Annotated in this window: 56 protein-coding genes (2 of these 56 running past the window's edge); 19 read left to right on the top strand and 37 right to left on the bottom strand. The window is 65.8% G+C overall.

The window, feature by feature from the left end:
* Nucleotides 1–2,486: the 5' portion of a TonB-dependent receptor gene (locus SMA01S_RS12900; RefSeq protein ID WP_066822554.1), read on the bottom strand. Its footprint begins 277 nt before the window's first position; 2,486 of the gene's 2,763 nt are visible here — the first part of the coding sequence; it begins with the start codon at nt 2,484–2,486; its stop codon lies off the left edge, out of view.
* 110 nt (nt 2,487–2,596) lie between these two features.
* Between SMA01S_RS12900 and SMA01S_RS12895 the strand changes: the two genes are divergently transcribed.
* Together SMA01S_RS12895 and SMA01S_RS12890 are read left to right on the top strand one after the other, a co-directional pair.
* Nucleotides 2,597–3,112, top strand: a complete 516-nt coding sequence (locus SMA01S_RS12895) for a 2Fe-2S iron-sulfur cluster-binding protein (RefSeq protein WP_084250282.1) — start codon at nt 2,597–2,599, stop codon at nt 3,110–3,112.
* Entirely contained in the window at nt 3,109–4,083 is a 975-nt protein-coding gene (locus tag SMA01S_RS12890) for an FAD binding domain-containing protein (RefSeq protein ID WP_066822551.1), read from the top strand. The genes SMA01S_RS12895 and SMA01S_RS12890 overlap by 4 nt, the downstream gene beginning before the upstream one ends.
* On the opposite strand, the gene SMA01S_RS12885 is transcribed toward SMA01S_RS12890, so the two are convergent.
* From SMA01S_RS12885 to SMA01S_RS12870, 4 genes are read right to left on the bottom strand one after another with little or no spacing between them, the layout of a single operon-like run.
* The gene (locus SMA01S_RS12885) at nt 4,073–4,411 is read right to left on the bottom strand and encodes a hypothetical protein (RefSeq protein WP_066822547.1); all 339 of its coding nucleotides are present in this window, start codon (nt 4,409–4,411) and stop codon (nt 4,073–4,075) included. The genes SMA01S_RS12890 and SMA01S_RS12885 overlap by 11 nt on opposite strands.
* Nucleotides 4,412–4,422: 11 nt before the next feature.
* Nucleotides 4,423–5,829 (bottom strand): MBOAT family O-acyltransferase, encoded by a 1,407-nt coding sequence (locus SMA01S_RS12880; RefSeq protein ID WP_066822544.1) that lies wholly within the window; start codon nt 5,827–5,829, stop codon nt 4,423–4,425.
* A 4-nt stretch (nt 5,830–5,833) separates the two neighbouring features.
* The gene (locus SMA01S_RS12875; RefSeq protein ID WP_066822536.1) at nt 5,834–7,075 is read right to left on the bottom strand and encodes a GDSL-type esterase/lipase family protein; all 1,242 of its coding nucleotides are present in this window, start codon (nt 7,073–7,075) and stop codon (nt 5,834–5,836) included.
* On the bottom strand, nt 7,072–7,770 hold the full coding sequence (locus SMA01S_RS12870) for an SGNH/GDSL hydrolase family protein (protein WP_245649267.1): 699 nt from the start codon (nt 7,768–7,770) through the stop codon (nt 7,072–7,074). The genes SMA01S_RS12875 and SMA01S_RS12870 overlap by 4 nt, the downstream gene beginning before the upstream one ends.
* Nucleotides 7,771–8,486: 716 nt before the next feature.
* Between SMA01S_RS12870 and SMA01S_RS12865 the strand changes: the two genes are divergently transcribed.
* From SMA01S_RS12865 to SMA01S_RS12855, 3 genes are all read left to right on the top strand, one after another.
* Complete coding sequence (locus tag SMA01S_RS12865) at nt 8,487–9,338, top strand: type 1 glutamine amidotransferase domain-containing protein (protein ID WP_066822530.1); 852 nt, start codon at nt 8,487–8,489, stop codon at nt 9,336–9,338.
* 50 nt (nt 9,339–9,388) lie between these two features.
* Nucleotides 9,389–11,440 carry a M13 family metallopeptidase gene (locus SMA01S_RS12860; protein WP_084250281.1) on the top strand — a complete coding sequence of 684 codons (2,052 nt, stop codon included), beginning with the start codon at nt 9,389–9,391 and terminating at the stop codon, nt 11,438–11,440.
* 243 nt (nt 11,441–11,683) lie between these two features.
* Nucleotides 11,684–12,544 (top strand): PAS domain-containing protein, encoded by an 861-nt coding sequence (locus SMA01S_RS12855; RefSeq protein ID WP_066822527.1) that lies wholly within the window; start codon nt 11,684–11,686, stop codon nt 12,542–12,544.
* Nucleotides 12,545–12,587: 43 nt separating this feature from the next.
* Here SMA01S_RS12855 and SMA01S_RS12850 read toward each other — a convergent pair whose 3' ends face one another.
* The 4 genes from SMA01S_RS12850 to SMA01S_RS12835 form a co-directional block, all read right to left on the bottom strand.
* On the bottom strand, nt 12,588–12,998 hold the full coding sequence (locus SMA01S_RS12850) for a hypothetical protein (protein ID WP_066822524.1): 411 nt from the start codon (nt 12,996–12,998) through the stop codon (nt 12,588–12,590).
* A gap of 19 nt (nt 12,999–13,017) precedes the next feature.
* Nucleotides 13,018–14,646 carry a TadG family pilus assembly protein gene (locus tag SMA01S_RS12845; RefSeq protein ID WP_066822521.1) on the bottom strand — a complete coding sequence of 543 codons (1,629 nt, stop codon included), beginning with the start codon at nt 14,644–14,646 and terminating at the stop codon, nt 13,018–13,020.
* A 10-nt stretch (nt 14,647–14,656) separates the two neighbouring features.
* Nucleotides 14,657–15,103: a TadE/TadG family type IV pilus assembly protein gene (locus SMA01S_RS12840; RefSeq protein WP_084250280.1), complete on the bottom strand. Its 447-nt coding sequence runs from the start codon at nt 15,101–15,103 to the stop codon at nt 14,657–14,659.
* A 76-nt stretch (nt 15,104–15,179) separates the two neighbouring features.
* Entirely contained in the window at nt 15,180–15,644 is a 465-nt protein-coding gene (locus SMA01S_RS12835; RefSeq protein WP_157093928.1) for a hypothetical protein, read from the bottom strand.
* Here SMA01S_RS12835 and SMA01S_RS12830 point away from each other — a divergent pair.
* Nucleotides 15,634–15,981 carry a hypothetical protein gene (locus SMA01S_RS12830; protein WP_157093927.1) on the top strand — a complete coding sequence of 116 codons (348 nt, stop codon included), beginning with the start codon at nt 15,634–15,636 and terminating at the stop codon, nt 15,979–15,981. The two genes, SMA01S_RS12835 and SMA01S_RS12830, sit on opposite strands and share 11 nt — an antisense overlap.
* Nucleotides 15,982–16,080: 99 nt before the next feature.
* Here the strand turns inward: SMA01S_RS12830 and SMA01S_RS12825 are convergent, their stop codons facing one another.
* The gene (locus SMA01S_RS12825) at nt 16,081–19,185 is read right to left on the bottom strand and encodes a TonB-dependent receptor domain-containing protein (RefSeq protein ID WP_084250279.1); all 3,105 of its coding nucleotides are present in this window, start codon (nt 19,183–19,185) and stop codon (nt 16,081–16,083) included.
* 257 nt (nt 19,186–19,442) lie between these two features.
* On the opposite strand from SMA01S_RS12825, the gene SMA01S_RS12820 reads away from it, so the two are divergent.
* Together SMA01S_RS12820 and SMA01S_RS12815 are read left to right on the top strand one after the other, a co-directional pair.
* A complete protein-coding gene (locus tag SMA01S_RS12820) occupies nt 19,443–21,014 on the top strand; it encodes an MFS transporter (RefSeq protein WP_245649266.1) in 1,572 nt (523 codons plus the stop codon).
* Nucleotides 21,011–22,030 carry a serine hydrolase domain-containing protein gene (locus tag SMA01S_RS12815; protein ID WP_066822509.1) on the top strand — a complete coding sequence of 340 codons (1,020 nt, stop codon included), beginning with the start codon at nt 21,011–21,013 and terminating at the stop codon, nt 22,028–22,030. The genes SMA01S_RS12820 and SMA01S_RS12815 overlap by 4 nt, the downstream gene beginning before the upstream one ends.
* A gap of 21 nt (nt 22,031–22,051) precedes the next feature.
* Here the strand turns inward: SMA01S_RS12815 and SMA01S_RS12810 are convergent, their stop codons facing one another.
* The 8 genes from SMA01S_RS12810 to SMA01S_RS12775 all read right to left on the bottom strand — a co-directional run bounded on the left by SMA01S_RS12810 (nt 22,052) and on the right by SMA01S_RS12775 (nt 30,706).
* Entirely contained in the window at nt 22,052–23,335 is a 1,284-nt protein-coding gene (locus tag SMA01S_RS12810; protein ID WP_066822506.1) for an RNA polymerase sigma factor, read from the bottom strand.
* Between the two features lie 42 nt (nt 23,336–23,377).
* Complete coding sequence (locus SMA01S_RS12805; protein ID WP_066822503.1) at nt 23,378–24,025, bottom strand: glutathione S-transferase family protein; 648 nt, start codon at nt 24,023–24,025, stop codon at nt 23,378–23,380.
* A 102-nt stretch (nt 24,026–24,127) separates the two neighbouring features.
* A complete protein-coding gene (locus SMA01S_RS12800) occupies nt 24,128–24,562 on the bottom strand; it encodes a YciI family protein (RefSeq protein WP_066822500.1) in 435 nt (144 codons plus the stop codon).
* A 169-nt stretch (nt 24,563–24,731) separates the two neighbouring features.
* A complete protein-coding gene (gene dacB, locus SMA01S_RS12795) occupies nt 24,732–26,171 on the bottom strand; it encodes a D-alanyl-D-alanine carboxypeptidase/D-alanyl-D-alanine endopeptidase (protein ID WP_066822497.1) in 1,440 nt (479 codons plus the stop codon).
* 16 nt (nt 26,172–26,187) lie between these two features.
* Nucleotides 26,188–26,616: a hypothetical protein gene (locus tag SMA01S_RS12790; RefSeq protein WP_066822495.1), complete on the bottom strand. Its 429-nt coding sequence runs from the start codon at nt 26,614–26,616 to the stop codon at nt 26,188–26,190.
* A complete protein-coding gene (locus tag SMA01S_RS12785) occupies nt 26,609–27,859 on the bottom strand; it encodes a dicarboxylate/amino acid:cation symporter (protein ID WP_066822492.1) in 1,251 nt (416 codons plus the stop codon). The genes SMA01S_RS12790 and SMA01S_RS12785 overlap by 8 nt, the downstream gene beginning before the upstream one ends.
* Before the next feature lie 103 nt (nt 27,860–27,962).
* A complete protein-coding gene (locus SMA01S_RS12780) occupies nt 27,963–29,531 on the bottom strand; it encodes an N-acyl-D-amino-acid deacylase family protein (protein ID WP_066822610.1) in 1,569 nt (522 codons plus the stop codon).
* Between the two features lie 32 nt (nt 29,532–29,563).
* Entirely contained in the window at nt 29,564–30,706 is a 1,143-nt protein-coding gene (locus SMA01S_RS12775) for a serine hydrolase domain-containing protein (RefSeq protein ID WP_066822489.1), read from the bottom strand.
* A 226-nt stretch (nt 30,707–30,932) separates the two neighbouring features.
* On the opposite strand from SMA01S_RS12775, the gene SMA01S_RS12770 reads away from it, so the two are divergent.
* Nucleotides 30,933–31,553: an outer membrane protein gene (locus SMA01S_RS12770; protein WP_066822485.1), complete on the top strand. Its 621-nt coding sequence runs from the start codon at nt 30,933–30,935 to the stop codon at nt 31,551–31,553.
* Nucleotides 31,554–31,608: 55 nt separating this feature from the next.
* Here the strand turns inward: SMA01S_RS12770 and SMA01S_RS12765 are convergent, their stop codons facing one another.
* From SMA01S_RS12765 to flgB, 13 genes are all read right to left on the bottom strand, one after another.
* Nucleotides 31,609–32,550: a flagellar motor protein MotB gene (locus SMA01S_RS12765; protein WP_066822482.1), complete on the bottom strand. Its 942-nt coding sequence runs from the start codon at nt 32,548–32,550 to the stop codon at nt 31,609–31,611.
* Nucleotides 32,551–32,734: 184 nt separating this feature from the next.
* Nucleotides 32,735–33,598, bottom strand: a complete 864-nt coding sequence (gene motA / locus SMA01S_RS12760; protein WP_066822479.1) for a flagellar motor stator protein MotA — start codon at nt 33,596–33,598, stop codon at nt 32,735–32,737.
* Nucleotides 33,599–33,802: 204 nt separating this feature from the next.
* On the bottom strand, nt 33,803–34,696 hold the full coding sequence (locus SMA01S_RS12755) for a flagellin N-terminal helical domain-containing protein (RefSeq protein WP_066822476.1): 894 nt from the start codon (nt 34,694–34,696) through the stop codon (nt 33,803–33,805).
* 5 nt (nt 34,697–34,701) lie between these two features.
* A complete protein-coding gene (gene flgK, locus SMA01S_RS12750; RefSeq protein ID WP_066822473.1) occupies nt 34,702–36,039 on the bottom strand; it encodes a flagellar hook-associated protein FlgK in 1,338 nt (445 codons plus the stop codon).
* Nucleotides 36,036–36,401: a rod-binding protein gene (locus SMA01S_RS12745; RefSeq protein ID WP_066822471.1), complete on the bottom strand. Its 366-nt coding sequence runs from the start codon at nt 36,399–36,401 to the stop codon at nt 36,036–36,038. The genes flgK and SMA01S_RS12745 overlap by 4 nt, the downstream gene beginning before the upstream one ends.
* Nucleotides 36,398–37,498: a flagellar basal body P-ring protein FlgI gene (locus tag SMA01S_RS12740; RefSeq protein ID WP_066822468.1), complete on the bottom strand. Its 1,101-nt coding sequence runs from the start codon at nt 37,496–37,498 to the stop codon at nt 36,398–36,400. The genes SMA01S_RS12745 and SMA01S_RS12740 overlap by 4 nt, the downstream gene beginning before the upstream one ends.
* A gap of 66 nt (nt 37,499–37,564) precedes the next feature.
* Entirely contained in the window at nt 37,565–38,251 is a 687-nt protein-coding gene (locus SMA01S_RS12735; protein ID WP_066822465.1) for a flagellar basal body L-ring protein FlgH, read from the bottom strand.
* Nucleotides 38,251–39,039 carry a flagellar basal-body rod protein FlgG gene (gene flgG / locus SMA01S_RS12730; protein WP_066822463.1) on the bottom strand — a complete coding sequence of 263 codons (789 nt, stop codon included), beginning with the start codon at nt 39,037–39,039 and terminating at the stop codon, nt 38,251–38,253. Before flgG ends, SMA01S_RS12735 begins: the two co-directional genes overlap by 1 nt.
* 13 nt (nt 39,040–39,052) lie before the next feature.
* The gene (gene flgF, locus SMA01S_RS12725; RefSeq protein ID WP_066822461.1) at nt 39,053–39,796 is read right to left on the bottom strand and encodes a flagellar basal-body rod protein FlgF; all 744 of its coding nucleotides are present in this window, start codon (nt 39,794–39,796) and stop codon (nt 39,053–39,055) included.
* Between the two features lie 28 nt (nt 39,797–39,824).
* Nucleotides 39,825–41,081: a flagellar hook protein FlgE gene (locus SMA01S_RS12720; protein WP_066822458.1), complete on the bottom strand. Its 1,257-nt coding sequence runs from the start codon at nt 41,079–41,081 to the stop codon at nt 39,825–39,827.
* A 29-nt stretch (nt 41,082–41,110) separates the two neighbouring features.
* Nucleotides 41,111–41,797: a flagellar hook assembly protein FlgD gene (locus tag SMA01S_RS12715; RefSeq protein WP_066822455.1), complete on the bottom strand. Its 687-nt coding sequence runs from the start codon at nt 41,795–41,797 to the stop codon at nt 41,111–41,113.
* A 3-nt stretch (nt 41,798–41,800) separates the two neighbouring features.
* Entirely contained in the window at nt 41,801–42,211 is a 411-nt protein-coding gene (gene flgC, locus SMA01S_RS12710) for a flagellar basal body rod protein FlgC (protein WP_066590173.1), read from the bottom strand.
* A gap of 2 nt (nt 42,212–42,213) precedes the next feature.
* Nucleotides 42,214–42,567 carry a flagellar basal body rod protein FlgB gene (gene flgB, locus SMA01S_RS12705; protein WP_066822453.1) on the bottom strand — a complete coding sequence of 118 codons (354 nt, stop codon included), beginning with the start codon at nt 42,565–42,567 and terminating at the stop codon, nt 42,214–42,216.
* Between the two features lie 308 nt (nt 42,568–42,875).
* Between flgB and SMA01S_RS12700 the strand changes: the two genes are divergently transcribed.
* From SMA01S_RS12700 to SMA01S_RS12665, 8 genes are all read left to right on the top strand, one after another.
* Entirely contained in the window at nt 42,876–43,547 is a 672-nt protein-coding gene (locus tag SMA01S_RS12700) for a motility protein A (protein WP_174543130.1), read from the top strand.
* Nucleotides 43,544–44,074: an OmpA family protein gene (locus SMA01S_RS12695; protein WP_066822451.1), complete on the top strand. Its 531-nt coding sequence runs from the start codon at nt 43,544–43,546 to the stop codon at nt 44,072–44,074. Before SMA01S_RS12700 ends, SMA01S_RS12695 begins: the two co-directional genes overlap by 4 nt.
* Nucleotides 44,071–44,598: a flagella basal body P-ring formation protein FlgA gene (locus SMA01S_RS12690; RefSeq protein ID WP_066822448.1), complete on the top strand. Its 528-nt coding sequence runs from the start codon at nt 44,071–44,073 to the stop codon at nt 44,596–44,598. The genes SMA01S_RS12695 and SMA01S_RS12690 overlap by 4 nt, the downstream gene beginning before the upstream one ends.
* A gap of 62 nt (nt 44,599–44,660) precedes the next feature.
* Nucleotides 44,661–44,957 (top strand): flagellar biosynthesis anti-sigma factor FlgM, encoded by a 297-nt coding sequence (gene flgM, locus SMA01S_RS12685; RefSeq protein WP_066822445.1) that lies wholly within the window; start codon nt 44,661–44,663, stop codon nt 44,955–44,957.
* Nucleotides 44,944–45,261, top strand: coding sequence for a hypothetical protein (locus SMA01S_RS12680; protein WP_066822442.1), 318 nt, complete (start codon nt 44,944–44,946; stop codon nt 45,259–45,261). The genes flgM and SMA01S_RS12680 overlap by 14 nt, the downstream gene beginning before the upstream one ends.
* Before the next feature lie 215 nt (nt 45,262–45,476).
* Nucleotides 45,477–46,442, top strand: coding sequence for a hypothetical protein (locus SMA01S_RS12675; RefSeq protein WP_066822439.1), 966 nt, complete (start codon nt 45,477–45,479; stop codon nt 46,440–46,442).
* 87 nt (nt 46,443–46,529) lie between these two features.
* Nucleotides 46,530–48,521: a flagellar biosynthesis protein FlhA gene (flhA, locus tag SMA01S_RS12670; RefSeq protein ID WP_245649269.1), complete on the top strand. Its 1,992-nt coding sequence runs from the start codon at nt 46,530–46,532 to the stop codon at nt 48,519–48,521.
* Complete coding sequence (locus SMA01S_RS12665; RefSeq protein WP_066822436.1) at nt 48,518–49,270, top strand: sigma-70 family RNA polymerase sigma factor; 753 nt, start codon at nt 48,518–48,520, stop codon at nt 49,268–49,270. The genes flhA and SMA01S_RS12665 overlap by 4 nt, the downstream gene beginning before the upstream one ends.
* A 111-nt stretch (nt 49,271–49,381) precedes the next feature.
* Here the strand turns inward: SMA01S_RS12665 and SMA01S_RS12660 are convergent, their stop codons facing one another.
* From SMA01S_RS12660 to SMA01S_RS12650, 3 genes are all read right to left on the bottom strand, one after another.
* Entirely contained in the window at nt 49,382–50,836 is a 1,455-nt protein-coding gene (locus SMA01S_RS12660; protein ID WP_218016893.1) for a GH1 family beta-glucosidase, read from the bottom strand.
* Nucleotides 50,837–50,964: 128 nt separating this feature from the next.
* Complete coding sequence (locus SMA01S_RS12655) at nt 50,965–51,312, bottom strand: antibiotic biosynthesis monooxygenase family protein (protein ID WP_066822433.1); 348 nt, start codon at nt 51,310–51,312, stop codon at nt 50,965–50,967.
* The gene (locus SMA01S_RS12650) at nt 51,309–51,614 is read right to left on the bottom strand and encodes an NIPSNAP family protein (protein ID WP_066822430.1); all 306 of its coding nucleotides are present in this window, start codon (nt 51,612–51,614) and stop codon (nt 51,309–51,311) included. Before SMA01S_RS12650 ends, SMA01S_RS12655 begins: the two co-directional genes overlap by 4 nt.
* 71 nt (nt 51,615–51,685) lie before the next feature.
* Between SMA01S_RS12650 and SMA01S_RS12645 the strand changes: the two genes are divergently transcribed.
* Entirely contained in the window at nt 51,686–52,342 is a 657-nt protein-coding gene (locus SMA01S_RS12645; RefSeq protein ID WP_066822427.1) for an ArsR/SmtB family transcription factor, read from the top strand.
* A gap of 200 nt (nt 52,343–52,542) precedes the next feature.
* On the opposite strand, the gene SMA01S_RS12640 is transcribed toward SMA01S_RS12645, so the two are convergent.
* Entirely contained in the window at nt 52,543–53,235 is a 693-nt protein-coding gene (locus SMA01S_RS12640; RefSeq protein ID WP_218016892.1) for a Crp/Fnr family transcriptional regulator, read from the bottom strand.
* Nucleotides 53,236–53,271: 36 nt separating this feature from the next.
* On the opposite strand from SMA01S_RS12640, the gene SMA01S_RS12635 reads away from it, so the two are divergent.
* A complete protein-coding gene (locus SMA01S_RS12635; RefSeq protein ID WP_218016891.1) occupies nt 53,272–54,102 on the top strand; it encodes a TauD/TfdA dioxygenase family protein in 831 nt (276 codons plus the stop codon).
* Here the strand turns inward: SMA01S_RS12635 and SMA01S_RS12630 are convergent.
* Nucleotides 54,099–55,307: a hypothetical protein gene (locus tag SMA01S_RS12630; RefSeq protein WP_066822419.1), complete on the bottom strand. Its 1,209-nt coding sequence runs from the start codon at nt 55,305–55,307 to the stop codon at nt 54,099–54,101. The genes SMA01S_RS12635 and SMA01S_RS12630 overlap by 4 nt on opposite strands.
* A 216-nt stretch (nt 55,308–55,523) precedes the next feature.
* Nucleotides 55,524–55,928, bottom strand: partial view of a glutathione-disulfide reductase gene (gene gorA / locus SMA01S_RS12625; protein WP_066822416.1) — the end only. Its footprint extends 945 nt past the window's final position; the window shows 405 of its 1,350 coding nt (coding positions 946–1,350); its start codon lies off the right edge, out of view; its stop codon occupies nt 55,524–55,526.

Raw genomic sequence — 55,928 nt, 5'->3', positions numbered from 1 at the left:
ACATGCGTGCCGCTCTGCCAATCGGCCGACAGACGGACGCCCACGCCGTTATTGGAATAGCCGGCTTGTGCTTCGAGCTCGTGGCGCGACTGGCCGCCTTGCCCGATCGTGCCGCCATTGAGCAGGTCGATCACCGGGAGCGTCGGGGAAATCTCGACCCGGTCGGTGAAATGCCAGGTGTGGTAGAACGCGAATTGCAGCCGGCCGCCGCCGCCGCCGAACGCGCCGCGTCCACCACGCCCACCACCACCGCCGAACCCGCCACCGCCAAAGCGCCCACCACCCGGACGGCCGCCACCTGGTGCGCCGTCCTGGGGCGGCGCCGCATTGGGGCTGCTGCCGTCCACTGGCGGCGGCGTACCGGTGCTATTGGGCGTGCCGCCATTGCCCGGCGGCGGACCGCCGGTCCCTGGCGGTCGGTCGCCGAAACGGCGATTATTGGGCAGGCGCAGGCCCTGGAACGGATTGGGTCCGGTGCCGGCGCGAAAGGCCTCGATCTGCTTCTGCAGCTTCGACTTGATCGGCTTCGAGAAGTTGAAGCCCCAGCGCAATTCCGACCGGTCGGTGCGCGCGAAATTGACGGCCCGCGTATCGATCGCGGTCAGGTCGCCATCGGCGTCACGCGTGAAGCGGTCGGGAAAGGCAGCCTCCACCGCTGCCGTCGCCGAGGGGAAGCCGGCGATTGCGTTGCGCACGCTCGACTTCACGTAATTGGCGGTCAGGGTGAAGTCGGTCTTTTCCCACGGCTTCAAGGTCAGGCCGATCTTCAGCGTATGCTTGCTGTCGGCGTTGAGGAACGGATTGCCGCCGGTCGTGCTGGTGACGCTGACCGTCTCCCCTTTGACATAGTCGAACACGCGGACATTGGGCGTCACGACGGTGGGATTGGCAAGTTGCGCGGCAGAAGGCGCATCGTCCTGATCGGTCACCGAGGCGATGAAGCGGACGCCCTGGATCGGCTGCCAATTGGCACCGTAACCGCGCGTGGTCAGCGTGCCGAAGTCCGACAATTGGTGGACCGCGATATTGCCGTTCAGCGACAGGTCGCCAACGAACGCCAGGACGTGCTTCGACTTGCTCGCGATCGGCACGTCGAGATTGATCTGGCCCGAGGCTTCGTTGCGTCGGGTCGATCCGCTGGTGCTAACCAGGGCGTTTTGTGGGCCGAGCCGATACGACTGGCTGTCGAGGCTCGACAAGGAGCCACCGACGCGGATCGCGGTCGAGATGTCGCCGGCCGGCAGCTTGAGCAGCTTTCCGTTGACCAATGCGTCGACCCCGCCGCTATTCGATGTCGATTGTCCGCGATTGGCCGGCGCCACCGCATAATCGAGCGGGTTGATCGGTCCGAGCGGATTGAACGTCGGGTCGCCGGCATCGAGCCGGGCCTGAAGCGCGCTGACATCGAACCCGGTTTCGTTGAAGTTCTCACTGTCGACGCGGTCGTAATTGGCGGTCAGCGACCAGCGCCATTGCGTCCCGAACTGGCCATTGAAGCCGGTGCCGAGGTGATAGGTCAGCGCCGAATTGCGCTGTTTGAGCGGGGCGTAGCCAGTCGCGACACGGTCGATGTCGACATCGCCGGCGGACGTGGAGAACGGATTGCCCGCGGGCAAGGTCAAATCGAGCGTCGGCAGGCCCTGCGCGCCGGTCGATTCGGTATACTGAAACGTGCCGTTGATCGTCGCGTTCACTTTGCCCAGTGGCCGCGCATAGACGAGGTTGGTCTGGAAATTACGGCTCGACGATAAGAGCGTGCGATAGGGTCGCTGGTCGAAGCCCGGATTGAGATCGATCGTCCCTGGTACCGCGGGCTTGCTTACCGGCGGCAGGATGTCGCGCTCATTTTCGTACAGCGGCGAACTGTCGGTATAGCCGGCGTGCAAGCTGAAGCGGTTGTTGCGGCGGATCGTGACGATGTCGCCCGTCACCGACGGCGTATTGCGGCCGCCCTCGGTCGCGACCTGGTCGCCCAGCTCGGTCGTGATCGACTTGAAGCGTGCGCGCAGCACGATGTTCACGACCTTCTGGTCGGCGGCATAACCGTATTTGAGCGCGACTTCCTCGGGCAGGATGTCGACGCGCGCGATCGCCTCGGTCGGCAAATCACGGATTTCGGCGAAGCTCGAGATGCGGCGGCCATTGAGTAGCACGACCGGCGCGCCGCCCGATCCGCGATCGCTGCGGATCTGGGGCGCGAGTTCGTTGAGCAGGTCGCTGACGCTGTTGACGCCGTACGAACGCACATCGGCCGGGCCGAGCGACTGTTCGGGCGGGATGTCGCCGACCACCGCGCCGGGCAAAGCGCGCGAGCCGGTGACGACGATGTCGCTCTCGTCCGCGCCCTCGTCGTCCGATTGCGGCGCGGATGCGGGCTTCGGCTGCGGAGGCGCCGGGCTCGGCGCGGGCGCAGGCGCGGTCTGGGCGTGGAGCGCGACGGGCGCGCTGCCGGCAAGCAACAGGACAAGGCTGATCGAACGACGCATTTAATTTCCGCTACTGGTCGGGAGCAATACAGGCCACTACATTTGAATTGTCGCAGAATTGTGCCGTTTCGGTGCCTTGCTGACGGCGCAATTTATCCCGGGAGAAGGCGATGCGGATCACCGTCAACGGCGAAGCGCGCGAGGTGGAGGCGGACGTTCGCACCACCTTGCTCGACCTGTTGCGCGAACATCTCGGTCTGACCGGCGCCAAGAAGGGATGCGACCACGGCCAATGCGGTGCATGCACCGTGCTGGTCGATGGGCGGCGGATCAACGCCTGTCTGAGCCTGGCGGTGATGCACGAAGGCGACGAGGTGGTGACGATCGAGGGGCTCGGCACGCCGGATCGTCTCAGCCCGTTGCAGGCGGCGTTCCTCCATCATGACGGCTTTCAGTGCGGCTATTGCACGCCGGGGCAGATCTGCTCGGCAACCGCGATGCTCGACGAGGTGGCGAAGGGCTGGGCGAGCCATGTCAGCGACGATCTCGATCACGTCGCGCTCGACGACATGGAGATACGCGAGCGGATGAGCGGCAACATCTGTCGTTGTTCGGCCTATCCGACGATCGTCGCGGCGATCCGCGAGGTGGCGGATGCCGAGCGCCTGGCGGAGGCGGCGGAATGAAGCCGTTCGATTATGCGCGCGCCGCGAGTGTCGAGGAAGCCTTGACGGCTGGCGCCGGTGGCGGGCGCTACATTGCCGGCGGGACCAATCTGATCGACCTGATGAAATTGCAGGTCGAGACGCCGGCCAGGCTGGTCGATATCAGCCGGCTGGCGCTCGATGGCGTCGAGCAGATCGCCGACGGCGGCGTACGGATCGGCGCATTGGTGCCCAACAGCGATCTCGCCGCGCATCCGCTGATCCGCGCGCAATATCCGATGCTGAGCCGGGCCTTGCTGGCGGGCGCATCGGCGCAATTGCGCAACAAGGCGTCGACCGCAGGCAACCTGCTGCAGCGGACGCGCTGCTATTATTTCTACGAGACTGCGGCCGCCTGCAACAAGCGCGAGCCCGGCAGCGGATGCGACGCGATCGGTGGGTTCAATCGCATCCATGCGGTGCTCGGCGCATCGGCATCGTGCATCGCGACGCACCCGTCGGACATGGCGGTGGCGTTGCGCGCGCTCGATGCGGTTGTGGTGACGGCGCTGCCCGAGGGCGGTGAGCGGCGGATCGCGCTCGGCGATCTCTACCGCTTGCCCGGCGATACGCCCGAGATAGAAACCAATCTCCAGCCCGGTGAGCTGATCACCGCCATCGAACTGCCCCCACCGCCGCCCGGGCGGCAACTCTATCGCAAGGTGCGCGACCGCGCTTCCTATGCCTTTGCCCTGGTATCGGTCGCGGCGGCGGTCGCGGTCGAGGATGGTGTCGTCACCTCGGCGCGGCTGGCCTTCGGCGGGCTGGCGCCGATGCCGTGGCGCTGCGCCGAAGCAGAGGCGACCCTGGTCGGTAAACCCGCCGGCACCGAGGCGTTCGAAGCGGCGGCCGAGGCGCTGCTGAGGGACGCGCGCGGATACGGCCATAACGACTTCAAGATCGTGCTTGCGCGGCGCACACTGATCGCGTGCCTGCGCGACCTTACGGCGTAGCGGGCCGGTCGGTCGCGGCCATTTCGACCGGCTGGCGGCCTTTCCAATCGGCGCGCTCGGCGGTCTTCCAAACGGCGTGGAGCCGGGCGTGGCCTGCGCCCAAGCCGATACGGCCAGCGGTCTCGGCCCAGTCTTCGCCGATCGCGGCGAGCCGCACATTGGTCGGCCCCGGCGGCAGGTCGTCGACCCAGCCGCTGATCGCGGTCGGGTTGAACAGCGCCAGCCCCAAGGTGGCCAGTACGACGATCGTGCCGGCCCATTTGAGTGTCGCGCGGCCGTCATCGCCTTGGTCGGGCAGGGCGGTGGGAAATTCGTAGAGGTCGGACATCGACGGCTCCCTCAAAAGCGGAAGTAGATGAAGGGCGCGATCCCTTCGAAACGCATCGCGTCGACCACCAGCATCGCCGCGACCAAGGCGCCTGCGAAGGCGGGAGCGGGAAGCGCGCGGAGGCGCTCGGCGAGGCGCGTCATCGAATCCCAGCGCAGCGCATGGATGGCGAGGCCGAATGCGATCAGCAGAACGATCAGCGGCGTGACGGTGACCGCACCCGTCGCCGGCGCGACGATCCCGCCGAGATACGCAAGCGCGTCGCCGAAGCTTGCGGCGCGGAAGAAGATCCAGCCCAGGGTCACGACATGGAAGGTCAGCACGACCTTCGCCCAATGCGGCAAGACGATGCCGCGGGTGCGCGGGCTGGTCGCCCAGACGCGCTCAACCACCAACGCTGTGCCGTGCAACCCGCCCCAGATGACGAACGTCCAGGCCGCGCCGTGCCACAGCCCGCCGAGCAGCATCGTGATCATGAGGTTGCGGTAGAGTCTGAACTTACCGCCGCGGCTGCCACCCAGCGCCTCGATATAGAGGTAGTCGCGTAGCCAGCGCGACAGGCTGATATGCCAGCGGCGCCAGAATTCCTGGAGCGAGGCCGAGCGATAGGGCCGGTCGAAATTGCGCGGGAAGCGGTAGCCGAGCAAGGCGGCGATGCCGATTGCCATGTCCGAATAGGCCGAGAAATCGCAATAGATCTGGACCGCATAGCCATAGGCCGCGAGGATCAGGTCGAGCGAACCGTGGGCGGCAGGCGCCGAGAAAACGGGATCGACGAACTGCGTCGCCAGTTCGGACGCGATCACCGCTTTCTTGAACAGCCCCCAGACGATCAGCAACAGCCCCATCGAGACCGTGCCGCGATTGAGCTTCGGGGTCTGCTGGAATTGCGGGACGAGGTCGGCGGCGCGGACGATCGGGCCCGCGACGAGGTGCGGGAAGAACGACATCAGCAGCAATATGTCGAGCAACCGCGCCGTGGGAACGCGCCCGCGATGCACGTCGACGATATAGCTGATCCCCTGGAAGGTGAAGAACGAGATGCCGACCGGCAGGATCACCTGCATCAGCGGCGCGTCCTGATTGATCCCGAACAGGGTCAATAGACTGCCCGCCTGTTGCGCGAAGAAGTCGAAATATTTGAAGAAGCCGAGCACCAGCAAATTGGCCGCGACGCCGCCGATCAGCAGCGCCTTGCGGGTGCGCGCATCGTCGCTGCGCGCGATCAGCGCGGCGGCGCCCCAGTTGATCAGCGCCGATCCGATCAGCAGCGGCACGAACCGCCAATCCCACGCGCCGTAGAATACCCAGCTCGCGACGAGCAGGAGCAATTTGCGCCATTCGTTCGATCGTGCGGCCCAGACCGCGGGGAAGACGACCAGGAAGAACAGGCCGAAGGTCAGCGTCGGGAAAAGCATCGCGTCACTCGCTCATCGCAGCGTCGAGATCGGCCTGGAGCCGGGCGGCGAGCGCCTGACCACCGGGCCAGCGGAAATGGACATGGTCGGGGCGCATCATCGGAGGCACCGCGTTCGTCCACGCGCGTGCGGCGCACGGGCCGCCCATCGCCGTTTGCCAATCCCAGAAGGCGATGCCGAGATTGCGCGCGACGTCGCGCTGGATGCCGCGAACCCGCCCGAGCGCCGGCGGCGCGATCAAAGGGGGCGTTACCGCATCGGGACAGCCGAGCAGCGCGCCGTCGGCATTGGCCTTGAGCGCCTGATTACGGGTCAGCGCATCGGGTGCGCCGAGCATCAGCAATGGGACGCCGGGCGCGAGCGTGCGCAACCGATCGATTTGACCGCGCAAAACCGTCTCGTAGTCGCGCGGATCGAAGTGCGGCGAGAACCCTTCGTTGGTGCCGAAGGCCAGCACAATCAGATCGGGCGTATAAGCGCGCAATTCCTCGGCGATCACGGCATCGTCGGTGCGGCCGAAATGCCGCAACTGCGCGCCGACCACGCCGAGATTGGACAGCACCACGCCGCCCTGGTCGTGGAACGTCGCCCAGGAGGTGATTGTGGTGGGACGATCACCGGCGGTCACGGTGACCGACGATTGCGGCGTAGCGCTGCGGATCGTCGTGCAGCGCGGGGTCGGGACGGTGGCGTCGAGCGTGATGCGCTGGTCGGCTCCGCCGAGCCGCACGGTCAGCGTCGCATCATTGGGGCCAGCCATGGCGCACAGCACGAAGCGGTCGAAATCCATTGCGGGGCTGTCGCTGGTCAGGCCGATCGTCGCGCCGGGCTGGAGCGAGGTCAGCGAATAGCTCGACAGGCCGAGCGGCACCGTCGCATAGTCCGACCCCTTGCCGAAGCTCGCGGCGGTCCGCCAGCCGGGCGACATCGTCGCGGTCACTCCATGGGTGATATAGCCGTCCCATGGCCGCCCGGCGGCGAGCACCCCGCGCCCGCCATTGCCGTAGCGCGCCTGGAGCAGGTCGCGCCATGCGCCGGTCAGCACATCGCCCGCGGTATGGCTGTCGCCGATCTGGATGATATGCACCGGGCGCGCGCCCGGGGTCCGCGCGCGCGCCGCGTCGAGCCGCGCGAAGACCGGCCTGAGCGTCGCGAGATTGCATGTCTCGCGCCAGCAACTGTCGGCAATGGCTGCGCCAGGCAGCAGGGCAAGGACAATGGCGAGGGGTATGGCGAACGGTCTCACCGCGCGACCTCGGCCGCCGAAGCGGGAGCCGTGTCGATCGCGCGGGTAGCATCGACATAGTCGCGGATCCGCGATGCCAGCCCCTTGGTGATCCACAGATAGCCGGTCATCGACATGTGGATGCCATCGCCTTCGCGGATCAGGGTACGCTCGCCGGTTTTGGGATCGGGCAGATAGGCGGCATATTGGCCGTTCTTGTCCGAGGCGAGCGGGCGGGTGTCGATGAACGGGACCTCGAGCTTGGCCATTTCGCTGGCGTAGAAATCATTGATCGCGCCCATGTCGCTGTCGGTCTGCGCCTCGCGCATGCGGGGCAGGCCGACCCAATAGACCATCGCATGGTGGCGGCGGAGCAGGCCGACGAACCGCTCGATCCGGGTCGCGATCTGCGCTTTCCAGCGGTCGCCGAGCATCGGGCCGTATTTGCCCTCGTCGGTGATGATGCCCTGTACGTCGTTGGCGCCGAACGAGACCACCGCGATGTCGATCGGTTCGGACCCGATCTGCTCGGCGGTGTGCGCCTCGATGTTGAGCCGCTTGTAGCGGGTGAAGCCGGTAGCCGGCTGGCTGTATTTGACGACATCGAAGCTCGCGCGCGGCAATTGCCGCTGCAGCCCCGACCAGACCCCATCGCCGTACGAATCGCCGAACACCGCGACCCGTACCGCACGGCCCTGGCGCAAAGTGGAGATCAATTGCTTCTGCGGGGCTGACGCGCATAGGCGCGCGGCGGCGACTTCGGACGGTGCGACGCTCGTCTTGGCCGGAATTGCACAGACGGGAGCTTTTACTGCGGACGTGCCAGAACCGGCGTGTCCGGCGAAGCCGAGACCTATGGCGGACCCGGCGCACACGCCGAGGAGGAGGACCGCAGAACGATCCATTAGTATGAATGGCAATGGCATGGTGGACCCGTTAGTTCGAGTTCGGCCTTCAAATAGGCCAAAGTGCTTTGGCGGGCAACAGTATTTTATTGATATTGTGCGATAATTACTTATAAATACGACAGGCTATATTTGGCAACCACCAATAGGTGATGACAATTGGATCAGGCTAAAAGCCCTATCCGCGTATAAGGCGCAATATATCTGCGGTAATTTGGCAAGAATCGCCCGTCAGTATTCGATCTAGTTACTACCCCTCGCCGTTTTCCGCTGTTCTTCCGAGGTAGAGGCGATTCTCGCGACTAAAATCCGGATCGTTTCGGCGGTGACACTTTGTCTCGCGACAATTCACGCGACGAGTCGAGCCAAATCAGCGGTGACCCGTGATCCGTTCGCGACGAAATGAGCAGGATAGGGCGCGCGAACGGTTTTTAGTCGATTCGGGGCGCGAGTCGCCGCCACCAGTGTCGATTGCCTTGCGCGAGTCGCTGCGGCACGGTCACCGACCGATTGGAGGAGAGTCGCCGATGGCCCGGGTCATCATGCCGCTGCCGCATCGCGACTTCGATCCGTCGGAAGCAGCGGTGAGCTGGCGCGTGCTGACTGGTCGGGGGCATGAGGTGCGCTTCGCGACACCGGACGGTGCGCCGGCTGCGGCCGACCCGATCATGCTCGACGGTATCGGGCTCGATCCCTGGAGTCGGCTGCCGGGGTTGCGCCGCCTCCGCCTGATCGGGTTGTTGCTGCGCGCCAATCGCGATGCGAGACGTGCGTATGCCGAGCTCGAGCGCGATCCGAATTTCCGCGCACCGCTGCGTTGGGATCAAGCCCTGGCCGACGATTTCGATGGGTTGTTGCTGCCGGGCGGGCATCGCGCGCGGGGCATGCGCGATTATCTCGAAAGCGCGGTGCTGCAGCGGCTGGTGGTGGCGTTCTTCGATGCCGACAAGCCGGTCGGCGCGATCTGCCACGGCGTATTGCTCGCCGCACGCAGCCGCCGCGACGACGGCAAATCAATATTGTACGGCCGCCGTACTGCGTCGCTGACCTGGGCACAGGAACGCGCCGCCAGCACGCTCGCGCATGTCGGTCGCTGGTGGGATCGCGATTATTACCGCACCTATGTCGAGGAACCGGGCCAGCCGGAGGGCTTTATGTCGGTCGAGGCCGAGGTGACGCGCGCGTTGGCGGTGCCGGAGGACTATAGGGATGTGCCGCGTGATGCGCCCGATTTCCGGCGCAAGACGAGCGGCCTGGCGCGCGATAGTATCGACGATGCACGCCCGGCCTGGGTAGTGCAGGATGGCAATTATGTCTCCGCGCGCTGGCCGGGCGATGCGCGCACCTTTGCTGTGCGCTTCGCGGAATTGTTGGGCTAGCCCGCGCGCGTCGCGCGCTGCTAGGCGGGGCCTGGAGGAGCCGCTACAAGATGCGCCAATCAATTCAACGACCTGCGATCGGACGGCTGGCCGGTTTTGCCCGTGATTGTGCGCTTGCCCTGGCGATCGTGGCGGCGATCGCGATCCCCGGTCAGGGCAGCGCGGGCAGCCCGGCCGTTGGCTCGGGATTCGACGTCAGCGGCATGGACCGCAGCGTCGCGCCGGGGGCCGACTTCTTCCGCTACGCCAATGGCGCCTGGGAACGCCGTACCGCGATCCCAGCCGACCGGTCGAGTGTCGGTACGATCGGCCAGCTCGACGATCTCAGCCGGACGCAGGTCCATGACATTCTGGACGAGTTGGCACGCGACCGCACCAGCCGCGCCGGTACCGCCTATCGTGCTTTCCTCGATCAGGATCGTGTCGACCGGCTGGGGATGGCGCCGATAGCGGGGTGGCTGGCGACGCTGCGCGCGATCGCTTCCCCGGAGGACTATTGGGCGGCGGCGGCGCAGGCCAGCCGGCGGGGGGTCGACCTGCCGATCGCGTTCGCGGTTGAACCCGACGACCGCGATCCCGGCCATTATGCGCTCACTGTGTCGCAAGGCGTGCTCGGCATGCCCGATCGCGATTATTATACCTCCGACGCCCCGGCGATGCGGCAGGCGCGCACGGCGTATCGCGATTACTTGGTCAGGATGTTGCGGATCGCTGGCGTCGCGACACCGCACAATGCGGCGGAGTCAGTGATCGGACTCGAGACCGCGGTCGCCGCGACGCAATGGTCGGCCGCCGACAGCCGAGACGCGGCCCGCACCTACAATCCCGTCGCTGTGTCCTCGCTCGATGCCGGCCGCTCCCGCTATCGCGTCGCCACGCTGGTGCGGGCGCTGGGCTATCGCACGACGCGTGTCATCGTGCGCCAGCCCAATGCCGTTGCCCAAACATTGCGCCTGGTCGATTCGGCCCCCGTCGCGACACTGCGCGCGATGCTGATCGTCCGCACGCTGCATCGTTATGCCGAGATACTGCCGGCAGACCTGCGCGCCGCCGATTTCGCTTTCTATGGCCATGCCATCGATGGCGTCGACACGCCCGAGCCGCGCTGGCGCCGTGCGATCGCCTTTGTGCTCGACGCGGTGCCTGACGAGGTCAGCAAAGTCTATGTCGCGCACCATTTCACGCCGGCGACGCGCACCGCTGCCGAGACGATGGTGCGCAACTTGGTCGCGGCCTTTAACCGCCGGATCGACGCGCTCGACTGGATGACGCCGGAGACGAAAGTGCGCGCCCACCGCAAGCTGGCCGCGTTCCATGCCCAGATCGGCTATCCCGACCGCTGGCACGATTATGTCGGCCTGACGATGCGTGCCGGCGACGCGTTCGGCAACGCCGTGCGCGCCGCCGAGTTTCGTCACGATTGGGAAGCGACCAAGATCGGGCGGCCGGTCTATCGCTGGGAATGGAGCGCGACCCCGATGACGGTCGACGCTTTCGCCAATTACACCAAGGTCGCGATCACCTTTCCCGCCGCGATCCTGCAGCCGCCCTTCTTCGATCCGACGGTCGATCCGGCGGTCAATTATGGCGGCATCGGCGCGTCGATCGCGCACGAGATGACGCACCAGTTCGACGATCAGGGTGCCAAATATGACGAACAGGGGTGGCTGGCGTCGTGGTGGTCGGCGGCCGATCGCGCCGCGTTCGCGAAGCGCACCGCGGTGCTGAGCGCGCAATTCGACCATTACGAGCCGTTGCCCGGCCTGCACGTCAACGGCGCGCTGACGCTCGGCGAGAATATCGCCGATCTCGGCGGGCTGACGATCGCATATGACGCATACCGCGCCTCGCTTGGGGGACGAGAGCCGCCAGTGATCGACGGCCTGACTGGCGACCAGCGTTTCTTTCTGGGTTGGGCGCAGATCTGGCGGCTCAAATATCGCGACGCCGACCTCAGGCGGCGGCTGCTGACCAACCCGCATGCGCCCGCCGCGCAGCGGGTATGGACCGCCCGGAACCTGGAGGCATGGGTGCGCGCGTTCGGCGTCGGCGCCGGAGATGCCTTGTATCTGGCGCCGGCCGATCGAGCGGCGATCTGGTAACGGCCCGACAGCGCTCCGCCTCTCGCCGCACTTGCTCAGCCGCAGCGACTCCTCTCGATGTTGCCATAGTATGTAAGCAACATCAACAAATTTACTCATATATATCGAAGGTATATATCGCGCCCATTTCGGGCCGAATTGCCAAGAAAGTAATGAACTTTGAACGATTGCGTTATACATCCAAGTCAATTTGGTGTAGTTTACTGCTAAGGATGTAGTGCGCCAGCCAAGTGGGGAGGCGGAGTGCAGGGTATTTTTGTCAGAGCGTCGGAATTTGCACGCCAATTCGGCCATCTAAGCCAAGCCGGAAGGACAGTATTCGTCACGCATCACGGGCGTGAAACCCACGCTCTGCTCCCAATCGCCAATTATCACGAATTTATCGCCACCAAGAGCGACGATCATGACTCGCTCTTTTCCAACCAGGAACTCGCCGACTGGCTGCCATTATTGCTCGTCGTCGTCGACGAAGGGCGGAATATCATCATGGCCAACCGCACCGCGCACGCGATGGCGCGCAAGGCGGAAGGGGCGCTTCCCGGGCGCGGTTTGTTCGATGCCTTCCCGGCGCTCAAGGAAACCATGTTCGAGAGCTATTGCAATCGGACCGAGCGCACGGGTGAGCCTTGTTCGTTCGAACTGCCGGGGCTGTTCGGAACGGACACCTGGCATCGGATGGAGACGTTCCGGACGCACCAGGGCGTCGTGATGCTCGCGCGCGATATTACCGACGATGTGAAGGCCTATCGGCTGGCCGACACGAAGAAAGCGCTGATCGAAGCGATCCTGGCGCATGGCGGAATCGGCTATATCTGGTTCAACGTGCGTGGGCGGATCGAGGAGGTCGATACCGCGATGAGCGACCTGCTCCAGCTTCCCCGCGAGCGGCTGTCCAATGTCTCCGTCGTCGACCTCGTGCCGGTTGGGCAGCGCGTGATGCTGCGGGAAGTGATCGAAAACGTGCTGAGCCACGGCGGCACCCAGCGGTTCGAGACCGAATTCCTGCGCAACGACGGCACCACCGTCCCGGCGGTCGGGGCGATCAAGGACTTGCGCGGCGTCTATGGAAGCGAAGGCGCAGTGATGGTGGTGACGCGCAAATAGCTTTGGGTCGAGCGGCACCGAACCGGTCCCCGCCGCATCTCGCTCAGGTCAGCGGCGGTTTTCCCAATTCCTGCGACAGCGTGGCGAACTCGGCATGCGCGGCGCCCGGCATGCCGAACGGCGTAGCGCGACGGGAACAGGCTGCCGATTCCCGGGCCATGTGCTGAACGACACTGAGGTGCAGGTGCTGGTCGAACATCAATTCGGCGAAACCGCTGTCGCTCCAAGCAGTACTCGCCTTGATCGGTGCGAAACCCTCGACGAACAGGGTGATCGGCCGCTCGACCCGGATCTTGAATCCGGCCCATAGCCCGCAGCCGGCGACTGACAGCTCGAGCAGCATTATGTCGAGGCGGCACGACCGGAATTCGCGGATTTCGGCTGGCAATTCGAGCCGATAGCTGAGCGGCTGCCAGGTATCGGCACGCCGGAAGACTAGATTCGATCTACTCATTTTCTCCCCACCCCGGTCGCTAGCCGACCAACACCGGCGTGCCGCATCGCACGCCATTCACCCACACGTCCGCTTGCCCGACGTGAACACCCAGTAGCGACGTGACCTGGCCGAACACGCCATCGAGCGGCGCGGCGGCCAGATTGAGCACCTGGCCGACCAATGCCGTCAGCGTGCCCACGCCCAGCCCTAGCCCCAGGACGTTTACATTGAGGTCGATCCGCGAAATCAGCGAAGACGCCACTCCTTGAAGCAGGTCTGTGGTGCTGACCTGCTTCACCGTGTGGTTGGCGATGTCGCTCGCCGAAAAGAACACATCCTGTGGATCGGCGCCGCCCAGCTTGACGTCGGCGAAGCCGGACACGCTGGCGAGCGGCGTGCGCAGCATCGTCACGCGATTGAGCGTGGGCGCGGCCTGGAAATTGCCCAGCGCGGCCGGGTCGACATCGGCGATCGCGGCTTCGCCTAACGAAGGCGTCACGGTCAGCTTGACGGTCGCCTTGTTCGCCCCCCCGGAGCAGGACACTTCCTTCAATTTCGCGCTGGCGGCGGCCAGTTCGACATAGATCGGAACCCTGAGCGAGGCGAGGCCGAGTTGCGGCGCGACCTGGGTGTCCAGATAGACCCTCGTCTGCGCCGTGCGTACCTCAAGGTCGTGTGCCGCGGTGACCCGCAGCCAGGGCGAATTTGCCGGCCGCTCACCGATCGCGATCCACAGCTTGGTCGAGGTGAGTCCCGGTATGGTCGCGCCGAGATCGGTACTGATCTGATGCTGCCCGCCCAGCTCGAGCGTGCCGCGCAGCAAGGAGTAAGCGTCGACGGTGATCGGTCGCGACGGGTCGGACTGGGTATTCTCTGCAAGCGGACCAAGGTCGATCAGCGAGGACAATTTGGTCGAGCTTCGCGGCAACCGGTTGGCGATCGCACTCAGCACCGACGATGCCTGGGCGTCGGTGACCGACGCGGCCATTGCGCGCGAAATCTGGGGCAAGGTCGCCTGCATGTTCAACAGGTCGCCGAACGTCGCTGCCTGTACGTTGAGTTGCGAGCGTAGCGCCTCGCTGAATTTGAGGATGTCGATCTGTGCGCCGGCAAGCGCCTGATAATCCATCGCACTGAGTTGCAGGTCGGTGCCGGCGAGCTGCGACAGCAATGCGTTGGGCAGGCCGCCGCTGACTCCGGCCAGCCGTGATCCGATCGAGAAGGCGGCCAGGTCGATCCGGGCGGCGGTGCCGACCGCTTCGACCGGCACGGTTGGCTTGCCGAAGATCCGGGCGAAATAGAGCGGCACGTCGGCATGGACACGGACGCGTGCGGCGTTGGCGCCATCGGCGCCCACGGTGAAGCGCGTGCTCGCCGCGATTGTCGGATCGTCGACATATTGGCCAGGCTCGACGCCGACGATCGACAGTCCTGGCATCGAATTGGCGTTGCGCGCCGCAGTCGCGGCGTTGCTCGCGTCGTTGATATTGGCCGCCGCGGCCAACGCGGCCGCATCGGCGATCCCCTGAGCATGGCGCTTGGCCAGATAGAGATTGGTTGCGTCGACCGCGAGCGAGGCGACCCCGAGGAACGCGAGCAGGCCGCCGCCGAACAGGATCGTGACGTTGCCGCTGGTCGAGGCGAACAGGGAAGGTCTGACGCGCATTCGGACCTCCCTAAAAATTGCTCAGCCGCACGGCGGCGCTGCGCGAGAGGATCTTGTCGGGGATGGGCACGAAGGGCAGCTTCATCACCGGCTGATCCGACATGTCGTAATTGACCGTGACGTTGACTGTGGTGCCGTCGTCCTGGATGCCGACCACCACCTTGCGCTGGTCGATACTGTCATAATGCGACAGCGAGTCCGCCACGGTCTGGCGCGCGGTCAGCGCGCGCTCGTCCAACGACAGGCCCGACAGGCTGGCGCGCGCGCCTTCGTTCGCGCTCTGCTGCAGGGCGTTCGCACAGGCAAGCCATTGGCCGTAGACGATGATTCCCAAGATCAGCAGCATCAGCACGGGCAGGACCATCGCCATCTCTACCAGGGCCGCGCCGCGTTCGTCGCGAACAAGTCGCCGATAACCGCTGCGGTAGCGAGACAGGGAGGCGGTAGGGCTCGTCATGGCCACATGGTTAGGCGTGGGGCATTGCCGAAACCGCTAGGGCCCGACGCGATGCGATTGCTCAACTTACGCAGTTTTACGTACGCCGGCTGCCGCACCCGGCGCGCGCACCTGGCGGTGGCGACAGCCGCTTTGCCACTTCCGCGGCGAGCAGTGCGACTCCGGCTTGGGCGTCGGCGGCGAACACGCTGGTCGATCCGCACCAGGTCGCACTACCGGCCGGTCCGACCGACCATGACAGCGCCAACCTGGTATCCGAGCGGAGCCGATCGACCTTCAAGTCGCCTCGTATTTCGCTGTTGCGCAGGTGCTCGGGCAAATCCCGTTGAATCCTGCGCGACAGGTCGTCTGCTTCGCGTGCAGCGTCGGTAGAGGTCGTCGCGATGGACACCCGCGATGCCGGCGCGAGCGTGGTCGCATTCGGATCGCTCCCCTCTGCGCCGGAGGAGGCGATCGCGGTGGACACTTTGCCTTCGACCTGGCGCATCCCCAGCGCGTCGCTGCGCACACCGACCATCATGAGCTCGGTGATGACGAGCATCGATAGGCTCGATTGGACGAATACGGGCGTTCCGGACCGCCACAACAGGATCAGCGCGGCGAAGGCACTGAAGCAGATCGGCGCCAGCCACATCGCCGGCGGCGGCGCGCGTCTGACGATCAGAACGGCGGCGACGACAACGAACAATCCGACCGGCGCGAGCGCTGGCCAGGGACTGGAAGGGCCGGGTGAGAATGTCGCCGTGGGTCGCATGCAAACCTTTTCGCTGATGGGCCAGGGGTTTGCGCGCACCCACATTGCGCGACCGTTGACGTGGGCCGAGGGCAAAGTGCGCAATTTGCGCAGTTTTTCCCTCCGACTCGGTGTTATCGCGTGACAGTCGTTGACGATTCAGTCGCCGATTCAGCATGCTAGGCTGATAGAAAAGGGGCGCCCGTTGCCGGGCGCCCCCTTGGTTTCGTCGTGGTCGGCAGGTCTAGAACTTGACCTCTGCAGTCATCGTGAACGAGCGGCCGCGCGGGTCGGCGACGCGCGGTTCCCACGAACTGCCCGAACCGGTGTTCGAATCGTAGGTGATCGCGAACGGCGGGTCGGTGTTGAAGACGTTGCGGACCCCCGCCGTCAGCGTCAGATGGTTGCTGAAGCTCTGCGACACCGACGCATTGTAGATGATATAGGCCTTCACCCGCGGATTGAAGTCGGGTCGCCCGGCGCTGCCGGGCAACTGCTGGTTCTGATAGCCGTCGCGATAGATTTGCGAGAATGTCAGGCCGAACCCGTTGTTGGTGTAGCTGATATAGGCGTTGTGCTTCCACTTGAGACCAAGATCGCCCGACAGGCTGAACACACCGAGCAGATCGGTGTACTTCAGATTGGGCAACAGCTTCTCCTTCTTCTCAAGCAGCAGCGTGCCGTCGAACCCGGCCGAGATCGCGCCGCCCAGCGCATCGACGCTGCCCCGCGCCGAGAAGTCGATACCGCGCGTCCGGCGCGACCCGAAATTGCCAGTGCGCAGATCGACCAGGGTGATGATGCCGTTGGTCCGCTCGACGCGGTCGCCGAACGCACCGATATTGGCGAGCAATTGTGGGATGGTGATCGTGCCGATGACATTATCCACTGCGATCGACCAATAATCGGCCGAGAAGCTGAAGCGCCGTGTCGGCTGCAAAACGACGCCGAAGCTGTATTCTTTCGACGTCTCCGGCCCGAGGTTCAAATTGCCGCCGCTGAGCGAATCGGGCGTGATCGGAGCACATGCCGGCTGCGGCCCCGCCGTATTTCCCTGCGGGCAGAGCGTCGGATCGACCAGCGTATTGCCCGGGTTGGGCGATTGCGTAACGCCGTTGAAGATCTGGTTGAAGCTGGGCACGCGGAAGCCGGTATTGTACGATCCGCGGAACATCAGCCATTCGGCCGGCGTCAGCTTGGCGGTGAACTTCGGATTGAAGGTCGAGCCGAAGCCGGTGTAATCGTCGACGCGTCCCGCGGCCGAGAGTTCCAGGAACTTGAACACCGGGATCAAGACTTCGCCATAGGCCGCCTTGACGTCGCGGTTGACCTTGCTCAGCGCGTTGACGTTGTCGAAGGCGACGTTGAAGATGTCGGGCGCCGAGACGTCGGCTGCTGACGATCCGTTGAAGCTGTAGCTTTCGCGCCGGTAATCGACACCGGCCGCGATCTTCACCATGCCCCCTGGTAAACTGAACAACTCGCCCGAGATCGAGGCGTCGAACTGACGCACTTCATATTTGCCGCCATAGAGCTTGACTCCCTTGGCCGACACCGCGTCGAGCGCGGCGAGAGCCTGCGGCGTCTGCTGCAGCGAAAAGGGATTGAGGATGCCACTGTTGAACAGCCCGACGATGCCAGGGGCGCTGGCACCCGGCGCGGTCGGCGCGCGGGGGTCGGGCCCGCCCAATACCGCGTTGGGATCGCCATGGGTCTTGGCATAGGCGACCGCCGCGGAACTAGCATAGACGCCGCGATAGCTGTAGCCGCTGCCGAGGATCGACGTTGCCCGGCTCGATGCGTAGGACGCGCCGGCGCGATAATCCCAGCCCGGCGCGATCGGACCGTCGATGCCGAGCGCGGCGCGGAACGTCTTGGTATTGGTGACATATTCGCGCGGACCGCAATCGGTACACCGCCAGCGGAAAGTGATCGGCTTGCCATAATTGACTGCCACGCCGGGTAGCACCGAAACGATGCTGTTATAGACCGCGTTATAGGTCGGTGCCGTCAACGCGTTGAGCGGATAGGCGATCGGCATCGTCGTGTTGTTGGCGCTGTATTGATTGTTCGAGAAGATCTTATGCGAGGTGGCGTCCGAGCCGGTGACTTCGAGATAGATCTGATGTCCACCAAGCTTCCCCGTCGCCCGGCCATAATAGGTCAGCGTCTGAAGGGGCTGTTGCAAGGTCGCTGCGCGGCCGGTGTCCCACGAACAGGCGAGCGCCGAGCTAGGGCTTGCCCACAAGACCGAGTCGTAGTTCATCCCGCCATCGACAGAGTCGCAGCCGGCGCCTCCGGGCAGGCGCAGCGGATTGACGCCCCCCGTCGCCGCAACGGTCGTTCCCGGAATGGTAAATCCGGGAGCGTTGCCGAGATAATTGGGGTTGGGAACCGTACAGACGCCTGCCACCGTCGTGCTACACTGGGTAGTACCGCCGAGCAGCGTTCCGCCCTGCGTGATGCCTACCCCGGTCGCCGTCGGGTTGATCGGGAAAGCGGTGGCGAAAGGCGTGCCCCGCGTGTCGATCGACAGGCCGCGATTGGGCTGGTTGCCGTTGACGAAGTCGCGATCTGATCCGCGCAAGATGCTGTTCCAGCTCTTGCTGACCGCGCCCATCACGTTGAAGCCCTGCTCGTCGAGCTTGCCCCAGCCGACCGTCGCCGACAGGCGATAGATCGGGCTGTCGCCCTGTTCGGTGATGTCGGTGAAGCCCTGGACGTCGATGCCGGTGAAATCGGTCTTGGTGATGAAGTTGATCACACCGCCGATCGCGTCGGTGCCATAGATTGCCGAGGCGCCGTCCTTAAGCACTTCGACCCGGTCGATCGCGGCGAACGGGATCTGGTTCACATCGACCGCCGACCCCTGCAACCCGTGCGCGGCGACGCGGCGGCCGTTGAGCAGGATCAGAGTCGACGCGCTGCCCTGGCCACGCAAATTGGCGGCGGACAGGCCGTTGGTGCCGCGCGCGGCACCGCTGACAACGTCTGAATTGGATGCGAGATTGTCGGCGCCGTTACCGTTGGCGGCGAGGAACGAGATTAGCTGTTCCGGGCTGCTGATACCCTCGCGGCTGAGGTCCTTGGTCGTGATGATCTGCAGCGGCAGCGCGCTGCGGTTCGGATCCTGCTTGATGCGCGAGCCCGTGATGATGATTTCGTTGCTCTTGCCGGCTCGGTCGCCCTGATCGTCCGAGACCGGCGTCGCTGCTCCCGTCGGCGTCGAAGCGGGCGCAGTGGTCTGATCGGCATTGGTCGATTGCGCGAGCGCCCCACTCGGCAGCATGAAGGCGGCAAGCGCCGTCCCCGACGCCAGCACGAGACGAAGCGAGTTCGATCCTGTCATAATAGGCCCCCTTGGATGCGCCCTTCCCGTGGCGCTTCATTGGCGACATTAAGCATCAGAATGGACAAGTCTTACCACCTTTCTTTTGCGCCAGCCGGTGAAACCGGTTCCCTTTTTGTGTGTGGAAGGGGCAAAGCGTTGCGCGGTTGCAACACCGATTCCATTGACCCGGCCCGGCGGACATCGGACCGTGGCTCAGTGCGCGAGAGAGGATTGCCGATGCAGCATCTGAACATCCGCCCGTTCGGGCTGCACGCGTGACGGTCGGAGCGATCGATCCCGGTGCGGCGGAGCGCGCGGTGCTGCGTCCCGGCTTTGGGCGGCTGGCGCTATATGCGTTGCTCGGCTTTTCGGCGGGATTGCCGTTCTACATGTTCAACACCGTGCTGTTCCTGCGTCTGGCGCGGCACAATGTCGACATCGTCACGATCGGTTATTTCGCCTGGGTGTCGCTGCTGCCGACGTTCAAATTCGCCTGGGCGCCGTTGCTCGACAAATACGACATGCCGGGGTTCGGCCGCTTCTGGGGCCGGCGGCGCGGCTGGATCATGGTTTCCCAGCTCGGCATCTTCCTGTCGACGGTCGGCATGGCCTTCACCGCGTCGGACAGGAGCCTGCCGCTGACCGCCTTGTTCGCGGTGCTGCTCGCCTTCTGGACCAGCACGCTCGAGATCGCAGCCGACGGATGGCGCGTCGAACTGGCGCCGACCGCGGAAGAGCAGGGGCCGCTCGTCGCGGTCAACCAATGGGGCTATCGCATCTCGATGGTGGTCGCCGGCGGCGGCGCGATCTATATCGCCGCGGTGTCCGACTGGACGTTCGCCTATCTGGCCATCGGCGTCCTGGCGTTCCTGCCTTTTCCGCTACTGGCGGCGATGCGGTCGGAAAGCGGTCGCGGCGACGGCCGGATCGCCGCCTTGCTGACCGGTTTGCTGGTCAGTGCCTCGGCGATAGCCGGCATCACCGTTGCGACCGCCGCGATCGGTTGGGTGCTGCTGTCGGCGATCGGCTCGGTCGGAATCGATAACCCCGACGTCATGAAATATTGGGTAGCCGGGCTCGGGCTGCTGCCGTTCCTCGTCCTCGGCGCGGCAGTGCCGTGGCTTCGCAAGCTGCCCTGGCACGCGCCGTTGCGCCGGTCGCTGGCGGTCGGGCCCTATGTCGACGTGGCGTGGCGATATGGCCTCGTCGTCATCCCGATCCTGTTGTTCATTTCGATCTATCGAACCGGAGATGTGATGGCGAACACGCTGTCGCACCCGATGTTCAATTTCCTGGGCTATGGATTGAAGCAGATCAGCGCGGCCGATGGTGTCGTCGCGCTCGTCTCCGGCCTGCTCGGGGTGACACTCGGCGGACTATTGGCGGCCAGGGTCTCGATGGGCTGGTCGCTGGTGATCGGCGGGGTGATGTCCGCGCTCAGCAACTGGATATTCGCGTGGCTCGCGCATCAGGCGCCGGGCGGGCCGGTGTTGTTCTCGCTGTTCGGCCTGGGGGTGACGACCGGCGACCTCGATCTCTATCTTGCCATGGCGGTCGACCAGTTCGGCCACGGGTTCGAAGGCGCGGTGTTCGTCGTCTACCTCTCGCTGCTGGTCAATCCGCGCTATCCGGCGGCGCAATACGCGCTGTTTTCCGGGCTTGCCTTTCTGATCCCCAGACTGCTTGCGGGGCTGTCGGGGGTGTTCCAGAAAGCGATCGGCTATGACGGCTTCTTCATCATGGCGGGTACGATGAGCGTCGCGGTGCTGGTCCTGCTGCCGTTCATCGTCCGGGCAAAGCCCCGACCCGATGACGACCCCAACGCGACAGTGGCGGTGGCAGCATGATCGAACAGGCCTTCGCCCCGGCTGCCGCCGCGGTCGCCGCGGGCGGGATTCCCGGCGCGACCCTGGGCGTGGTCGCGGCCGACGGGCGGCGCTGGGTGACGCATACCGGGATGGCCGCATTGCTGCCGGAGCCGGAGGCGTTGACGCTCGACCATTGGTTCGACCTCGCTTCGGTGTCGAAGGTCATCGCGACCACGACGATGATCCTGCGGCTGGCCGATCAAGGCAGGCTTGATCTCGACCGGCCGCTGACCGACGCGATCCCAGATCTGCGTCAGTACGACGTCGCTAACGCCGCCGAGCGTAAGCTGACCTTCCGCGACTGCCTGGCGCATCGCAGCTTCCTCCCCGCGGTCGAGCCGATCTACACCTATGACGGCGACCCGGCGCGGCTGCGCGCGTTCGTGCTGCAACGCGAATGGCGGCACGGCCCGCCGGTCTATTCGGACATCAACTTCATCCTGCTGGGGATCGCGATCGAGCGGATCACCGGACAGCCGCTCTCGGCCTGGCCGCTGGGCCAAGGCCTGAGCTACGGCCCGCCGCCGGGGCCTGCCGTCGCGACCGAACTCTGCCAATGGCGCGGGCGCGTGTTGAAGGGCGAAGTGCATGACGAGAATTGTTTCGCGATGGGCGGAGAGACCGGCCATGCCGGGCTGTTCGGAACCGTTGCCGGGGTGCTCGATTTCGCCCTGGGGCTGCTCGACGGCAGCGGCGCGTCGCCGGCAATGATCGAGGCGATCCGCACGCCCTTCTACGAACATCGCACGTGCGGCTGGGAACGGCGCTTCGACGGCTGGTCGGGCGGGGCGGCCTGCTCGGGCGAGACGATCGGCCATACCGGCTTCACCGGCACCGGCCTGTGGGTCGATTTCGATCGCGGGATCGCCTGGACCTTGCTCACCAACCGCGTCCATCCGTCGCGGCATAGCGAGGCCGGGAAGAGCATCTTCGAGATCCGGCCCGCGACCGGCGATGCGGTGATCGCGGCTTGTGATGCGCAGCGCCGCGCCTAACGTGGGTCAAGCCAACCGGCTTTAGCCTGTCTCGCCGCAAGCATCCGCCCGCGCGAGGAGAAACGCCCGCTCGCGCACGTTGCGGGTAAGCGCGGCGGCGGCCTCGAATGCCGTACGCGCCTCGGCCAGCCGGCCTGCCCGGAACAGGAAGTCGCCTCTTGCCGCGGGGAATGGCGCGTAATGGCGCAAGGCGTCGGCACCGGGAATTTCGTCGATCAGCCTGAGACCCGCGTCCGGCCCGAACGCCATGCTGTGCGCGATCGCGCGGTTGAGATCGACCACCGGCGAGGGCGTCACGGTGCGCAGCCGATCGTAAAGCGCGGCAATCCGAGCCCAGTCGGTATCGGTGGCACGGCGCGCTCGGGCGTGGCAAGCGGCGAGCGCGGCTTGCAACACATAAGGCCCCTGGCCGCCGAGCGCATCGGCGCGGGCCAGCGCATCGAGCCCGCGGAGGATCAGCAACTGATCCCAGCGCGAGCGATCCTGCTCGGTGAGGGGCACGAAGGCGCCGTCCGGCCCGGTCCGCGCGCCCAGCCGCGATGCCTGGATCTCCATCAGCGCCAGCAGACCGAGCGCTTCCGGCTCGTCGGGCATCAGCCCCGCCAGGATGCGCCCGAGCCGCTGTGCTTCCTGCGTCAACGCCGGCCGGACCAGATCGTCGCCCGCCGTCGCCGCATAGCCCTCGTTGAAGATAAGGTAGATGACCTCGAGCACCGCGGGCAAACGCGCCGCCCGCTCGCCGCCGCGCGGCACCTCGAAGGCCAGACCGGCCTGGGCGATCGCCTTCTTCGCGCGGACGATACGCTGCGCGATCGTCGCTTCGCTGGACAGGAAGGCGCGAGCGATCTCGTCGGTCGTGAGCCCGCCGACCACGCGCAGGGTGAGCGCCGCGCGGGCATCGGGCGACAGCATCGGATGACAGGCGGTGAAGATTAGCCCGAGCAGTTCGTCGCCGAGATCGTCGTCCAGCGCGGCGTCGATCGCCGCGGTCGCGTCCCCGGCTTCCTTGTCGAGCGTCCGGGCGATCTCCTCGTGCTTGCGGTCGCGCATCCGGTCGTGCCGGATGGCGTCGATCGCGCGTCGCTTGGCGACGGCCATCAGCCAGGCGCCTGGATTGGCCGGGACGCCGGTCCGCGGCCAGTCGGACAACGCGACGATCAGTGCTTCCTGCGCCAGCTCCTCGGCACGGTCGATATCACGCACCATCCGCGCCAGGCCGGCGATGAGCCTGGCGCGTTCGATGCGAAAGGTCGCCTCGATCGCCCGATGGGTTTCGCCGTTGCTGTCCGTCTCGCTTGCCGTCACGCCGCCGCTTGTCCGTCACGGACAGCGGCGACGCAAGCGGCCCTAGCTGGTCGCCGGCGCGTTGACCGCCAATTGCGCGGCGAATGCCCGTTGATAGGCGGGCCGCGCCTCGCCGCGCGCGACATAGGCGGCCAGGGTCGGAAACTCGTCGAGAATACCCGACATTCTCAGCCGGAGCAGGACCGACACCATCAGCAGGTCGCCCGCGCTGAACTTGCCATCGAGCCACTCGGCGTCGCCCAGACGATCGGCAAGCTGGCTTAGCCGAGCGCGGATACGGTCGAAGACCAGTGGCATCCGTTCCTGCGCCCAGGACTTGTCGCCTTCCGCGAATTTGGCCGTCTGGAGGTCGAGGACCGGTGGCTCGACGCTGCTGAGCGCGGCGAACATCCAGGTGATCGCACGCGCCCGGGCATCGGGCTCCGTCGGCAACAGGGCCGGATGTCGTTCCGCGATGTGGAAGACGATCGCGCCCGTCTCGAACAAGGCGAGATCGCCTTCCTCATAGGTGGGTATCTGGCCGAACGGATGGACGGCCAGGTGCGCCGGTTCCTTCATCCCGGTAAAGGAAACGAGGCGAACCTCGTACGGCAGTCCCGCTTCTTCGAGCGCCCAGCGAACGCGCGTGTCGCGTGCCAGCCCTTTGCCGCCGTCGGGCGACCGTTCGAACGCGGTGATGGTGATGGTCATCGTCCAACTCCGATGTTGGCCAGGCGCGTCGAAGCAATGACTATCGGCGCGCCAATAAAGGTGAAGCCGGCTGGAGAGGCCTTGCCGCCCCAGCCGACGGGATCAGGCGACGCCAAGCTTGCCGCGCTCGCCGCCGCGGGGGTTCGCGAGTTCCTGGGGGGTCACATAGTCGGCCAGGTCCGCCGCCTCGAAGAACGGGCGGATCTCGATCTCGCTGCGGCCCGGCATGCAATTGGGGCAGCGCTTGGCCCAGGCGATGGCCTCATCCATGTCCCGGACTTCCCAGATCGAGAAGCCGGCGACGAGCTCGCGCGCCTCGGCGAAGGGCCCATCGATGACCGTGCGGCTGGCGCCCTCGAAAGCGATGCGCTTGGACTCGGAACTGGGCTTGAGCCCGGCAGCGGCGATGAACACGCCAGCTTCGACCAATTCCTCGGTGAACCGGTCCATCGCCGCGAACGCTTCCAGCATCTCCGGCGTGGGCGCCATGCCCGCTTCGCTTTCCTCGGTGGCCTTCACCAACACCATAACACGCATCGTCTGTCTCCTTGCTCGAGCCGGCCCCAATTGGCGTCTCATCGGGACGACGAACGAGTTTGTCGGAAATCGACATGGGTGCGCAAATTTTTTCGGCGACGGTGCGCGGGGGTTGGTCAAGCCGCCGGATCAATCGCATCCTACCTGCGCAGCAACCCGCGCTGGCGGCTCAATTCTCCGCCGCGATGAGCTCCAGCGCGGCATCCACCGCCTTGGTCGCCTCGACGCCCGGCGGGATGTCGTTGGCATAGGTCGAGAAGGTTAGCGTGCGGCCGCTCTTGGCGATCATATAGCCCGACAAGGCGGCGCTCGCGTTGAGCGTGCCGGTCTTGGCGAACAATTTGTGGTCGAGCAAAGTGCCGCCGAAGCGCTTGGCCAGCGTGCCGTCGACTCCGCCGACCGGCAGCGTCTCGCGCCACGCCGCGCCCCAGGGTTGCGTCGCGATCCAGCGCAGCATGATCACCGCGCCGCGCGGCGCGACGCGATTATAGCTCGACATGCCCGACCCGTCCGAGAAGTCGAACGCCGCGCGCGGCACGCCCGCCTTGGCCAGCATCGCGCGGACCGCGACCTGGCCGTCGGCGATCGACCCGCTACCCGCGACCAGCGACGAGCGGCGCAGGAACAATTCGGCATGGAGGTTCTGGCTGACCTTCATCGTCAGATGCATGTCGTCGAGCAATGGTGGCGGGGTCAGCTTGGCGAGCACGGGAGGCAATGGCGGCCGAGCGGGCGGGGCGTTGCCGCGGATCGCGGGATCGTCGCTCGGCATCAGCGGGCGGTGGCGGACGTCTACCTTGCCGGTGACGCGGACACCGCGTGCCTTCAACAATTGGGCGAAGCGCCACGCGGCGTAGCGGGCCGGATCGTCGATCCCGACACGCAATTTGTCGGGCTTGGCGTCGGCGCCGATCGTCCCGCTCAGGCGGAGCTCATAGCCATTGGGCGCGCGGTCGAACTCGACGGCGCTCTTGCTGCCCGCGACGGTCATGAGCCGGTTGTCGACGGTGTAATAAGCGGGCAGCTCGACCTTGGGCACCGCACCGACCGCGCCGGGCGTGACGGTCACCGGCAATTCATTGTCGTCCATCGTCAGCGCCGAGGTGCCGGTGCCCGATCGCGTCGGGATGTTGTTCCAGCTCATCCCCGGGCCCCAGCGCTCATCGGGCAGGAGAGTGTCGTCGCCGATCACATCACCGACGACGTGGGTTCTCTTCGCCACGGCGTCGGCCAGCGTCGTCAGGCAATCGACCGTGCAATCGTCGGCGCCCGACAGCCGCGCGTCGCCATTGCCGATCAGCACGACGTCGCGTCCGTCGAGCCGCACCGCGGCACCGCCGGTCGTATCGGGTTGGGTCAGGTCGCCCATCGTGTCGAGCGCGGTGGCGGTGGTGAACATCTTGGTGTTCGATGCCGGGATGAAGCGCGCATCGGGATTGATCGCGACGACATCCCTGCCCTGGTCGTCGACCACGACGATGCCGAACCGCGTGCCTGGGCCTGCCTGTGCAAGCGCCGCCTCGACCCGCGCGGTCAGGTCCTTGTTCTGCGCCGCGGCGGGAACCGCGACGGCGAGCGCGGCGACAAGCGCCAGAGCCTGTTTGGTCATCTATTGCGTCCCCCGATCAGGAAAAAGCGAGCGGCGACGCCGCCCATTCCGCGCGCGCTCGCGCGATCAATGTTTTGAGGCTCGCGGCCTGCCGCCGCCATGCGCCTTCGGTCGCCGCGTCCCAGGTGTCGATCGTGTCGCGGAGCGCATCGATCGCGAAGTCGACGAACACATCATATTCGTCCTGGCGCAGCTCGCCGTAATTGCGGTGGTTGAAGACGAGTTCGGCGACCTGGCTCCAGACCCATTTGCGGTCCTGGGCAAGGCCGTACAGCCATTGCAGCGTCTCGTCGGTCATCCGGACCGAGGTCGCATCGATATGGATGAAGATCGCGCGGCGTTCGGGGAAGCGGGCGAGGAAGCGGTCGAACAACAGGTCGCGCATCGCGGCCTCTCGGCCGTCCAGCGCGATCAGGCTCGCTTCGATCAGCGCGGCGTCACTCATCGTCGGCCGAGCGATAGATCGCTTCGTCGAGCTCGCCTTCCCAGCGCGCGACCGTGGTCGCGACCGCGAGGTTGGCGCAGGCGCTGGGGACGGTGCGGGTCATGTCGAGCAGGCGGTCGAACGGCAGGACGAAGCCGACGACCAGCGCGGTCTGTTCGGGCGGGACGCCGACCGCCGACAGCACGGCAGCGAGCATGAACAACGAGGCGGACGGGACCGGCGCGGTGCCGAACGCCGCGAGCGATCCGGTCAACAGGACGAGCAGATACACTGAGGGCGTCAGCGGCGTGCCGAACGCCTGGAGGGCGAACAGGCTGAGCAGCCCGACATACATGGCGGTACCGTCCTTGCCGATACTCGCGCCCAAGGGCAGCACGGTCGAATAGACCGGACGGCTGATACCGAGATTGTCCTCCGACACGCGCATTGCGACCGGCAGCGTCGCGCCGCTCGACGCGGTCGAGAAGGCGACAACCAGCGCGTCGACGATGCCGCGGAAGAACGGCAGCGCCGGCAGTTTGGCGACGAGGCGCAGCAACAGGCTGTGCACCACCAGCATCTGGATCAGCGATCCCGCGACCACCGCGAGCGCGAGCCAGCCGACATGGACGAATACCGCCGCGCCGTTGGCGGCGACCGCATTGGCGATCAGCGCGAAGACGCCGAACGGAGTCGCCTCCATCACGATCGTTACGACCTTGAGCAGCACTGCCGAGGTCGCCTGGAGGAAAGTGGCGAAGGGTTTGCCCGCCTCTCCGGTCAATACCGTGCCAACCCCGAACAGGATCGCGACGAAGATCAGCGCGAGCATGTCGCCCTTGGCCAGTGCATCGACGATGTTGAGCGGGATGATGCCGATCAATTGATCATAAGGCGTGACCGGCGCGCCCAAGGCATGCGGCGCTGCGGTGCCGAGCGGGGCGCCGGCCCCGGGCCGGATCACGGTCGCGACCAGCATGCCGACCGACACTGCGATCGCGGTGGTCGCGGCAAACAACCCGATCGTGCGCGCACCGAGGCTGCCGAGCTTCTTGGGGTCGGCGAGGCTGGTAATGCCGGCGGCGATCGTCACCAATACGATAGGGGCGACCAGCATGCGGATCGCACGGACGAACAGGTCGCCGAGGAATTGGACGTACGGCGCGCCCGCCGGCCAGACGAGCGCGAAGATCACGCCCAGGATCAGCGCGCCGACCACACGTTGCCAGAGGGGGATGGCGAACCAGCGGTGTAGGGGACTCACAGACCCTCAACCTTCCGGCGCTTCGCGCCTCCCTCCCTCTCCCGCATGCGGGAGAGGGAAGGGGCCCGCCCGGCGCAGCCGGGTGGGAAGGGTGAGGGTCTGTTCAGGAACACGTTCCTGCCTTGGGCGTATGCGGCAGCGCGCGGCCGGCGGCGGTGCCGGTGAGCTTGCCGTTGTCGACCGCGACTTTGCCGTTGACGACGACAGTGCGCACCCCGGTCGCTGGCAGGGTCGGCTGTTCATAGGTCGCCTGCGCGGCATAAGACTTGGGATCGAACACGACGACATCGGCGAATGCGCCGGGCTTCAATTCGCCGCGTCCGGTCAATCCGAACCATTTGGCAGTAATCGACGAACTGCGCTCAATGAACTCGCGCAACGAGATCACCTTGTCGGCGACGACATATTTCGAATATTTGCGCGCGAACGTGCCCCAGACGCGCGGATGGCCGCTGGACGCGTCGCTATCGGTCATCACCCAGGGTTGTTTCATGAACGCGGCGATATCGGCCTCGCTCTGGTTGAACGAGACGACGCCGGCATCGTGCACGCGGATCGCCGCGATCGCCGCCGAGATCGGATCGGTCTTCATCGCCGCCGCGATCTCGTCGAGCCGCTTGCCGCGCCACTGCCCTTCGGTGATCAGCAGCGAATGCGGCCCGCCGCGCTTGCGCATGTTCTCGGCGATGCCCTCGCGCAGCTTCTGCGTGAGGCTGGGATCGTCGAACCGCTTGATCAGGGCGGCGGTGCCGCCGTCCTGCGCCCAGAGCGGGATCAGCGACGCGACCAGGCTCGTGCCCGAGGCAGACCAGGGATATTGGCTGGCGGTGATGTTGACCCCGGCGGCGCGCGCGGCGTCGATCTTGGAGATGATCGTCGGCGCCATGCCCTGGACGTCGACCCCCAGCGCCTTGATATGACTGATATGGATCGGCATGCCGGTAGCCTTGCCGATCTCGACCGCCTCGTCGATCGCGGCGGCGAGGCCGACCGTGTAGCTCGATTCGTCGCGGATGTGACTGTCATAATAGCCGCCGCGCTTGGCCGCTTCCTGCGACAGCGCGATCACTTCGTCGGTTTTCGAAAAGCTCTGCGGCGCATAGAATAGGCCGGTCGAAAAGCCGATCGCGCCTTCGCACATGCCCTTGGCGACCAGTGCCTTTTCCTTGTCGAGCTCGACCGGGGTCGGCGCGCGGTTGGCGCCGCCGATTACTTGCTCCCGGATCGCGCCGAAGCCGACATAGGTGGCGAAATTGATCCCGACCGGCTTGATCTTGGGTGTCGCCAGCGTGGCCGCGACATTGGTAGCGCCGCCACCGTCATTGCCGATGAACGCGGTGGTCACGCCCTGGAGTAGAAACGCGGGGATCAGCCGCGTCTTGGCATCGCTCGAGGCGAGCCAGGGGCCGGCATGGGTGTGCGGATCGATGAACCCAGGCGCGACGATCATGCCGGTCGCGTCGATCGTCCGCGCGGCGGCGATCTTCAGGCTTGGCCCGACCGCGACGATCTTGTCGTCCTTGATCGCGATATCGCCGGTGAACGGTGCGTCGTCGCCGGTATAGACGGTGCCGCCGCGCAAGATCAGGTCCGCATCCATGGCGGGGGAGGGGGCGGCGCCGATCGAACAACCGGCGAGCAAGGTGGCGGTGAGAGCGAGGCGCAACTTCATGGCCGCGATCCTTTCGGTCGCGGCAGTCGGCGTCAAGGATGGGCTAGCGATTCCTCGGTGATGGTATAGCTCGAGTGCATACCCTTCTCGGCCGGCACGTCGGTCGCGAAGTACGCCACGCCGGTGCCGCTGGCCGGGTCGATCCACAATCCGGACTTGAGGCCATAAGCGTCGCCGAGATGCCCGAACCGCCGCTTGCCGTCGCCGAACGGATCGTCATGGCATCCCGCTTGCGGCGTCGGAATCACGAACATGCCGAGGCCGTAGCTGCACACCCAGCCGTCGCCGATATCGCCATTACGGCCGTCATAGGTCCAGGCGGGCGTCTCCATCAGCTTGACCGAGGCGGGGGAGAGCAGGCGGACGCCGTCGACCTTGCCGTTGCCGAGCAGCATCCGCCCGATCCGCTCGAGACCCCGAGCGGAGATGTGCAGGCCTGATTGCGGCGCGAACATCGCACCGTTGGCGCCTGCCTTCCAGCGCGACAGATCGCAGCTCCCGTCGGTCGCCGGCGTGACCGGGCAGGGCGGGCGCTTGCCGTGATTGTCGTCGCGCGTCACTTGTCCGCCGCGGAACAGCACGACGCCATGCGCGATCGTCGCGTCGTCGCACGTGTCCCATTGATAGCAGGCATCTAGCCTGAGGGGTCTGATCACCAGCCGGTCCATCAGGCGGTCGAACCGCTCGCCGGTCGCCCGCTCCATGACCGCGGCGACGACGGGGAAATTGAAATTGGTGTAGCGGAAGAAGCTGCCCGGCGCGTGCTCGGCGTCCCATGCCTTGGGATTGGCCAAGGTCGCGCGCATGTCGCCGTCGAGCGGCAGGACATAGTCGATCGTGTCGGTCAGGCTCGATCGATGCGACAGCAGCAGGCGCAGCGTGATCGGCGCGTCGGGGAAAGCCGGATTGCGAAAGGTATAGCCGAGCCACTTGGATACATCCGAATCGAGGTCGAGCTTGCCCCGCTCGATCAGCCGCATCACCCCAATCGCCGTCACCAGCTTTGAGATCGAAGCGATCCGCACCGGGTCGTCGGGAGTCACACCGCGATCGACCGCGGGATCGGCGAAGCCCTCGGCTTGCGCGGACGTTTCACCCTTGCGGTCGAAGGTCACGCGGACCGAAGCGACGGGCTGCGCCGCGCTCGCCGCGGCGAACAGGAGGAAGGACAGCATGTCGCGAGGCTAGGGCCAGTCCAGGCCGGCTGCAACGACCGCTTTCGCTCGCGGCGGCGGACGGCAAACACCGTTCGAGCGTGCAAGTTCCGACCTCGAGCTCAAGGATCAAGCGTCTGTTGCGATGAAGCAACAGTCTGTTTTTTTGTCCAATTATTCTCGGATCAACCGAGGCTCTCGAAGGTTACGCCCTTCACCGCTCATCAGGCGACAAAGGAAATCCGTTATGCGTACCCTACTTCTGACCGCCATCGCCATTACAGCGATCGCCCCGCAGTCCGCTTCTGCCCAAGATTCTTCGACCGCTCAAGATTCTCCGACGTCATTCCGCGGTATTCGCGTCGAGGGCGACATCGGCGGCGACCGCTTCCAATCGCAAGGCGTTCACAACGACAAGTTCGGCTATGGCGCCACGGTCGGGTTCGATGGCGTGATCGGCAACAAGATCGTGGTCGGGCCGGAAGCAAGCTATTGGCGCTCGAGCGACTGGACGGAGAATTGCACGCCCACCGGTGGAGGTGGCGACATTTGCCACAAGTCGTTCGAGGAATGGGGTGCGGCGGTCCGCGTCGGCTACCTCGTAACGCCGAGCTTCCTGGTGTTCGGCAAGGGCGGCTATGTGAACAACGAGCAGCGCAAGCGGTTCGACGCGCCGGCCGGACAGACCGGCTATTATGACCACTTCCGCAGCGACGGCTATCAGCTTGGTGGCGGGCTGGAATATACACTGACCGGCACCGACTCGAAACTGCCTGTCTATGTCGGCGCGCAATATGTCTATTCGCAATATAGCGACCACACCTCGCGTCAGCGGGTGATGGGCACCATCGGCTTCCGGTTCAAATAAGGCCGGCCTGAAAACGAGGCGAAAGGCGACGTCTGAGCGCCTTTCGCCTTGGTTCTTACTTGCTCAGCCCGCCTGGCGAGGTCCGGATGCTGGTGCTGCCACCGTCGTCGAACGACCCCGCGCGATAAAGCAGGGTGATCGACACGCGGCGGTTGCGCGGGTCGGCGGGATTGTTCGCGATCATCGGCTCACGGTCGGCGACGCCCTCGATGCGGTAGAAGCGATCCTCCATCAGCCCGCCCGTCGCAAGCCGGCGGCGCGTCGCCTCGGCGCGGCCGGTCGACAGCATCCAGTTGTTCATCGCCAGCGGGTTGCCATAGGCCAGATTGTCGGTGTGGCCGCGGATCATGATCGGATTTTCCATGCCCTTGACCGATCCCGCGATCATTCCGATCAGGTTGCTCGCTTCCGGAACGAGCTGGGTCGTGCCGAGCGCGAACATCGAATAATCGGCGTCGTCGACCAGGTCGATGCGCAAGCCATCGCGGGTCTGAATGAACTTCACATGGCTCGCGAGCTTGGCGAAAGCAGGCGACTTCATCGCCTGTTCGAGCTTGCGCTTCATCTCGTCGAAATTCCTCTGGTCCTCGGCAGTCAGGCGCGCCTTGAGCGACCCTTTCTCGCCCGATCCGATATTGGCGCCGCCGGTCGCGCCGACGGGAATGGTCAGCGATTTGGTGCCGGTCTGCGATGCCCTGTGCGGGTAATTGTCCTTGTCGGTGATCGACGATCCGCCGAACATGCCGTTCGACCCCGCGCTATTCTCCTTCATGTTGACCAGGGTCGGGGAGAAATAATCGGCGATGCCCCTGCGCTGCTTCTCGGTGGTCGCACCGAGGATCCACAGCAGCAGGAAGAACGCCATCATCGCGGTCACGAAGTCGGCATAAGCGACTTTCCAGGCGCCGCCGTGATGCGCGCCATGGGCCTCGATATAGATCTTCTTGACGATGATCTTCGGCGGCTGATTGCTGCCATGCGGTGCGCGCGCGGCCATCAGATGGCCTCCGAGGTCAGCGGGAGAATGGTTCGCGCGGAGGCGCAGAGGGCGCGGAGAGGTGTCGCCCGGCCGCGCCAGCGGCCCGCTATTTTTGGCGGTTTAGATGACGTGCGCTGCCGCGCAAGAGAACAGCTCTGCGCCTCTGCGCGAAAATTAAAAGCGAACGCCGGCGCCTGCACGATCAGCGTCCACGCAGACCGTCGAAGACCTCGGCGAAAGCAGGCTGGTTGGAATGCGCGATGCCCGAGCGCGCGGCCTCGATCACCAGCGGCTGCGGGTGACCGTGCAGCGAGGCGATGATGATCTGCTTGACGACATGATAGATTGCGGCGTCGGCGTCGATGATCTGCTTGAGGCGCGTCGCCAGCGGCCCGACCATGCCGTACGCCAGCAACACACCCAGGAACGTGCCGACCAGCGCCGATCCGATCATGGCACCCAGGATCGCTGGCGGCTTGTCGATCGAGCCCATCGTCTTGACGACGCCGAGCACCGCCGCGACGATACCCAAAGCGGGCAGCGCGTCGGCCAGGTTTTGCAGCGTCCCCTGCGGCCCCTCGACCTCGTGGTGGTGCGTCTTGATCGCGTTATCCATCACTTCCTCGACCGCATGGACGTCGAGCGTGCCCGACGAAACGACGACCAGGCGGAGCGTGTCCGCGATCAGATTGACCAATGTATGGTCGGCGAGAAGGCGGGGATATTCGGCGAAGATTGCCGACGATTTGGGGTCCTCGACATGCGGTTCGAGCGCGATCGGCCCGTCCATCCGCAGCATCTTCATCAGCTTCGAGACGAGGAAGATGACGTCGAGATAATCCTGTTTCTTGTATTTCGGCCCCTTCATCACTTTCATGATGCCGCTGCCCAGGCCTTTCAGCTCCTTGGGCGAATTGCCGATGATCAGCGCGCCGGCCCCGGCGCCGCCGATGATCAGCATTTCGTGGGGAATGGCCTCGAGCACGGGCCCCAGCGCGCCGCCGGTGAAGACGAACCCGCCGAAGACCATCGCCAGAAGGACAACGAGGCCGATTGCCGGAAACATCTTAGTTCTACTTACCCCCTGCAATCACGGCCTAACCGGATAACGACCGGTTCGCTCAATGGTTAACCGGCTTTTCGTAGCCAACCGGTTAAGGTCGTCGCGCTTTGTGGATTCAGCGGAGCTGAACCGGGTGCGGCGCCAGCCCGCTTCCCCCTTCGGCCAGCAAGAAAACTGCCGCTGGAGGACCGGCTGGCGCCGCCAGACTTATTTCAGGAAGTCGAACAGCGACATGCTGGCCAGCTTGGTGAAGCTCGCCTGGGTTGCCTGCAGGACGGTCATGGTCTTCTGCAAATTGGTGATCGCCGCAGTGACGTCGGTATCCTCGAGCGACGATCGGGCCGCTTCGCGATTGGTGGCGACGTCCTTGAGCCGCGAGGTCTCCAGGTCGACTCGCGCGGCCCGGGCGCCAAGGCCGGCCTGCACGCTTGCCGCCTGATCGTTGGCCGCCTGAAGCGCGTCGCCGGTCGCCCCGGCGATGGTCGAGACGTTACCGGTACCCCTGAGTGCTGCCGAGAGCGATGAAATGGTGGAGAGGATATTGCCGCCGCTCGAGTCGACGAACACGCGCGCGGCCGAATCGCCGGGCTGGATCGACTCGTTGGCGCCGACCGGGATCGATGTCGGGCCCGTCGCGGCGAAGCTGAACGTGCCATCGGCATTCTTGATCACGGCATCGGCGTCGCCATTGGCGAACACAGCGGCGCCGCGCGAATCCTTGACGTTGGCATAGCCGACCAGATTGGTGACGATCGCGTCGAGTTGGTCGGCGATCGCCACCCGGTCGCTCGCCGACAGCGTGCCGCTGTTCGCCTTGACCGCAAGTTCCTTCGCTTGCTGGAGCGCGTCGGTGATCGAACTCAGCGTGCCGTCGGCCTGGCTCAAGGTCGTGCCCGCCAGCGTCAAATTGCCGCCATAAGCAGTGTCGTCGGCGCCGTCGCGCGCGAGGCTCTGCAGTCGCCGCCAGGACACCGCGTCGTCGGACGGCGCGTTGATCCGCTTGGTCGTCGAAATCTGCGTCTGCAGCTGGTCGGCGGTCGCGGTCAGCGACTGCATATTCTGCTGATTGAACGCATAGAATTGGCTGGTCGAGATCTGCATCGGGCTTACCTGATATCGAGGATCGTCTGCATCGTTTCGCGCGCGACCTGGATGACGCGGCTGGTCGCCGCATACGCCTGCTGGAAGCGCATCAGGTCGACGGCTTCACTGTCGAGATTGACGCCCGATGCGCTATCGCGGGCGGCGACGGCGTTGCTGTGGATCGTGTCCTGCGCCTCGGCCACCGCCTTGCGCTGCGACAAGGTCGCGGCATTGGCGGTCGTCATGTCGACGATTCGGTTCTCGTAACCGCCGGACGTGCGCAGCGCCGCAAGCGCCGCGAGATTGGTGTTGTCGCGACTGCCGCCGCCGACCGCCGCCGCGGCGATGCCGCGCGGGTCGTCGAGGGCGATCGTCATGTCGGCGGTGCCGCCGGTGCCGAGCGCGAACAGCGGCTGGCCGGGATTGCCGTCGAGGTCGCGCCCGCCGGTCTGAACCGTGTTGACGCCGTTGGCGAAGTCCTGGGCGACGGCCTGGAGCTGGCTCTTGGCGTCGACCACCCTCTGCATCGAATCGACCACGCCCGCCAGCGCGCCGCCGCTCGGGGCGAGACTCTGTTGCGCAGCGCCGTTGAGCACATTGAACGACACCGCGCCGGCCGAATTGGAGGCGTAGGTGACCGTAGCGGCCTGCGTGCCGGAGACCAGCACGGGACCAGCAGCGCCGCCGCCATGCACGGTGGCGCGGCCGATCGCGTCGAAGTCGACCGAGATATCGGTCAGCGCGCTCATTTGTTCGAGCACCTGGTCGCGCTGGTCGAGCAACGCCGCGGCACCGGAGGTGCCGGCGGCTGCGCGGCTGAGACCGTCATTGATCCGGGCGAGCGTGGCGGTCGCGGCATTGAGCGATTCGACCGACGAGCGCGCGGTGCCGTCGAGATCCTGGGCGACCTGATCGAGCGCCTTGCCGGTGCTCGAAAAAGCGCTGGCGACGCCAGACGCGGCTTCGAGCATCGAGGCGCGCGCGCCGAGCGATGTCGGATCGGCCGCAAGCGTGGTCGAGGCAGTGAAGAAGTCCGAAAGCCGGGTGCTCAGCTGATTGCCGTCGAGGCTCGATTCGATGCGATCGAGCCAGGTGACGCTGGTCTCTGTCCGCGCCAGGTCGGAACCTGCGGTGCGGACCTGGGCCGCGGCGTAGAAATCGCCGGCGCGGACGATCCCGGTGACCAGCGAGCCCATGCCGTTGAGCGACGTGTTCTTGCCGACCGCGGCCACCTCGGACGTCGAGGCAGTGCGGCGCGAATAGCCGATCGTGCCCGCGTTGGAGATATTCTCCGACACGGTGTTGAGCGCGACCTGATAGGCCTTGAGGCCGCTCGCGCCGATCGACAGCATGTCGCTCATGACGTGGTTCCTGCGTCAGGCGTGGCCGGCGCGCCCGATGTGGCTGAGGCGGCCGCCGCGTCCTGCAGCGCCTTTTGCGACTTTGCGAGGAATTCGGTCATAGCCTTGCCGATGCCGATCGGCTGATGCGCGGCCATGCTCTCCGCGACTTGCTTGTCCTGCATGTCGCGAAAGGTTTCCGAATTCTTGGAATCGAACAATCCGTCGCCCAGATTGGCCTGACGCATCGACTTCAGCATCATCCCGATGAACACCGATTCGAACTGCTGGCCCGCCTTTTTCAGGTTGGCGCGCGAGGTCAGCCGGCTGTTGTCGGTCGAGATGCCGTTGGTCGGCTGAACGGGTGTGGGGATATCCGTCACAGGATGATCAGATCCGCTTTGAGTGCGCCGGCTTCCTTGAGTGCCTCGAGGATCGCGACGAGGTCCGACGGCGTGGCGCCGATCGCGTTCACCGCTTTGACGATATCCGCGAGCTTGGGCCCCGGGTTCATCAGGAACATCGGGCGCTTCTCTTCTTCGACATTGACGCCCGATTTCTGTTCGTTGGCGGTCTGGCCCTGGCTGAATGGCGCGGGCTGGACCACGGTCTGCTTCTCGTCGATGCGGACGGTCAGCTTGCCATGGGTGATCGCGGCGGCGCCGACGCGGACCGTCGAATTGATCACGACCGTACCGGTCCGCGCATTGACGATCACGCGTGCGGGCGGGTCGGCCGAGGTGACGGTCAGATTCTCGATCTCGCTCATCATCGTCGCGCGGACATCGGCGCCGGCGGGGGCGTTGACCTTGATCGACACGCCGTCGACTGCGTCGGCAACGCCGCCGCCGAACCGCGCGTTGATCGCGGTAGCGACGTTCTGCGCGGTGGTGAAATCGGCGCGGGCGAGGTTGAAGACGAGCGTCGGCGCGGTTTCAAACCCGGTATCGACGGTGCGTTCGACCGTGGCGCCTTCGGGAATGCGGCCGGTCGAGGGGACGTTGACGACGACCGACGATCCGTCCTTGCCCTCGATGCCCAGGCCACCGACCGCGAGGTTGCCCTGCGCCATCGCATAGATCTGGCCGTCGGCGCCCATCAGCGGGGTCATGATCAGCGCACCGCCGCGCAAGCTCTTGGCCTTGCCCATCGATGCGACGGTGATGTCGATCCGCTGGCCGGGTTTGGCGAAGGCCGGCAATTCGGCGGTGATCATCACCACCGCGGCGTTCTTCAGGCCGGGACTGACGCCGGCGGGCAGCTGCAGGCCGAAGCGCGATGCGACCGCCTTCATCGACTGCATGGTATATTCGAGATTGTCGTCGCCCGTACCGGCCAGCCCGACGACGATGCCGTAGCCGGTCAGCTGGTTGCTGCGGATGCCCTGGAATCCGCCCAAGTCCTTGACGCGATCGGCGGCGGCCGGGGTCGCGGCGAAACCGGTCATCAGGGCCAGGAAGACGAGCAGGGCACGCAGCATGTGACGTTTATCCAATCTTAGATTAGACGGGCTGTCGCACGGAGATGGTTAAGACCGTGCTAACCATCAGAAAGGCGAGATCACCGAGAAGAAGCGGCCAAGCCAGCCCTGGCGGCCGGCACGGGCGACGTCGCCCTTACCGGTATAGGCGATGCGGGCATCGGCAACGCGGGTCGACAGCACGCGGTTGTCGGCGCTGATATCGGCGGTGCGGACGATGCCCTTGATCTGGACGAACTCGTCGCCGCGGTTGAGCGTGACGCGCTTCTGCCCCTGCACCAGCATGGTGTTGTTGGGATAGACCGCGACGACGGTGACCGAGACTTCACCCGAGAGCGAGTTCGACTGGTCGGCCGTACCCTTGCCGTTGAAATTGCGCGCGCCACTGACCGATGCGTCGCTGGGCTTGAACAGCGACAGCGCGCCGGTGCTCGGCGGAGTCAGGCTGAACCCGCCGCCCGAATCGAGCTTCGACGACGACGACTTCGACGCCTGGGTGTTCTCGACCAGGACGATGGTCAGCGGATCGCCGACCTTCCTCGCCACCGAGCCTTCGTACAGCGCGGCATAGCCGTTCTGCGGCTGGAAGATCGAACCATTGGCGGGCGCCGGCGCCGGCGCCACCGGCGGGGCGGCCGAATAATCCTCGGCCGGCTTCTTCTTGCCGAACAGGCGAGCCTCGGCCGGCGCGCCGGCCGACAGAGCGAACCCGATCGCGGCGATGCCGAGGGCGGTGGTGGTGACGATGCGCATCAGATGTTCTGATTGACGTATTTGAGCATGTCGTCGGTCGCCGAGATCATCTTGGAATTGACCTCGTACGCGCGCTGGCATTCGATCATGTCGACCAGCTCCTCGACGACGTTGACGTTCGACGCCTCGAGCATGCCCTGACGGACCATGCCGCGGCCGTCCTCGCCCGGCACGCCGAGATTGGCGGCGCCCGACGATGCGGTTTCGAGCATGTAATTGTCGCCCTTCGACTGCAGCCCCGCCGGATTGGGGAAGTTCGCGACCTGAAGCTGGCCGAGCTGGGCCGGCTCGGTCTGGCCGGCGACCGTCGCCGAGACGGTGCCGTCGGTGCCGACGGTGATCTGGGTCGCACCCTCGGGCACGGTGATGCCGGGCATCACCTGATAGCCTTCGTTGGTGACCAAAAGGCCTTCGGGCGAGCGCGAGAAATTGCCCGCGCGGGTATAGCCGAGCTGGCCACCGGGCAGCTGCACCTGGAAATAGCCGTCGCCGTCGAGCGCCAGATCGAGCGCGTTGCCGGTCTGTTGCATCGTTCCCTGGGTTTCCATCCGCGACGTGCCCTGGATGCGCACGCCGGTACCGAGGTTGAGCCCGGTGGCGTATTTGCTGTCGCTCGACGATTGCGCGCCGGCGGCGGTCACCGTCTGGTAGGACAAGGTCGCGAACGACGCGCGGTCCTTCTTGAACCCCGTCGTATTGACGTTGGCCAGGTTGTTCGAGATCACCCGCATCCGCATGTCCTGGGCGTCCAGGCCGGTGCGGGCGATGTGCATCGCTGCGCTGCTCATCTCATTCTACTCCTTAGCTCGGCATCCGCATCACGGATGCGGCGCTTTCGTCCATGTCCTTGGCCGATTTCATCAAATTGGCCTGTACTTCGTAGCTGCGCTGGTTCTCGATCATGTCGACCAGCGACTGCGTCATGTTGACGTTCGATTGTTCGAGCGCGCCCGAGATGCACTTGGCATTCTCGTCGGTCGGCAGAATGCCGCCGCCCTGCACGTGGATCAGATTGTCGAGACCCTTGACCGTCTGCGACCCCTGCGCGCTGGCGAATTTGATGCGGTCGATGACCTGCGGGTTCTTGGCGTCACCGCCGACCGGGATGATCGAGATCGTTCCGTCCTGCGCGATCGACACCGACGTCGCGGGCGGCACGGTGATGGGGCCCCCCGACCCCATCACCGGGAAACCGTCGCCGGTTTCCAAAACGCCTGTCGCAGAGATGTTTAGATCTCCGCGGCGCGTATAGCCCTCACTACCATCATTCGCCTGAACCGCCATCCATTGGTCACCCGGAATGGCAACATCGAGGTTGCGTCCGGTGGTGGTGACGGCGCCCGCGCTGCGGTCGAAATCGGTCACGTTCTCCGATGCCGGCTGCCGGCTGTCGAAGCCCGCTCCCTTGAGCAACAGGCTGTTGAAATTGACCTTTTCGGCGCGGAAGCCGATCGTCGACGCGTTCGCCATGTTGTTGGCGATCGCCGCCTGCGCCGCCATGTGGCTCTTCAGCCCCGACGCCGCGGTATAGATCAGCTTATCCATGCTTTAGCCCCCAATGCCCTTTTGATCATCAGCTACGGATGTTGAAGATCGTCTGGGAAATCTGGCTGGCCGTATCGAGCGCCTTGGCATTCGCCTGGAAATTGCGCTGCGCCGCGATCAGGCTGACCAGTTCCTCGGTGATGTCGACGTTCGACCGTTCGATCGTCGACGACATCAGGTTGCCGAAGCCGTCGCTGCCCGGGGAGCCGACGACCGGCGCGCCGGACACGCCGGTTGCCGCCCAGGTCGAATCGCCCAGCTGACGGAGGCCCGCAGGATTGGTGAAGTTGGCCAGCACGACCTTGCCCAGCGACTTGACGTCGCCGTTCGAGAAGCTGGCCTTGACCGTCCCGTCGCCGTCGACCGTCACACCCTGGAGCTGGCCGATCGCGGCGCCATCGGCGCTGCGCGACGTGACGTTGAACGCCGTCGGGGTCTGCGCGCTCGCCGCACCCAGGGTGAAGTTGATCGTCTGCGCCGCGGTGGCGCCCGCCGGGGTGACCGGATCGAACGTCGTCGCACCCGTCGGCGCGGTCATCGCACCGGTCGCATCGAACGACATGGTGATGTGGTCCGACCCGCCCGAGGTCAGTTGCTTGTCGCCGATGAAGCTATAGGCCGACCAGGTCGACGGCGTGCCGGTGGTCTCGCGCTTGAAATAGGTGGTCATGGTCTGCGGATTGCCCGACGAGTCATAGACCGTGGTCTGGGCCGACTGATTGTAGCTCGACGGATCGAAGCGATCGAAGGTCGCGGTGGTCGGCACCGCTGCGCTCGACGACATATTGACCGTCATGCCGACATTCTGGGTCGGGCTGGGCGTGCCACTGGTGGCCGGAAGCTGCAGGCTGATCGACTGGTTGAGCCCCGACGCGACGACCGCGCCCGATCCGTCGACCGGATAGACCTGGAGATAATTGCCCTGCGCGTCGGTGACATAATGGTCGGGGTCGACCTTGAACCCGCCGTTGCGCGTGTAGTTGACGTTCGAGCCGTTGAGCTGCGGCTTGATCGCGAAGAAGCCGTCGCCCGAAATGGCGAGATCGAGCGCCGAGGACGACTGGATGAAATTGCCCTGGCTGAACTGCTGGACGTTGCCCTTCACCATCGTGCCCGCGCCGACCATCATCGTCGGCGACAGGTTCACGCTCGAGGCGATGACGTCGGCGAATTCTGTAACGCTCTTCTTGAAGCCGTTGGTGTCGACGTTGGCGAGGTTGTGCGAAATCGTCGACATCTGGGTCTGCGCGGCGGTGAGGCCGGAAAGCGACGTGTAGAAGGACATGATTCAGGCTCCTTGGGGAATGGGTTGGATCAGCCGATCTGGCGAACGGCGGAGAGGTCGACGTTGCCGATCCCGGCGACGTTGAGGACGGGGCTGCCCGAGCTGGGCATCGAGACCGAGGTAACCGGCGCCCAGACCAGGGTGTGGGTGGCGACGGTGGCGCCATTGGCATTGGCAGTGCTGACGACCTTGAACGGGCCCGTGCCGGCATCGGCGCCGGCGTCGGTCTTGCCGTCCCAGTCGAAATTGACCGTGCCCTTGGTCTGGGCGCCGAGGTCGAGCGTCTTGAGGACGTTGCCGGACTGATCCTGGATCGTGACCTTAAGGTCGCTCGCCGCACTGTCGACATCGACCGCGCCGGCGATCCCGCCGGTGGTGCGGCCGAACGCGGTATCACCCTGGGTCAGCACGGTCTTGCCGACATAGGCAAGCGCGTCGTTGGCCGAGGTGCCGGTCAGTTTGTCGGCGATCGACTTCAGCGTCGAGTTCATCTCGGAAATGCCCGAGAGCGACGAGAATTGCGCCATCTGCGCTACCATCTGGGTATTGTCGACCGGGTTGAACGGGTCCTGGTTCTGCATCTGCGCGGTCATCAGCTTCAGGAAATCGGCCTGGCCGAGCGTCTGTCCGGATCCGGCCGGCGCGACTGCCGGCGTCGATGCGCCGGTGCGACCAATGCCGATATTGGCGAGCGTGGTATCGAAGGTCGAGGTCATCTCTTATTTCCCAAGCTTGAGGGTATCGAGGATCAGCGACTTGGCGGTCTGCATGACTTCGACATTGTTCTGGTAGCTGCGGCTGGTCTCCATCATGTCCACCAGCTCGCGGGTCTCATCGACCGCCGATTCCCAGACATTGCCGTCCTTGTCGGCCATCGGGTTGGCGGGGTCGTAGCGTTTCGTCGGGTTCTCGCCGGCGGTGACGACGCTTTCGACGTCGACCGTCGACATGCCGCTGGCCTTGTCGAAGCTGGTGCGGAACACTGGCTTGATCGTGCGATAGGCGGTGTCGGCCGAGCTCGCGACCGACCCGGCATTGGCCAGGTTGGAGGCTGTCGTATTCAGGCGCACGAGCTGCGCGCTCATCGCGCGGCCCGACACCTGAAAGATCGTCATCGGTCCGTTGCTCATGATTATTCGCCCCTCAGCGCGCGGGTGATCTGGCCGATCCGCCCGTTCAGGAAGGAGAGCGTCGTCTGATACTGGACGGCGTTTTCGGCAAAGGCGGTCTGCTCGGTCGACAGGTCGACGGTGTTGCCATCGAGGCTGGGCTGCAGCGGCACGCGATATTTGGTCGCGCTCGCGAGGCCGGTGTCGGTCAGTCCGCCTGAGCCGGTGGCCGATGACAGCGCCTGCTGAAAGTCGATGTCGCGCGCCTTGAACCCGGGGGTCGAGGCGTTCGCGATGTTGGAGGCAAGCACGCCCATGCGCTGACCGCGCACTTCGAGCGCCGCCCCATGTATCCCGAACAGAGTGTTGTCGGCCATTGCCGTCACCTCGCGTGAAATCCTGCGCGAGAGATGAGCAAGGGGCGTGCCAATTGCCCGACAAAGGCGGATTTGCCGGTTTTCGCTCCGCTAAGCCGACGGGAGCGGCAAAGCTTTGCCGGTGGCGGCAAGCTGATTTGCCGGTTTGCCGGTGGTGACAGACCCTCACCCTTCCGGCGCTCCGCGCCTCCCTCCCTCTCCCGCAGGCGGGAGAGGGAAGGGGCCCGCTCGGCACAGCCGAGTGGGAAGGGAGAGGGTCTGTCGGTATCACGACCGAACTGGCACCATGCTTGCAGTAGATCGCGCATATGACGACGGACCCCATCACGCTCGGCGCTTTCCTCGATCCAGCCGCGATCGGCATCGTGGCCGGCGGCACCGTGCTCGCGACCCTGTTGCGGACCTCGCTCGGCGATGTCGGGCGAGGTGTCGCCGCGCTCCGTGCGCTGGCGCGAAAGCCGTTCGACGCGACGCCGTTGGTCGACCAGATCGCCGCGCTCGGGCGGATCGCGCGCCGCCATGGCATGCACGCGCTCGACCGTTCGGTGATTGCCGACCGCGATGTCGCCGCGGCGGTTGTTGGAATCGTCGACGGCGCGACGCCCGACGAAATCACGCGCCAGCTCGACGAGCGCCGCCGCGCGCGCATCCTGCGCCACGCCGCCGCCGCCGACATGTGGGCCGGCGCTGCCGAGGTCGCGCCGGCCATGGGCATGGTCGGCACGCTGGTCGGACTGGTGAAGATGTTCTGGGCGATGACCGACCCCGCCGCGATCGGCGCGGGGATGGCGGTTGCCCTGCTCGCGACGCTCTATGGTGCGCTGATCGCCAATCTGATCGCGATGCCGATCGCGGTGCGCCTGCGCCGCCGTGCGCGCGCCGAAGCCGAAGAGCGCACGCGGCTCGTCGCGCCGCTCGCCGCGCTCGCCGAAAAGGGGCGGATCAAGGCCCCCACCAGCTTCACGCCGGCAGCGGTATGAGCGAGACCGATCTGCTCGATCCGCCGCCAGCGCGGCCGCTCTGGTTGTGGACGCTGGCCGATCTCGCCTTGCTGCTGGTCGGCTTCTTCGTGCTGGTCCAGGCGACCGATCGACAGGCGCTGGCCAAGGGGTTGCGCGAGGGGTTCGGCGGCAAGCCGGCGACGACCGCCGCGATATCCACCCCCGCCGATCCGATCCCGCTCGCGTCCGCCGCCGCAGGGTTCGCTCCCGGTTCGGCCAGGATCGTCATCACCGACGGCCTGCTCGAGTTCGCGATGGAAAGCCTGCGCGATCCGCGCGTGACCCTGCGCATCGCCGGCAGCGCCGAGGGGACGCAGGCCGATAGCGACCCGACCACCGGCAGCGCGCAGATCCTGGCGAGCGACCGCGCCCGCGCGACCGCCAGCTGGCTGATCGCGCACGGCGTCGCCGCCGACCGCATCATGATCGCGACGCCGGGAACCGGCCGCCGCATCGCGCTGGTGACGATGAGCTTCACCGGCGATCCCGTCAGGAAAAAACCATGACTCGAACTTTATCCTTCATCGCGCTGTTGCTCATGGCGAGCCCCGCCGCGGCGCAGAATTTCCAGAGCACCACGCTGATCGACAAAGCGGTCGCGGGCTTTACCGGCCACGCGATCGGCGAGTCCGGCGGCGCCCGCACCGCGGTCGATACCCGGCTGAAGCTCACGACCTGTCCGATGGTCTCGCTCAACTGGCGCACCGACAGCCACGATTCCGTCGTGGTGACCTGCACCGATCCGCAATGGCGCATCTTCGTGCCCGTGATGATGCCGGCACGGCCTGCGCCTGCCGCGACGCCGGCAGCGGCGCCCGTCGCCGCGGCCAAGGCGGCGATCGTCATCAAGCGCGGCGATCCGGTGACGGTGGTCGCGGGCGATGGCGGCTTTTCGGTGACGCGCGACGGCATCGCGACGACCGACGCGGCGGCCGGCGCACGCGTGCTGATCCGCGTTCAGGACGGCAAGCCGCCGATCCAGGCGATCGCGGTCGAGCCGGGCAAAGCCATGATTCCCGGTGCGGAATAATTTTTTCTAAAGAATTTGGGCAGGCGGACGTTCGATGATCCAGACACGCTTCAGGGTGGACAATGGTGGACTCGATCGGACCGAAGGGCTCAACGCCCAATGCCCGTATCGCTCCGGTGCTCGGAGCGGCGGCCGCCGCGAAGATCGCGTCGGCCATCGCCACGCCCGAGCAGCAGATGCAGGCGTCGCACCCAGTCGGTCAGCTGGTGCAGGAACTCGCCGCCAAGCCGCCGGTGGATGCGGAACGCGTCGACCGGTTTCGCAAGGCGATCGCCGATGGCAGCTTCCAGCCCGACCCGCAGAAGGTCGCGGACCGGATGTTGTCGTTAAGGGGGGAATGGATCGATGACGCGGCGTGAAGGCCTGATCAAGATAATCGACCTACTTCACGCCGAGATTGCGGCGATGAAGACCAACGATGTCGACGCTCTCGACAAGGCGACCAGTGCGAAGCTGGCCGCGCTCAACGACTTGGCGGCGATCGATGGTGGCATGCTGGAACCCGGCGTGCGCGAACTCGCCGAGGAGGCGCACCGCCTGAACGAGACCGCGCGGATCTATTGCAACCTGCTGGCGGCAAATGTCCGTCGCCGCCTGCAAATTCTTGCCGGTGACGCTGCCGGTGGCTACCGCGCCAACGGGCATCTCGCGGCCTACGCGTAAGTTTATTCGACGAAATTTGGTGTTCTCCTAATTCCCCTCCCGCCTGCGGGAGGGGCTAGGGGAGGGCATGTTTCTCAGGCGGCGGCGCTGTTTCGACACGCCCTCCCCCAACCCCTCCCGCGAGCGGGAGGGGAGTTCCCCCATCCCCCATTAACCAAAACTGGCACGCTGCTTGCTGAGTGATCCCCGTAACAGGGAGCATTCAGCCAAACCCCATGGGCGGCGTCGTAGCACTTACCGGAAATGTCGACCGCGTCAGGACGGCGATCGCGAATGCGAGCCGCTCGACCGGCATGGATTTCGACTATCTGCTCGGTCAGGCCCAGCTCGAAAGCGGGCTGAACCCGGGCGCGCGCGCCGGCACCTCGTCGGCGACCGGTCTCTATCAGTTCATCGATCAGTCCTGGCTCGGCATCGTCAAGCAGCACGGCGCCGAGAACGGCCTGGGCTGGGCGTCGAACGCAATCACCCGCTCGGGCAACCGCTGGGTGGTGAACGATCCGCAGATGAAGAGCGCGATCCTCAACCTGCGCAACAATCCCGACGTGTCCGCGACGATGGCCGCCGAGTTCGCCTCGGACAATCAGGCGTCGCTCGAAAGCTCGCTCGGCCGCGGCGCCACCGGCACCGATCTCTACATGGCGCATTTCCTCGGCCTGGCCGGCGCCAAGTCGTTCCTCCAGACGATGCAGAGCAACCCCGGTGCGTCGGGCGCGGCGATGTTCCCCGCCGCCGCCCGCGCCAATCGCTCGATCTTCTACGACGCCGGCGGCAATGCGCGCAGCCTGAGCGACATCTATCAGCGCTTCGCCGCCAAGCTCGACAAGGGCGCGGCCAAGGTCGGCGCGACCAGCCTGGCGTCCGACGCGCTGGACGGATCGGGCGCGACCGCGTTCGCCAAGGCCTATGGCACCAGCGCATTCGAAACCGCGAAAGCCAATTTCGCCTCGCTCGCTTCGGTCACTGGCCTCGGCGACGCGCAGGTCATCACCGGATCGGCCGATACCAGCGGCAGCGCCGCGGCCTGGGCCAAGGCGGCGCTGATGCGCGTCAACGGCGCGCAGGCCGCGACCGGTGCGCCGACCGATCCCGCCAATTCCGCCAGCGCGGTCAATCTTCTCCGGCCGACGCCCGACAATGCGCGGCTGGCCTATCTGATGCTTGCGAGCCTGGGAGCGTAACGCGTGCCGCCTGTCCTGAAGAATTTCCTCGCCGGCAACGTCCGCAACGCCGCCCTCCCGGGCGCGATCCTGCTGCTCGTCGTCCTGATGGTCGTGCCGATCCCGGCGGCCATGCTCGACATCTTCTTCGTCACCAACATCGCGATCAGTCTCGCGGTGCTGATGGTCGCGTTGAACGCGCAGAAGCCACTCGATTTCTCCGCCTTCCCGACCGTCCTCTTGTTCGCCACGCTGTTCCGCCTCGGCCTCAACGTCGCCTCGACCCGCGTCGTGCTGGTCCATGGCCATGAGGGTGAGAGCGCGGCCGGTCATGTCATCGAGGCATTCGGATCGTTCCTGATCGGCGGCGATTACGTCGTCGGCATCTTCGTCTTCTCGATCCTGGTGATTATCAACCTGATCGTGGTGACCAAGGGCGCGGGGCGCGTGTCCGAGGTGTCGGCGCGCTTCACGCTCGACGCCTTGCCCGGCAAGCAGATGGCGATCGACGCCGACCTCAATGCCGGCCTGATCACCCCCGACGAAGCCAAGGCGCGCCGCATCGAAGTGTCGACCGAGGCCGATTTCTACGGATCGATGGACGGTTCGTCCAAGTTCGTGAAGGGCGACGCGGTCGCCGGCTTGCTGATCCTGTTCGCCAATATCATCGGCGGCCTGATCCTGGGGCCTGTCAGCCACGGCATGTCGGTCGGCGCCGCGGCGCACAACTATATCCTGCTGGCGATCGGCGACGCGCTGGTCGCGCAGCTGCCGTCGCTCATGCTCTCGATCGCCGCCGCCGCGATCGTCACCCGCGTCACCTCGAGCCAGGATCTCGCCGGCCAGATCGGCACGCAATTTGGATCGGCGCGCACCTGGACCCCGGTCGCGGGCATCCTGGGGCTGCTCGGCGTGCTGCCGGGCATGCCGCACCTCGTGCTGTTGGCTGCTGCGGGCATCGCCGGGTTCGCCGCGTGGAAGCTGCGCCAGATCGCGCATCGCCCGCCGCCGCCCGCGCCCGCCGCCCCCGCGCCCGATCTGTCCAAGATCGGCTGGGACGAGGTCAGCGACGGCATGCAGATTCATCTGGACATCGGCTATGGCCTGGTGCCGCTGGTCGACGAGCGTCGCGGCGCCCCCCTGATGGGCCGCATCACCGGCGTCCGCCGTCAGCTCAGCAAGGACCTCGGCTTCGTCGTGCCGCAAGTGCGCGTCCGCGACGACATCAACCTCGCGCCCTACACCTATCGCATCATCGTCGGCGGCGTCGTCATCGCCGAGGATCAGGCATCGGCCGATGAGATGCTCGCGCTCGACACCGGCCAGGGCGTCGGCGAATTGCGCGGCAAGAAGGCCAAGGACCCGACCTTCGGGCTCGACGCCACCTGGATCCAGCCGGGCGACGCAGATGCCGCGACCGGCCAGGGCTATCTGGTGGTCGACGCCGGTACCGTGGTCGCGACCCACCTCAACCATCAGCTCAGCCAGAACGCGTCCGACATGCTCGGCGCGGACGAGGTCCAGCAACTGCTCGACGGGCTGAAGGAACGCAATCCGCAGCTGGTCGCCGCGCTGACCCCGGCGCCATTGCCGCTGACCACCTTGACCCAGGTGCTCAAGGGCCTGCTGGCCGAGGGCATCAGCCTCAAGGAATTCCGCCGCATCGCCTCGGCCATCGCGGTCGCCGCGCAGCGCACGGTCGACGCCGAAGAGATTATCGAGGCGATCCGCCCCGATCTCGGCGGGCTGATCATCCAGAAATTGTGCGGCGTGCACGAACCGCTGCGCGTGATGACCTTGGAAGGGCAGCTCGAAGGGCTGCTCGGTCAGGCGGTCCGCTCCGACCCGTCGCGCCGCCACACGATCGAACCCGATCTCGGCCGCCGCATCGTCGACGCGCTGACCCAGGCGGCGGCGCCGCTCGTCGCCGAAGCCAAACCCTTCGCGCTCGTCGTCCAGCCCTCGATCCGTCTCGCGATCCGCAAGCTGGTCAAGACCTGCCTCCCCGACACTCCAGTGATGAGTTTCTTCGAAGTGCCTGAAGAGAAATCGGTCGAAGTCGTCGCCGTGATCGGCGCTCCCCAGGCGCTCGCGGCATGAGCGCGGAACCGATGCAGAGCGCGTTCGCCAACGCGCAACCGATCCCGGGTCCGCTGACCTATGGCCGCACCGGCGCCGATATCGACGCTTTGGTGCGCAAGCACTCGCCGCTGGTCCGCCGCATCGCCTGGCACGTCCATGGCAGCATTTCGGGCGTGTGCGAGGTCGAGGATCTGGTCCAGATCGGGCTGGTCGCTTTGGTCGAGGCGATCCACGGCTTCGAGGATCGCGGCCAGGTGACGTTCGAACAATATCTCGCCACCCGCCTGCGCGGCGCGATGATCGACCAGCTCCGCCGCCAGGCGACCCTGACCCGCGGCGCGATGCGCCGGCGCAAGCAATATCAGGAAACGGTCGCCTCGCTGACCGTCGACCGCAAGCCGCCGGCCGAGGCCGATGTCGCCGAGAAACTCGGCGTCAGCGTCGAGAAACTGCGCGCCGATTATTCGAGCGCGGAGGCGGTGCGGTTCGACTCGCTGGATGAGGTCTATACCGACGACGGCCCGTGGTTCATGTCCGACGAGCCCGACGCGTTCGAGCAACTCGCCGAGGCCGATCTGCGGGAGACGTTGGTCGGCGCGATCGCCGCGTTGCCCGAGCGTGAGGCGCAGGTGGTGCAGCTATATTATGTCGAGGAACTCAACCTCGAGGAAATCGGGCATGTGCTCGGCGTGGGCGCCGCGCGCGTGTGCCAGATCAAGGCGTCGGCGCATGCGCGGTTGAAGAAGGTGCTGGCGAAGGCGGTTTGACGGGCGGGGCACGGCTGCTGACGGCTTGTAGAGCCGGGCGTGTTGGCCGACGCCGTATTTTTCGTACCGCCGCCTACATAATGCGCGGCGGCCTCGCCACCTCGCCTCTTCCTACCGTTTGGCGTCCGCCGTCATTTTCACCGCCCCCGACTGACCCGCGATCAGCCCGCGATACCAATGGTAGGAATCCTTCGGCGTCCGGCGTTGCGTGGCGTAATCGACGCGCACTAGGCCGAAGCGTGGTCCATAGCCGTCGGCCCACTCGAAATTGTCGAGGATCGACCACACTAGATAACCGCGCACATCGATCCCGGCATCCATTGCCTTCCTGACCGCGCGGATATGGGCGTCGAGGAACGCGATCCGGCCGGCGTCATGCACCGCACCCCGCACGACGCTATCGGTGAAGGCCGCACCGTTTTCGGTAATGATGATCGAGGGCAAAGCGGGGCCGTAGCGAGCGCGTAACCCGAGCAGCACGTCGGTCATGCCTTGCGGGTCGACCGGCCAGCCCATCGCGGTTCGCGCGAATTTCGCGGGCGGCGGCGCTTCCTCGATCGGCTGGGCGCTGCCCGGCGGACTGACGCGCATGAAGTTGGTATTGTAATAATTGACGCCAAGAAAATCGAGCGGCTGGGCGATCGTCGCGAGGTCGCCGTCCCGCACTGCCGTCGCGGTGAGGGCGTCCGGCAATTCCGCGGGGTAGCGACCGAGGAGCAGGGGATCGACGTGCAATCCCCAATAATAGAGCGTCATTGCCTGCGCGGCCGGTTCGTCCCGCGCCGGATCGGCCGGCCGCACCATCGCCAAATTCTGGGCGATGCCGATCTGCGCCTTGCGTTTCACCGTCGCGCGGAGCGCCTGAACGGCCTTGCCGTGCGATAACAGCAAGTGATGCGCGACCGGGAAGGATTGCGGCATATCGAGCTTCAGCCCCGGCGCATTGACGCCGAGAACGTGCCCCAGGACGTGGTGCATGAAGGTCTCGTTATGCGTGATCCAGCGCGGCACGCGATCGCCGAGACGCTCCGCCATGATGTGCGCATAGTCGGCAAACCGATCGCAGGTGTCGCGGTTCTGCCAGCCGCCGGCATCCTGCAGGGCTTGCGGCAGATCCCAGTGAAACAGGGTCGGCATCGGCTCGATGCCCCTGGCCAACAATTCGTCGGTCAGCCGCGAATAGAAATCGAGCCCCTTCGGATTGGCCGTGCCGCGCCCCTCCGCCTGGATCCGTGGCCATGCGATCGAGAAACGATAGGTCCGCGCGCCGAGCTGGCCGATCAGTCCGACATCCTCACGATAACGATGATAGTGGTCGCACGCGATGTCGCCATTGGCGTTACCCGCGATATTGCCGGGTTGGTGGCAGTACGTGTCCCAGATCGACTTTCCGCGACCGTCCTCGCTCACGGCGCCTTCGATCTGATAGGAGGACGCTGCCACTCCCCACAGAAAATCGGGCGGGAAGGCCGGCATGGCGGGTTGCACGCCGGGCTTCGATGCCGCGATCAGGCCAGGTGCCGCAATCGTCGCGCCTGTCGCCAGTACGAATTCACGCCTCCGCATGCTCGCCTCTCCCATCTCCCCATTGTCTCGGCCGCAACGGCACTTGCGGGGTAGTTAAGCGATAAAAGAGCGCGCCAAAACAATAGTCAACGCTATATTTTTGTAACGGGTTACGGCGGCAATAGCTCCTAAACCTGATGCGCCGCCCGGCTGTCCTGCGGCGCTTCTTCCCGCTCCTCCAGCCCATAGTCCCGCAGCACCCGCGCCACGCGCAGTCGGTACTCCGCGAACACCCCGCCGCGTCCCGCCGCCTGTGCGCGGCGATGATCCTCGGTGTTGCGCCACGCCGCGACCCCCGCCTCGTCGCGGAAGAAGCTCAGCGACAGCATCTTGCCGGGATTGGTCAGGCTCTCGAACCGTTCGACCGAGATGAACCCGTCGATCGCCTCCAGTTCGGGTTTCAGCCGCGCGGCGATGTCGAGATAGGTGTCGCGCTGCCCCCCGGCGGGTTCGACCTCGAAGATCACCGCGATCATCGGTCGACCCTGGCCAGGAAGATGCGGTCCTCGCGGCGGATGAAGCGCTCGCCTTGCGCGAAGGCGAAGTTCTGGCGACCGATCGGATGGTCCTTGAGCCGCGCGCGATAGGCTTCGTACTCGGCCAGACTCTCGATGTTGTAGACGCCATAAGCCGTCGTCGCCGATCCTTCGTGCGGGGCGAAATAGCCGATCAGATCGGCGCCGCACTCGGGGATCGCCTGGCCCCAAATGCGGGCATAATCGACGAACGCGTCGCGGCCCCAGGGCTCGATATCGTAGCGGATGAAGCAGGTGATCATTCGGTCTTCTCCAAAGTGTCCGTGCACTTTAGCGATTCCGGCCGCGGCGATGGTTCGGTACAGATCGAACCATGAGAGAAGGCCCCTATATCGCCGAAATCGCCGCGCTGATCGGCGACCCCGCGCGCACCAACATGCTGACCGCGCTAATGGACGGGCGCGCGCTGACGGTGAGCGAGCTGGCGCATGTTGCGGGCATCACCCTGCCGACCGCCAGCGGGCACATTGCCCGGATGGAGACGGCCGGGCTGCTCGCCGCGGAGAAACAGGGGCGGCATCGCTATCTGCGGCTGTCGGGCCCCGACGTGGCCACCGCACTCGAGGCGCTGATGGAATTGGCGCAGCGGACCGGCGCTGTCAGACTGCGCACGGGGCCGCGCGACCCGGCGCTGCGTGAAGCGAGGGTGTGCTACGATCATCTTGCCGGCGCGCGCGCGGTGGCGGTGGCGGCGAAGCTGGCGGACGCGGGGATGATGGTCGACCACGGCCTGACCGATGCCGGCCGCGCGTGGCTCGCCGATCGCGGGTTCGTGCGCGGGGACGGACGGCGGCCGTTCTGCCGCACGTGCCTCGACTGGAGCGAGCGGCGGCATCATCTCGGCGGAGCGCTCGGCGCGCAGATTTTGAGCCGCGCGCTGGACGAGGGCTGGGCACGGCGCGGCGAGGGCAGGGTGATCGACTTCGGCCAGCGCGGCGCGGCGGCGTTTGATCGGCTGTTCGGGCTTTAGGGTGTCGACATTCAGTTTTCGAACTCCCCTCCCTGCTTGCAGGGAGGGGCTGGGGGTGGGTGCGCGTGTCTGCGCGCCCAAGAGACTCATGGACCTGTCGGCAAACAGCGCCGGACGAGGCATCGAGCTTCGCCCGACGCTACACCCACCCCTTGATCCCCTCCCTTGCAGGGAGGGGAGAATCGCAACGTCGACACGTCTTAAATCCCGGCAACCCTTCGTAGCGCCCCCGCGTCGAGCACACGCAACGACCCGTAGCCCGGCGCGACCCAGCCGCGTTTCGCCAGCGCCAGGATATGCCCGCTCGCCGATTTGCGGCTGAGCCCGCACATTTCGGCGAGATCGGCTTGCGTCGCGGGAACGTCGCCATGGTCATCGGCCAACTGCGCCAACCGCGCCGCGACGCGCTCGCGTGGCGACAGGCACAGGTTGAGCGCCGCCCCGTGCACTGCGGCATCGAGCTGGTCGTAGAGCAGGGCCATCGTCGCTGGCCAAGCACCCGGCTGGCGTGCGGCGATTCCGGGCAAAGCGGTGTCGGGCACCAGCAACACCCTGGCCGCTCGCTGCGCGCGGACTGTGACGATCCGCCGCCCGCCGCCGAAGCGTCGTGACTGGCCGATCGCCTGGCCCGGCCCCGCCAGCCCGAGCAGCACGTCGCGCTCGGGACCGACGCTCGCTTCCAGCCGCAGCACGCCCTCGACAACCAGGCACAGGCCCGGCTCCTCGTCGCCCTCCGAATAGATCCACTGCCCGGCGTCGAGCGTGGCGATGCGGCCGGCTGCGATCAGTTCGGCGGCGAGCGCGGCGTCGAGCGTGGCAAACCAGCGGCCACGGCGGAGAGCGTCGAGCAATTCCATCTGCCAATTGCTACGATCGTAGCAATCCTGGTACAAGCCGCGCGATAAGATCGCCGGCAAAGGAGAGGAATCATGACCATGCAGATTCGCCCGATCGCCGATCATTGCGGCGCCGAAGCCAGCGGCATCGACCTGCGGAACCTCGACGACAGCGGCATCGACGCGCTCAAGGCCGCGGTCGCCGAACGCGGCGTGCTGTTCGTCCGCGACCAGGAGCTCAGCCCCGAGGATCACATCGCCTTCGCGCGGCGCTGGGGCGAGATCGACATCAACAATTACTTCCCGGCGAATGGCGGCCATCCCGAGATCGCCGAGGTGCGCAAGGCGGAAACCCAGACCACCAATATCGGTGGCGGCTGGCATACCGATCACAGCTATGACCAGGTGCCGGCAATGGGCTCGATCCTGCTCGCGCGCGAAACGCCACCGACTGGTGGCGATACGCTGTTCGCCAGCCTGGGCGCGGCGTATGATTCGCTGTCGGACGGGCTCAAGGCGACGCTCGAGGGGCTGCGCGCCGTGCATTCGGCCGACCATATCTACGGCCATGACGGCATCTACGCGAAGACCGACCAGGCCGCCGATCTCAAGGGACATGAGATCCACGCCGCCGCGGTTCATCCGGTGGTGATCCGCCACCCGGTGACGGGCCGCAAGATCCTCTACGTCAATCCCGCCTTCACGCTGCATTTCGAAGGCTGGACGCGCGAGGAGAGCATGCCGTTGCTGTCCTATCTCTACTCGGTCGGCATGCGGCCGGAGTTCCAATGCCGCTTGCAATGGGCGCCGGGCTCGCTCGCGATCTGGGACAATCGCTCAACCTGGCATTGCGCGATGAACGATTATCAGGGGCATCGACGGCTGATGCATCGGATCACGATTTCCGGAGTGGCGCTAAACTAGGGTTGCGTTTGAAACCGGACGGGCCCGGGCGGTGGCATCAGCATCGGTACGGGGCCGCCGGCCTCGACCAGAACTTGATCCAGGGGCACCGCATCGGCCGCAGCGCCGGCGTCGAAGACCTGGATCAGCCGGCGTCCCTTGGACGGCAACAATTCCCTGGGGATCGCTATCGGCTTGCCGCCAAGGGCTGCCAGCCAAGCCGGCCGGCCGAAGCGGTAGGAGCGCCGCGGGTGTACGACCTGCAGGTCGACTGCGCCGGCATATGGCCCCAGCACCAGCGGCCGCCGCCCGACGAAGAAGATCGCGGAACGGTCGCCGATCCGCGCCGACGCCATATCGTACGCGCCACGCGTGCCGGGCGACAGATCGTCGATCGTCGCCTGGTCGATCGTCAGCGGGTCGATGCCGGTCATCCGTTTCAGCCTCGATGCCATCCACTCAGTCTTGCCCAGCGGGCGTTCGGCGACATGGCTGACGCCGACATAGATAAGCACCTTGGCCTTGGGCTGCCTGGCGAAGATCGCGGCGACCAGATTGTCCGCCTGCGCCTGGTCGCGCTCAGCGATGCCGCCGCCCGGCGTCAATTGCTTGGTCGTGGCTTCGTAAGCGACTGGCTCATAGCCCAGCGCCAGTGATTCGCGCAGGAAACCGGCAAAGACCGGGTCGGGCGTATAGCCGCCGGTGTTGAAGCGGACGTATCTGTCGCGTTCAAGTTGTGCGGTTGCCGAGCCCGGATCGCCCGTCGGCACGTCATTCCGAAGCGTTTCGAACGCCAGAATCGAGAAGCCGAGCGGCCGAAGCGCGCGCGCAACCTCCAAACCGAAGGCGCGATCACGCGGGGCGGCGTGCGTTTCGTTGAGGATGACGATTTGCGACGTCGCGGCTCGGCGCACGATCTCGGCGATAGCGTCGCGCGGCGTCGCGGCCGCAATTCTGGCGGCCCATCCGCGCCCAAGAATGTAATCGGCATCGGCCGGGTCGGCTTTGGCGGGTGCGAGTTCATTCGTCATGAAGGGGCTGAACTGCAGCCACAGTTTCTCGGCCATGAGATCGCGTGTCGTACCATCGGGCGCATAGGCGGCCGATTTCAGGGCGTCGATCGTCTCGAGATAGTCGCCCGTGCCGACCCGCTTACTGGCGGTCTGGATGATCGTTGGAGGCGCGACCTGCTGGGCGCGCAGCATCGTTGCGCAGGGGGCGGTCATAGCCGCGGCAACGATAGCGATAAGAGCGATGCGGTTCACATCGCCTGTTGTAACGAGCGGGCCAGCCGTGGCTAGGAGGCCACCGTTCCTCCTTCCGGGGGAGCAGGAAAACGTTCGGCTTGGCGGTCACGTCGTCGGACGTGCCGGCTGTGCCGGCCCGCCGCCCGCCGTGACGAGTCCCGGATTTGCCGCGGGCAAATCCGGGCCGTCCGCCCGCTACTTCATCAGCACCAATTCCTCCGCCATCGTCGGGTGCAACGCCACCGTCTGGTCGAACGCGTCCTTGGTCAGGCCGGCCTTCACCGCGACCGCTGCCGCCTGCAGTATCTCCGCCGCCTCCGGCCCGATCATGTGGATGCCCAGGATCTTGTTGGTCTCGCTGTCGCAGATCATCTTGTACAACGCGCGCTCGTTGCGGCCGGCCAGGACGTTCTTCATCGGGCGGAAGTCGCTGACATAGACTTTGACCGATCCGTATTTGATCTTGGCCTGGCTCTCGGTCAGCCCGACGCCCGCCATCTGGGGATGGCTGAACACCGCGGCGGGGACGCAGTGATAGTCGACTCGCGTCGGCTTGTTGCCGAACACGGTGTCGGCGAACGCCTGGCCTTCGCGGATCGC

It is taken from the genome of Sphingomonas mali NBRC 15500 (assembly GCF_001598415.1).
GTDB lineage: Bacteria > Pseudomonadota > Alphaproteobacteria > Sphingomonadales > Sphingomonadaceae > Sphingomonas > Sphingomonas mali.
The sequence above is the reverse complement of the archived record's forward strand: the minus strand, read 5'-3'. Positions and strand labels throughout refer to the sequence as shown.

Excerpts from the sequence above, each read along its gene's own strand:
- SMA01S_RS12880 (WP_066822544.1), bottom strand. The coding sequence starts at position 5,829 with ATGCTTTTCCCGACGCTGACCTTCGGCCTGTTCTTCCTGGTCGTCTTC.
- SMA01S_RS12860 (WP_084250281.1), top strand. The coding sequence starts at position 9,389 with ATGCGCCAATCAATTCAACGACCTGCGATCGGACGGCTGGCCGGTTTT.
- SMA01S_RS12885 (WP_066822547.1), bottom strand. The coding sequence starts at position 4,411 with ATGTCCGACCTCTACGAATTTCCCACCGCCCTGCCCGACCAAGGCGAT.
- SMA01S_RS12630 (WP_066822419.1), bottom strand. The coding sequence starts at position 55,307 with ATGACCGCCCCCTGCGCAACGATGCTGCGCGCCCAGCAGGTCGCGCCT.
- flhA (WP_245649269.1), top strand. The coding sequence starts at position 46,530 with ATGGTCGTGCCGATCCCGGCGGCCATGCTCGACATCTTCTTCGTCACC.
- SMA01S_RS12765 (WP_066822482.1), bottom strand. The coding sequence starts at position 32,550 with ATGGCCGCGCGCGCACCGCATGGCAGCAATCAGCCGCCGAAGATCATC.
- motA (WP_066822479.1), bottom strand. The coding sequence starts at position 33,598 with ATGTTTCCGGCAATCGGCCTCGTTGTCCTTCTGGCGATGGTCTTCGGC.
- SMA01S_RS12800 (WP_066822500.1), bottom strand. The coding sequence starts at position 24,562 with ATGCGTGTTATGGTGTTGGTGAAGGCCACCGAGGAAAGCGAAGCGGGC.
- SMA01S_RS12715 (WP_066822455.1), bottom strand. The coding sequence starts at position 41,797 with ATGACCTCGACCTTCGATACCACGCTCGCCAATATCGGCATTGGTCGC.
- SMA01S_RS12895 (WP_084250282.1), top strand. The coding sequence starts at position 2,597 with ATGCGGATCACCGTCAACGGCGAAGCGCGCGAGGTGGAGGCGGACGTT.
- flgF (WP_066822461.1), bottom strand. The coding sequence starts at position 39,796 with ATGGATAAGCTGATCTATACCGCGGCGTCGGGGCTGAAGAGCCACATG.
- SMA01S_RS12805 (WP_066822503.1), bottom strand. The coding sequence starts at position 24,025 with ATGACCATCACCATCACCGCGTTCGAACGGTCGCCCGACGGCGGCAAA.
- SMA01S_RS12720 (WP_066822458.1), bottom strand. The coding sequence starts at position 41,081 with ATGTCCTTCTACACGTCGCTTTCCGGCCTCACCGCCGCGCAGACCCAG.
- SMA01S_RS12635 (WP_218016891.1), top strand. The coding sequence starts at position 53,272 with ATGACCATGCAGATTCGCCCGATCGCCGATCATTGCGGCGCCGAAGCC.
- SMA01S_RS12660 (WP_218016893.1), bottom strand. The coding sequence starts at position 50,836 with ATGCGGAGGCGTGAATTCGTACTGGCGACAGGCGCGACGATTGCGGCA.
- SMA01S_RS12645 (WP_066822427.1), top strand. The coding sequence starts at position 51,686 with ATGAGAGAAGGCCCCTATATCGCCGAAATCGCCGCGCTGATCGGCGAC.
- SMA01S_RS12770 (WP_066822485.1), top strand. The coding sequence starts at position 30,933 with ATGCGTACCCTACTTCTGACCGCCATCGCCATTACAGCGATCGCCCCG.
- flgG (WP_066822463.1), bottom strand. The coding sequence starts at position 39,039 with ATGAGCAGCGCAGCGATGCACATCGCCCGCACCGGCCTGGACGCCCAG.
- SMA01S_RS12830 (WP_157093927.1), top strand. The coding sequence starts at position 15,634 with ATGACGAGCATCGATAGGCTCGATTGGACGAATACGGGCGTTCCGGAC.
- flgM (WP_066822445.1), top strand. The coding sequence starts at position 44,661 with ATGGTGGACTCGATCGGACCGAAGGGCTCAACGCCCAATGCCCGTATC.
- SMA01S_RS12690 (WP_066822448.1), top strand. The coding sequence starts at position 44,071 with ATGACTCGAACTTTATCCTTCATCGCGCTGTTGCTCATGGCGAGCCCC.
- SMA01S_RS12850 (WP_066822524.1), bottom strand. The coding sequence starts at position 12,998 with ATGAGTAGATCGAATCTAGTCTTCCGGCGTGCCGATACCTGGCAGCCG.
- SMA01S_RS12675 (WP_066822439.1), top strand. The coding sequence starts at position 45,477 with ATGGGCGGCGTCGTAGCACTTACCGGAAATGTCGACCGCGTCAGGACG.
- SMA01S_RS12755 (WP_066822476.1), bottom strand. The coding sequence starts at position 34,696 with ATGCAGATCTCGACCAGCCAATTCTATGCGTTCAATCAGCAGAATATG.
- SMA01S_RS12665 (WP_066822436.1), top strand. The coding sequence starts at position 48,518 with ATGAGCGCGGAACCGATGCAGAGCGCGTTCGCCAACGCGCAACCGATC.
- SMA01S_RS12835 (WP_157093928.1), bottom strand. The coding sequence starts at position 15,644 with ATGCTCGTCATCACCGAGCTCATGATGGTCGGTGTGCGCAGCGACGCG.
- SMA01S_RS12700 (WP_174543130.1), top strand. The coding sequence starts at position 42,876 with ATGACGACGGACCCCATCACGCTCGGCGCTTTCCTCGATCCAGCCGCG.
- SMA01S_RS12825 (WP_084250279.1), bottom strand. The coding sequence starts at position 19,185 with ATGACAGGATCGAACTCGCTTCGTCTCGTGCTGGCGTCGGGGACGGCG.
- dacB (WP_066822497.1), bottom strand. The coding sequence starts at position 26,171 with ATGACCAAACAGGCTCTGGCGCTTGTCGCCGCGCTCGCCGTCGCGGTT.
- SMA01S_RS12735 (WP_066822465.1), bottom strand. The coding sequence starts at position 38,251 with ATGCGCATCGTCACCACCACCGCCCTCGGCATCGCCGCGATCGGGTTC.
- SMA01S_RS12790 (WP_066822495.1), bottom strand. The coding sequence starts at position 26,616 with ATGAGTGACGCCGCGCTGATCGAAGCGAGCCTGATCGCGCTGGACGGC.
- flgC (WP_066590173.1), bottom strand. The coding sequence starts at position 42,211 with ATGAGCAACGGACCGATGACGATCTTTCAGGTGTCGGGCCGCGCGATG.
- flgB (WP_066822453.1), bottom strand. The coding sequence starts at position 42,567 with ATGGCCGACAACACTCTGTTCGGGATACATGGGGCGGCGCTCGAAGTG.
- SMA01S_RS12845 (WP_066822521.1), bottom strand. The coding sequence starts at position 14,646 with ATGCGCGTCAGACCTTCCCTGTTCGCCTCGACCAGCGGCAACGTCACG.
- SMA01S_RS12780 (WP_066822610.1), bottom strand. The coding sequence starts at position 29,531 with ATGAAGTTGCGCCTCGCTCTCACCGCCACCTTGCTCGCCGGTTGTTCG.
- flgK (WP_066822473.1), bottom strand. The coding sequence starts at position 36,039 with ATGAGCGACATGCTGTCGATCGGCGCGAGCGGCCTCAAGGCCTATCAG.
- SMA01S_RS12815 (WP_066822509.1), top strand. The coding sequence starts at position 21,011 with ATGATCGAACAGGCCTTCGCCCCGGCTGCCGCCGCGGTCGCCGCGGGC.
- SMA01S_RS12865 (WP_066822530.1), top strand. The coding sequence starts at position 8,487 with ATGGCCCGGGTCATCATGCCGCTGCCGCATCGCGACTTCGATCCGTCG.
- SMA01S_RS12890 (WP_066822551.1), top strand. The coding sequence starts at position 3,109 with ATGAAGCCGTTCGATTATGCGCGCGCCGCGAGTGTCGAGGAAGCCTTG.
- SMA01S_RS12775 (WP_066822489.1), bottom strand. The coding sequence starts at position 30,706 with ATGCTGTCCTTCCTCCTGTTCGCCGCGGCGAGCGCGGCGCAGCCCGTC.
- SMA01S_RS12840 (WP_084250280.1), bottom strand. The coding sequence starts at position 15,103 with ATGACGAGCCCTACCGCCTCCCTGTCTCGCTACCGCAGCGGTTATCGG.
- SMA01S_RS12680 (WP_066822442.1), top strand. The coding sequence starts at position 44,944 with ATGACGCGGCGTGAAGGCCTGATCAAGATAATCGACCTACTTCACGCC.
- SMA01S_RS12695 (WP_066822451.1), top strand. The coding sequence starts at position 43,544 with ATGAGCGAGACCGATCTGCTCGATCCGCCGCCAGCGCGGCCGCTCTGG.
- SMA01S_RS12650 (WP_066822430.1), bottom strand. The coding sequence starts at position 51,614 with ATGATCACCTGCTTCATCCGCTACGATATCGAGCCCTGGGGCCGCGAC.
- SMA01S_RS12655 (WP_066822433.1), bottom strand. The coding sequence starts at position 51,312 with ATGATCGCGGTGATCTTCGAGGTCGAACCCGCCGGGGGGCAGCGCGAC.
- SMA01S_RS12740 (WP_066822468.1), bottom strand. The coding sequence starts at position 37,498 with ATGCTGCGTGCCCTGCTCGTCTTCCTGGCCCTGATGACCGGTTTCGCC.